Below are 54,241 nucleotides of genomic sequence, written 5' to 3' on the forward strand. Positions count from 1 at the left end.
CGGGCCGAAGCACTGGTCCATGGGCGGGATCACGGGCGGCTTCGCCGACGTGCGGACGTCGTCGGGCAGTGCGCCTAGGTCGCCGTAGGAGGCGAGGACACGGATGCGCTCGACCTCGTTGCCCTCGTCGTCGTACTGGAAGAGGGACGCCTGGCCGGTGGAGAGCGTGCGGCCGGTGCGGACCGTCTCGGTGCGGACGACCGCCGGGCCCGGCTGGGAGGCGGTCAGGTAGTGCGCCGAGACGGTGAAGGGGTCGGGGTGCGGCAGTGCGTCCCCGAGGGCGCGGCCCAGAACGGCCAGCAGGTAGCCGCCGTTGACGGCGCTGATGATGGTCCAGCCGGCGGAGAGGTCGATGTCGTAGACACCGGGCGCACGCCGGGTGAGGCTGGTGTCCCGGTCGAACTCGCTGTCGCCGATGAGGGCCCGGGTGGCCGGTGCGGAGGCTGCTTCTGGCATGGCTGCACGGTACAACAGGAAACTACTAAGCGGTAGCTTTTTCTGTTGCCGGAGACTTTGTCGCGCGCGGGAGCCCTGTCACTCCCCCTCGACGACCGTCGACCGCCGGTTCCACGCGCGCGGCGCCCGCCAGTGGAAGCGCAGGGCCAGCAGGCGCAGGACGAAGGCGGTCACCACCGCGAGACCGCTCGTGAACGGGCTCAGCGCGTCGAAGCGGATGCACAGGACGACCATGGTGGCGCCGACGATGGCCGGGACGGCGTACAGATCGCGGTCCCAGCGCAGCAGCGAGGGCACCTCGTTGGCCAGCACGTCGCGCAGCACCCCGCCGCCGACCGCGGTGGCCATGCCCAGACAGGCGGATGCGGTCAGGCCGAGCCCGTAGTCGTACGCCTTGGTCGTGCCGGCGACGCAGAACAGGCCGAGGCCGGCCGCGTCGAAGACGTTGACGCCGGTCTGGAGGCGCTCGACGTGCGGGTGGAGGAAGAAGACCAGCACCGTGGCGAGCAGCGGGGTCAGGAAGTACCCCAGGTCCGTGAACGCGGCGGGGGGCACCGCGCCGATGATCAGGTCCCGGAACAGCCCACCGCCCAGTGCGGTGACCTGGGCGAGCACGGCGATGCCGAACACGTCGAAGTTCTTGCGGACGGCCAGCAGGGCGCCCGAGATGGCGAAGACGAAGATGCCGATCAGGTCGAGCGTGTGCTGCACGGTCGGGCTGAAGAGTTGCTCGTACACCCTGCCATTCTCACCTGCCGGAGAGCCCCCGCCTTACAAACGAAGGCGGGGGCTCACGGACCGGGCGGGCTACTTCTTCTTCGCCGAGTTCTTCTTGGCCGGCGGCTCGGCCTCACCGTCCGCCTCCGGCGCGGCGGTCTCACCCTGCGCCGAACCGGCCTCGGGCGCCGCGGGTTCGTCCCCCTCGGGCACCGTCGGCTCCCCCTCGGGCGCCGCCGGCTCCGCCTCGGCGTCCGCCTCCGGTCCGGGAGCGGCCTCGGCCTCGGAACCGGCCGCCGGCTCGGCGTCCGCCTCCGGCTTCGCGCCGGTTCCCGCCTCGGACTCGGCCGTCTCCGGCTGGACCGCCTCGGGACTCCCGTCCGCGGCCTCGGCCTCGGCCTCAGGGGCCTCAGCCTTCGAGACCACCGCCTCGGCGGGCTCCGCCTTCACGGGCTCCGCCTTTCCGGGGCCGGCCTTCGGAGTCTCCGCCTTGGCGGGCTCCGCCTTCACGGTTTCCGCCTTCGCGGGCTCCGCCTTCGGAGTCTCCGTCTCCTCGGATTCCGTCTCCGCGGGCTCCGTCTCCGCGGCCTCCGCCTCCGGAGTCGCCGTCTTCACGTCCTCCGCCTTCGCGGGTTCCGTGTCCGTCGGCTCCGCGTCCGCGTTCGCCGCTTCCGCGTTCGCCGCTTCCTCCGTGACCGCCGCCGACGTCTTCGCGGACTGCGCCAGGTCCTCGTCCGGCACCGTCTCCGCCGCCTCCTTGGCGGCGGTCAGCAGGACGACGTCCTGCGGGGCCTGGTCCTCGAAGTTCTCCGGGTGGTGGCAGGCGACCTGCTGGCCCGGCCGCAGCTCCTTCAGCGGCGGCTCCGTGGTCTTGCAGATCTGCGTCGCCTTCCAGCACCGCGTGTGGAAGCGGCAGCCGCTCGGCGGGGAGATCGGCGAGGGCACGTCCCCGCGGAGCAGGATCCGCTCGCTCTTGGCGCCCCGGCGCTTCGGGTCCGGCACCGGCACCGCCGACATCAGCGCCTTGGTGTACGGGTGCATCGGCGCCTCGTACAGCGAGGTGCGGTCGGCGAGTTCGACGATCTTGCCCAGGTACATCACCGCGATCCGGTCCGACACGTGCCGGACGACGGACAGGTCGTGCGCGATGATCACGTAGGTCAGGCCGAGCTCCTGCTGGAGGTCGTCCATGAGGTTGACGACCTGCGCCTGGATCGACACGTCCAGCGCGGAGACCGGCTCGTCCGCCACGACCAGCTTCGGCTTCAGGGCGAGCGCGCGGGCGATGCCGATGCGCTGGCGCTGACCGCCGGAGAACTCGTGCGGGTAGCGGTTGTAGTGCTCGGGGCTGAGGCCCACCAGCTCCAGGAGCCGCTGGACCTCCTTCTTCACGCCGCCCTCGGGCTCCACGCCCTGGAGGCGGAACGGCGCCGAGACGATGCCGCCGATGGTGTGCCGCGGGTTCAGCGAGCCGTACGGGTCCTGGAAGATCATCTGGATGTCCCGCCGCAGCGGACGCATCCCGGCCGTCTTCAGCCGCGTGATGTCCTTGCCCTCGAAGTGGATCGAGCCGCCCGTCGGGTCCTGGAGCCGGGTGATGACCCGGCCCATGGTCGACTTGCCGCAGCCCGACTCGCCGACCACGCCGAGGGTCTCGCCCTTGCGCACCTCGAAGTCGATGCCGTCGACGGCCTTGACCGCGCCGGCCTGGCGCCGGAGGACGCCCTTGCGGATCGGGAAGTGCTTCTGCAGGCCCTCGACCTTCAGCAGCACCTCACGGTCCTCGGGAGAGGACGCCTGGGCCGGAACCGTCGTCGCGTCCGTCTTCTTCGTATCGCTCACAGCTTCGGCGCAATCTCTTCGGTCCAGATCCGCGTGCGGTCCTCCGGCGAGAGGTGGCAGGCGGAGAAGTGTCCGCTGCCGACCACCTGGAGTTCCGGCCGCACGGTACGGGTGACATCGCCCTTGGGGATGTCCGCGTACGGGCAGCGCGGGTGGAAGGCGCAGCCCGAGGGGACGTTGATGAGGCTCGGCGGCGAGCCCTTGACCGGGATGAGCCGCTCGGAGGTCTCCCGGTCGATGCGCGGCATCGAGCCGAGCAGGCCCCAGGTGTACGGGTGCTGCGGCCGCTCGAACACGTCGTCGACCGAGCCGCGCTCCACGCACCGGCCGCCGTACATCACCAGGACGTCGTCGGCGATCTCGGCGACCACACCGAGGTCGTGGGTGATGAGGACGACCGCGGAGCCGAACTCCTTCTGCAGGTCGCGGATGAGGTCGAGGATCTGCGCCTGGACGGTCACGTCGAGGGCGGTCGTCGGCTCGTCCGCGATGAGCAGCTCGGGGTTGTTGACCAGCGCCATGGCGATCATCGCGCGCTGGCGCATACCGCCCGAGAACTCGTGCGGGTAGCTGTCGACGCGCTTGCCGGGCTCGGGGATGCCGACCCGGTCGAGCATCTCGATCGCCCGCGTGCGCGCGGTCTTCTTGTTGACGTCGTGGTGGACCCGGTACGCCTCCACGATCTGGTTGCCGATCGTGTAGTACGGGTGCATCGCGGACAGCGGGTCCTGGAAGATCATCGCCATCTCGCGGCCGCGCAGCCGGCGGACCTCGTCCGGGTCGGCGGAGACCAGCTCCTTGCCGCCGAGCCAGATCTCGCCGGACATCCGCACGTTCTTGCCGCGCGAGCCGAGCCGGTGCAGGCCCATGATCGCCAGCGAGGTGACGGACTTGCCGGATCCCGACTCGCCGACGATGCAGAGGGTCTTGCCCTTCTCCACCTGGAAGCTGAGTCCGTCGACGGACTTGACCAGGCCGTCGTCGGTGGGGAAGTGCACCTTGAGGTCGCGGACCGCGAGGAACGCGTCGGGCGCGTCCGAGGGCGGGGTCGTGGGCTCACCCACGGCGGCCCCGGTCTTGGAGAGTTCGGTCACGAGAGCCTCACGCGTGGGTCGGCGGCGGCGTACAGCAGGTCCACCAGGAGATTGGCGATCACGACGAAGAAGGCTGCGAGCAGGGTGACGCCGAGGATCGGGGGCAGGTCGTTGTCGGTGATGCCCTGCACCGCGTACTGGCCGATGCCGGGCAGCGAGAACACCTTCTCGGTGATCACGGCGCCGCCGAGCAGCAGGCCGAGGTCCATGCCGAAGACGGTGATGATCGGCGTCAGCGCGGCCCGCAGCCCGTGCCGGGCCACCACCCTGCGCTCCCGCAGGCCCTTGGCGCGGGCCGTGCGGATGAAGTCCTCGTTCATCGTCTCCAGCATGCCCGAGCGGGTGAGGCGCGCGTAGATGGCGGAGTACAGCAGGGCCAGCGAGCACCAGGCCGGGAAGAGCGTGTTGGCCCACTGGGCCGGGTTCTCGGTGAACGGCACATAGGTGCGGCCGAAGATCGGCCACTGGAAAGTGAACAGCAGGAGCAGCAGGTTGCCCGTGAAGAACATGGGCAGCGACACACCGGCGAGCGCGACGCCCATGAAGGTGCGGTCGAAGACGCTGCGGGGCTTGAGCGCCGAGATCACACCGATCAGGACACCGGAGACCAGCCACAGCACGGCGGCCCCGCCGGCCAGCGAGAGGGTCACCGGGAGGCGGGAGGTGAGCTGCGGCCACACCTCGACGTGGGTCTTGAAGGAGTAGCCGAAGCAGGGCGCGTCACACTGCGCCGTGGTGGGGCCCAGGTTGTAGGTGGCGCCGCTGACGATCCCCTTGATGAAGTGCCAGTACTGGACGTACAGGGGCTCGTCCAGACCGAGGTTCTGCTTGACCGCGAGGATGTCCGCCTTCGTCGGGCTCTTTCCGATGTACTGCTGCGCGAGCTGGTCGGCGGTCTGGCCGGCGAGCCGCGGCAGCAGGAAGAAGATCGCGAAGGTGACCGCGGTGACGACCAGCAGCAGGATCACTGCCGCGAACGTCCGACGGAGGATGTACGAGATCACGGGGACCGGCGCTGGTGCCCGCGGGCCGCGAAGCCCGCGGGCACCAATGCCTTCACCTGCCTTCCGGGGCTACTTCTTGGTCGTGCCGATGTTGAGGTAGTCGTACTGACCGCTGAAGGCCGCCGTGGACACCAGGTTGGTGAAAGTGGTCGGGCGGTACAGCAGGACCTTGAAGTAGGTCAGCGGGACGAGGGTGGCCAGGTCCATCGCACGCTTGTCGATCTGGGCGTACAGCGCGTTGCGCTCGGTCTCGTTCTGGGTGGCGATGGACTTCTCGAGCGTCTCGTTGATCTGCTTGTCGTTGATGTACGACAGGTTGGTGTTGCCCGAGGCGCCGATCGCGTCACCGTGCAGGATCTGCTGCAGGAAGCCGTAGCCGGACGGCCAGTCGGCACCCCACTGCATCATGTGCAGGCCGATGTTCTGCTTCTTGTCGAACGTCGGCACACCCGCGTAGTCGGTGAAGTACTTGCCCGACGGGTACTGCTTCAGGCTGGCGTTGATGCCGACCTTTTTCAGCGAGGCGATGATCGCGGTGGCCGCGTCGATCTCCTGCGGCCGGTCGCTGCGCGCCGAGATGTTGGTGTTGATGGCGGTCTTGCCGCAGGCCTTCAGCTGCTCCTTGGCCTTGGCGACGTCGCCCTTGCTGCCGTCGGTGGCGTAGACGTCCGACTTCTCGTAGCCGGTGATGTCCGGCGGCAGGACGGTGCCGGCGATCTCACCGCGGATCGGGCCGCCGAGGGCGGTCTGCACGGAGACCTTGTCGATGGCGTACTGGACGGCCTTGCGGCACTCGACCTTGTCGAACGGCGCGACCTGCGAGTTGATCGCCATGTAGACCAGGCGGCCACCGTAGGTGTTGTCGGTGTTGGCCTTCAGGGCGTTGTCGTTGACGACCTTCGCCTGCGTCGCGGCCTGGACGCCGGTGCCGCCGAGGTCGATCGCGGTGCCGGACTGGACGTCCTGGTCGATCGTCTCGGCGTTGACCTTGAGCTTGACGACGATCCTGTCCGGGTACTGCTTGCGCAGCGGGTCCGTCTTCGGGTCCCAGTTCTCGTTGCGGACGAGGACGGCCTGCTTGCCCTCCTCGTAGCTCTCGAACTTGTACGAGCCGGAGGACACGATGCTCTTGACGTAGTCGATGCCCTTGTCCTTGGACTGGGGCACCGGGGCCGTCTGCGGCGTGGCGACCAGGTAGTCGAACTCCTGGAAGGACCGGTTGAGGTGGAAGACGATCGTGGTGTCGTCCGGCGTCTCGATGGACTTCAGGCCCTCGGGGCTCTTGTCCTTGTACGGGCCCTTGTACTTGTCGCCGTCCTGCATGAACTGCTGGAAGTAGTTCGGGCCGAGGGAGAGCACGTCACGCGCGAAGTTGGAACGCTCGACGGCGTACTTGACGTCCTTCGAGGTGATCGGGGTGCCGTCCTGGTACTTCAGACCCGCACGCAGCTTGTACGTCCAGGTCTTGCCGCCGTCGCTCGGCACGCCCTTGCTGGCGGCGAGGTCCGGGACCAGGGTGTTGCCCTTCTCGCCCGCGCCGGGCTGGAAGGTCATCAGCGGGCGGGCGTAGAGCCGGCTGAGGTTGTACATGTACGCGTAGTACGTGTTGCCGGGGTCGAAGGAGTCCGGCACGTCCGCGTACTCGTACGTGACCGTCCCGCCCTTCTGGGTGGAGGCGTTGACGACACCCTTGGTCGCAGCGTTGGCCTCAGCCGAGTTCTTACCGTTGTTGTCCGAGTTGTCATCGGCCTTGCTGCAAGCCGAAAGCAGCAAGCTCGCACTGCCGATGGCCGCGACCGCGGCCAGCGCTGACCTTCGCATGATGGTCTGCTTCCCCTCCATTGTTGGCAAATCTTTGGGACTCTCGTGACAGTCGCCGGTCAGCGGCTGCGCGGGTCGAGAGCGTCACGGAGACCGTCGCCGAGCAGGTTGAACGCCAGGACGGTCACGAAGATGGCGAGACCGGGAACGATCATGAACTGGGGGTCGACCTGGTAGAAGGCGACCGCCTGGTTGATCATGCCGCCCCACGAGGCCTGCGGAGGCTGGATGCCGACGCCGAGGAAGCTCAGGGACGCCTCGAAGATGATGTTGGTCGGGATGAGCAGCGTCGAGTAGACGATGATCGGGCCCACGAGGTTCGGCAGCAGCTCCCGGAAGAGGATGTACGGGCCCTTGGCCCCCATCCCGCGGGAGGCGTCGATGAACTCCCGTTCACGCAGCGCCAGCGTCTGGCCGCGGACGATGCGGCCCAGGTAGGGCCAGTTGAAGAAACCGATGACGAAGACCAGCACCATGATGTGCAGCGGCAGGCCCTCCAGTCCGAAGGCGCCGCCCTGCAGGGTCGCCGAGATGGCGATCGCGAACAGCAGGAGGGGGAAGGCCAGGAAGGTGTCCATCAGCCGGCTGATGATCGTGTCGACGCGTCCGCCGTAGTAGCCGGCCACCACGCCGAGGATCGCACCGATGGTGTTGGACAGGATCGTGGCGCCGAAGGCGACGACCAGCGAGACCCAGGAGCCCTCGAGGATGCGGGTGGCGATGTCCCGGCCGAACTTCGGCTCCACACCGAGCGGATGGTCCCAGCTCATGCCGCCGAAGTCACCCTTGGGCAGCGAGGTGTTGGGATCGATCAGGTCCTGGTTCAGGGCGTTGGGGTCCAGGTCGAAGATCGCCTGAATGGGACGGGAGAGGACCGCGAGGAGGATCAGCAGGATCACGATGACCCCGCCGGCCACGGCGACCTTGTCCTTCTTGAAACGGGACCAGGCGATCTGCCCCAGGGAACGGCCCTCGATCTGCCCCTTATCGGCACCGGCGAGGACAGCCTCGGGCTGTGCCTCGGCTTGCGCCCCGGTGGTCTCGATCGGTGCGGTCACAGTGACCCGACCCCTCTCGCCGGTGGTGACCGGCCTACACCCGCCGTGGATTACGGCTTTGTCGACTTGCTCTCGATCACGGGATCGAACGATCCGGTGTCTGTCTCGGGAGTCTTCAGCGTCGTCACGATCACCCGCCAGGTCTGACCGGGAAAGTATGCGCAACCGTGATGCGTTGCTGGGGATTCCGTTATCCGAACAGTGGGTAACGGCCTTCGGACGAAGGACAGTTGGGACACAACGGCGAAATCGCCGACCTTCGTGACCTTCCGCCGGCGTCTACGCGCGAAGAAGTGTGTGGGTGACGTGAAGGCCACGGAGCGTCGCCGACGCGGACGAGGCCACCCGACGCACCGTCAGAAGCCGCCGCGGGCCGGTGGGTAGCCGTACCCGGCACCTGGCGCCTGGGCGGGGGCCGCGTGGGCCTCCCGGTCGTAGAAGGGCCGGGCGTGGGCACGCAGCCACATGGCGACCGGGTCGTGCGCGTCGGTCATCGCCACCGTCGACACCGGCAGCCCCTCCGGCACCGCTCCGACGGACTGCTGCATCATCGCGCGCACCGCGTCCACGGCCGGCGGCGACGTGTCGTACACGTCCAGACCGATGGCGAGGTAGGGCGCGCCGAGCGACGGCTGCACCCAGGCGCGGCGCAGCGCGCGGACCGCCGGGGTGCGGTGGGCGTTCTGCGCGAGCAGGGCGTAGAACTGCGGGATCTCGATGGCCGGTTCGGACAGGCGCAGGGGCCCGGCGGGCTGCCGGTCGAGACCGGAGGCGATGCGGCGCAGGTCGAGCCAGGGGATGCCGACGCCGCCGCCGGGGGCGTGCGGATTGAGCCAGAGGCCGTAGTGCTCCGGGTAGAGGGCGCGGGCCGCTTCCAGGCCGTCGACCACTTCGTACGACCGGTTCCAGCCGCTGGCGGAGAGCTCCTGGGCGGAGGTGACACAGGGCGCGTAGCCGCAGCCGTCGACCTCCATGTTCCCGTACTGGGCGTCCGGGGAGCCGGCCTGGCCGTGCCACAGCAGCATCCAGACCTGGCCGGTCGCGGGGGTGGCGAGGGCGCGCAGCAGGGCCTCGTAGGCGTCGTAGCGTCCGGGCGTCACCTGGCGCAGCATGTGCTCGACCTGCCCGGTCGCGGCGGTACCGCTCGCGCTCACCTTTTACCGACCCTTCGAGAATCGTCCCCTGTTTCCGGAACCAGCTTAGGGCTCCGCCGGGTGCCGTGGCTTCAGAGCTCGGGGCTCGTCGTCCGTCGGCGGGTGCCGGTCCGTCGTGGCTCGTCGCGCCTGCGCGGCGGGGCCGCGGAGGTCACAGCCCCACGCCCCTTCGGGGCCTCTCCCCGCCCGCGTTCACAGGTCCTGGTCGTAGAACGGGCGGACCTTGTCCCGCATCCAGTCGCAGACCGGGTCCTGGGCCGCTTCCAGGAGAACCAGGTTGACGGGCCACGCGACCGGGACCGCGCCGAGGGCGCGGCCGAGGGCGTCGAGGGGGAGGGCGCGGGCGTCGCCCTCCCAGTGGGACAGCTCCACGCCGACGAACATCACCGGGTCGGCGGTCTCGACGGCGGCCAGGCAGCGGCGGGCGGTGCGGACCACGCCGGTGGCGGCGAACTCGGCCGAGGCGGCGGCCAGGAAGTCCACCGGGTCGTCCTGCCAGTCGGGTTCGAAGAGGCGGACCCGGCCGCCGGACGCGGGCCCGTCCAGCGGGGTGCGCCCGGCCCGGCACAGCTCCGCCACGGCGGCCGGCGGCAGCGGGATGCCGACCACGCCGTCCGGGTTCACCGCGATGCCGACCTGCGGGGGCAGTCCGCGGGCGAACTCGGCGGCGGGGGCGACGGTGTACCCCATGTGGGGACCGGCGACGCTGCGGAGCTGCTCCTCCGAGCTGAAGACCGGCACATGGGCCTGGCCGTCCCATTCGACCGTGGGCAGGTCGAGCGGGCCGGTGCCGGGGCCGCCGCCGTTGGGCAGCGGGACCCAGACGAAGCTGCGGCCGAGGACCTCGACGATCCGGCCGGCGGCGCCCGGCACCCCGAGGGAGGCGGACAGCACCTCCTCCAGCTCGTTGCCGGGCCATCCACCGTGCGGGTGGGGATGCGCCTGCGCCGGGAACCCCGGTGAGAGGTCCGCCGGGAAGTCCGCTGGGAAGTCCATCTGCCTACCGCCTGCCTGGTACCGCTGCTGTGGCTGAAAAGGCTAACCCGTTCGGCCCCGTCGGCCCACGGTCCGTCACCTCAGCCGGTGAAGGCGATCCGGTGCAGCGCGTCCGCCGACGCGCGGTCGAGGAGGACCGCCGAGGAGCAGCCGGCGGGCAGGGTGCCCTCGGCCACGGAGGCCAGCAGCCGGGTGGTCGCCGCGCGGTGCCGCAGGAACGCGTACCGGGAGACGCCCCGGCCGCGCTCGCGCTGCCCGGCCAGGGCGTCGTCGGCGCCGACGTCGAGGAGCAGCAGGTGCAGGGTGCCGCCGCGGCGGCGGGCCTCGCGGGCCAGCCAGCCGCGCACCCAGGGCTGGGTGCCGCAGTCGTGCACGACGACGCCCTCGCCGGAGCGCAGGGCACGGCGCAGCCCGGCGTAGTGGGCGAGGCGGACGAGGGGGCGGTAGAGGGCGTAGGGGAGGACGCGCGGCATCCGGCGGTCCCAGCGGTCGCGGGTGTCCTGGGAGTCGACGCGCCGGCCGCGCACGGCGCGCCGCATCAGGGTGGACTTGCCGCTGCCGGGCAGGCCGGTGATCACCACGAGGTCGTGGGGCCCGAAGAGCAGGGCGTGCGGGCTGCGGCCGTCGCGGTCGCGCAGATCGCGGACGACGGGTGCGGGCAGTGCGGCACGCGCCTCCTCGGCCGGTGCGGGCCGCTTGGGCAGCGCGATGCCCGAGGTCGTTGCGTACGCCGTGGTCCTGTTCACCGTGATCGTCCTCCCCTGGGGCGGTTCACGAGTTCCCGTCCCCGTCGAGTGTAAAGAGAAGGTAATGCGGCGGTCTCGCGTTTTCGTGCGCTTACTGCCACAAGCCGGTTACAGATCACGGTCTGCCACGAACAGGCCCGGCGTGCAATGATGGCGGCGCCAACTGCATACCGGCCGTTTGAATCCGCGCGGGAGAGTCCCCGGCCGCGCCGGGGCGCCGAAGGAGCAAGTCCCTCCCTTGAATCTCTCAGGCCCCGTTACCGCGCGGGCGAGGCACATCTGAAAAGCGGGCCGCCGTCCGACGGCTGCCCCACCCAAGGTGCAAGTCCTGACCGCCGTGCTCCGGTGGTCATGGCGAACCTCTCAGGTTCCGATGACAGATGGGGAGGACCGACCTCGCCCGTGCCGTCCTGTCCTGGGAGACGACCGACCGATGAGCAGTACCGAAATCCGCCGCACCGCGCTGGATGCCACGCATCGCGCGCTGGGCGCGACCATGACCGACTTCGCCGGCTGGGACATGCCCCTGCGCTACGGCTCCGAGCGTGACGAGCACGTCGCGGTGCGTACCCGGGCCGGGCTCTTCGACCTCTCCCACATGGGCGAGATCACCGTCACCGGCCCGCAGGCGGCCGACCTGCTGAACTTCGCGCTGGTCGGGAACATCGGCAGCGTGAAGCCGGGCCGCGCCCGCTACACCATGATCTGCCGCGAGGACGGCGGCATCCTGGACGACCTGATCGTCTACCGCCTCGGCGAGACCGAGTACATGGTGGTCGCCAACGCCTCCAACGCCCAGGTGGTGCTGGACGCGCTCACCGAGCGGGCCGCCGCCTTCGACGCCGAGGTCCGCGACGACCGCGACGCCTACGCGCTGCTGGCCGTGCAGGGCCCCGAGTCCCCCGGCATCCTCGCCTCGCTCACCGACGCCGACCTGGACGGCCTGAAGTACTACGCCGGCCTGCCCGGCACGGTCGCCGGCGTCCCCGCGCTCATCGCGCGCACCGGGTACACCGGCGAGGACGGCTTCGAGCTGTTCGTGAAGCCGGAGCACGCGGTGGAGCTGTGGCAGGCGCTGACCAAGGCCGGCGAGGGCGCCGGGCTGGTCCCGTGCGGCCTGTCCTGCCGGGACACGCTCCGCCTGGAGGCGGGCATGCCGCTGTACGGGCACGAGCTGACCACGGCGCTGACGCCCTTCGACGCCGGGCTCGGCCGGGTGGTGAAGTTCGAGAAGGAGGGCGACTTCGTGGGGCGGGCCGCCCTCCAGGAGGCCGCTTCCCGGGCCGAGGCGAACCCGCCCCGCGTCCTGGTCGGCCTGGTCGCCGAGGGCCGCCGGGTCCCGCGTGCCGGGTACCAGGTCGTGGCCGACGGCGAGGTGATCGGCGAGGTCACCTCCGGCGCCCCGTCCCCGACGCTGGGCAAGCCGATCGCCATGGCCTACGTCGACGCCGCGCACGCGGCGCCGGGCACCGCCGGGGTCGGCGTGGACATCCGGGGCACCCACGAGCCGTACGAGGTCGTGGCGCTGCCTTTCTACAAGCGCCAGAAGTAGACACTGGGCGCGCGGGGCCCTTCGGTGCCCCCTCGTGCGTCCGGCGCTTCTCAGCAGCAGTTCCGCAGTCCCCCCTTCAACACCACTCCCCCGCGTACAGGAGAATTCAGGCCATGAGCAACCCCCAGCAGCTGCGCTACAGCAAGGAGCACGAGTGGCTGTCGGGCGCCGAGGACGGCGTCTCGACGGTCGGCATCACGGAGCACGCGGCCAACGCGCTCGGCGACGTCGTCTTCGTCCAGCTCCCCGAGGTCGGCGCCACCGTGTCCGCGGGCGAGACCTGCGGCGAACTGGAGTCCACCAAGTCGGTCTCCGACCTCTACTCCCCCGTCTCCGGCGAGGTCACCGAGGTCAACGAGGACGTCGTCAGCGACCCGTCGCTCGTGAACAGCGCGCCCTTCGAGGGCGGCTGGCTGTTCAAGGTGCGCGTCAGCGAGGAGCCGGGCGACCTGCTCTCCGCCGACGAGTACACCGACTTCGCCGGCGCCTGAGGAGACGGACGCATGTCGCTTCTGAACACCCCCCTGCACGAGCTCGACCCCGACGTCGCCGCCGCCGTCGACGCCGAGCTGGACCGCCAGCAGTCCACCCTCGAGATGATCGCCTCGGAGAACTTCGCCCCGGTCGCGGTCATGGAGGCCCAGGGCTCGGTCCTCACCAACAAGTACGCCGAGGGCTACCCCGGCCGCCGCTACTACGGCGGCTGCGAGCACGTCGACGTGGTCGAGCAGATCGCCATCGACCGGGTCAAGGCGCTCTTCGGTGCCGAGCACGCCAACGTGCAGCCGCACTCGGGCGCCCAGGCCAACGCGGCGGCGATGTTCGCGCTGCTCAAGCCAGGCGACACGATCATGGGTCTGAACCTCGCCCACGGCGGGCACCTGACCCACGGCATGAAGATCAACTTCTCCGGCAAGCTCTACAACGTCGTCGCCTACCACGTCGGCGACGACGGCCAGGTCGACATGGCCGAGGTCGAGCGCCTCGCCAAGGAGAACAAGCCGAAGCTGATCGTGGCGGGCTGGTCGGCCTACCCCCGGCAGCTCGACTTCGCCGAGTTCCGCCGGATCGCGGACGAGGTCGGCGCGTACCTGATGGTCGACATGGCGCACTTCGCCGGTCTGGTCGCGGCGGGCCTGCACCCGAACCCGGTCCCGCACGCCCACGTGGTGACCACCACCACCCACAAGACGCTGGGCGGCCCGCGCGGCGGTGTGATCCTCTCCACGGCCGAGCTGGCCAAGAAGATCAACTCCGCCGTCTTCCCCGGTCAGCAGGGTGGCCCGCTGGAGCACGTGGTGGCCGCCAAGGCCGTCGCCTTCAAGGTCGCGGCGAGCGAGGACTTCAAGGAGCGCCAGCGTCGTACGCTGGAAGGCGCCCGGATCCTGGCCGAGCGCCTGGTGAAGGACGACGCGAAGGCGGCGGGCGTGTCCGTCCTGACCGGCGGCACGGACGTCCACCTGGTCCTGGTCGACCTGCGCGACTCGGAGCTGGACGGCCAGCAGGCCGAGGACCGTCTCCACGAGGTCGGCATCACGGTCAACCGCAACGCCGTCCCGAACGACCCGCGTCCGCCGATGGTGACCTCCGGTCTGCGCATCGGTACGCCGGCCCTGGCGACCCGCGGCTTCACGGCCGAGGACTTCGCCGAGGTGGCGGACGTGATCGCCGAGGCGCTCAAGCCGTCCTACGACGCCGAGGCGCTGAAGGCCCGGGTGAAGGCCCTGGCGGACAAGCACCCGCTGTACCCGGGTCTCGGCAAGTAATCCACAGCAGCACCCGGGGGCGCCGCGCGGGCCACGAGCGAGCACGGCGCCCCACCCCCTCCGCACCACCCCCGTTCTGAGGAGTTCCCGTGGCCATCTCGGTCTTCGACCTGTTCTCGATCGGCATCGGCCCGTCGAGCTCGCACACGGTCGGCCCGATGCGCGCGGCCCGCATGTTCGCCCGGCGCCTGCGCAACGAGGAACTGCTGGGCTCCGTGGCCTCGGTCCGGGCCGAGCTGTACGGCTCGCTCGGCGCCACCGGTCACGGCCACGGCACGCCCAAGGCGGTGCTGCTCGGCCTGGAGGGCGAGTCGCCGCGCACGGTGGACGTGGAGAGCGCGGACGACCGCGTCGAGACCATCAGGACCTCGGGCCGCATGAACCTGCTCGGCGAGCACGAGATCGCCTTCTCCTACGACGACGACCTGGTCCTGCACCGCCGCAAGGCCCTCCCCTACCACGCCAACGGCATGACGCTGTGGGCGTACGACGCGGCGGGCACGGAGGTCCTCTCGAAGACGTACTACTCCGTCGGCGGCGGCTTCGTCGTGGACGAGGACGCGGTGGGCGCGGACCGCATCAAGCTCGACGACACCGTGCTGAAGTACCCCTTCCGCACCGGCGACGAGCTGCTGCGCCTGACCGAGGAGACCGGCCTGTCGATCTCCGCGCTGATGCTGGAGAACGAGCGGGCCTGGCGCGACGAGGACGAGATCCGCGAGGGCCTGCTGGAGATATGGCGCGTGATGCAGGCGTGCGTGGCCCGCGGCATGTCCCGCGAGGGCATCCTGCCGGGCGGCCTGAAGGTCCGCCGCCGCGCCGCGAACACCGCGCGCAAGCTGCGCTCCGAGGGCGACCCACAGGCCCTGGCCATGGAGTGGATCACGCTCTACGCGATGGCCGTGAACGAGGAGAACGCGGCCGGCGGCCGGGTCGTCACCGCGCCGACTAACGGCGCGGCCGGGATCATCCCGGCGGTCCTGCACTACTACATGAACTTCGTCCCCGGCGCCGACGAGGAGGGCGTGGTCCGCTTCCTCCTGGCGGCCGGCGCGATCGGCATGCTCTTCAAGGAGAACGCCTCCATCTCCGGCGCCGAGGTCGGCTGCCAGGGCGAGGTCGGCTCCGCCTGCTCGATGGCGGCGGGCGCGCTGGCCGAGGTCCTGGGCGGCTCCCCGGAGCAGGTGGAGAACGCCGCCGAGATCGGCATGGAGCACAACCTCGGCCTCACCTGCGACCCCGTCGGCGGCCTCGTCCAGATCCCCTGCATCGAGCGCAACGGCATGGCCGCGGTGAAGGCGGTCACCGCGGCCCGGATGGCGATGCGCGGCGACGGCTCGCACAAGGTCTCCCTCGACAAGGTCATCAAGACCATGAAGGAGACGGGCGCCGACATGTCCGTCAAGTACAAGGAGACGGCCCGCGGCGGGTTGGCGGTCAACATCATCGAGTGCTGAGACCTCTGGGCTCATAACGTGTGCCGGGCCCGGCGGCGAGAGATGCGCGGGGCCCGGTGTGGCGGCTCCCGGACGGGGCAGCCCACAGGGGCCGCGCCGGGCACGGCGCGGGGATGCCCGGCACGAGCGGAACGGAGGTCCACCCGTGGACTGGCTGTTCATCATCAAGCCCGCGGACACCGCGCCGGACGGCGGATCGTCCGCCAAGAGGTACATGCTGGAGCTCGCCGAGACCGAACCCCGCCGGGAGTGGTGCCTGTCGAGGTGGCGGCGCATGGCCGCAGGCGACCGCCTGTGGATCTACTTCGCCAGTCCGGTGCGGGAGGTCGCCGCGGTGGCCGAGATCGAGGACGAGCCGTTCGAAGCGGCCGGGAACCCGCGTCAGCCGTGGCGCGTCCGGGCGACGCTCATCCCGGCGGCGACCCGCCGCCTGAACCGCGACCCCGTGCCGCTGCACCTGCTGGCCAACCGGCACCCGCAAGGGGTCACCCGGGTGAAGGACACCGACCTGGCGCTTCTGCTGCGGCACGCCGGCCTGTAGTACCCACCTCTGCCCCGAGGGCACTCGTCTCACATCGTGGCATCGACTTTCCGTCAGGTAAGACGCCTGGGATCGTTGCAGGGCACACACATGTTCCACGCGTGAAAGACCGAGCCATGCCCGCATCCGCCACCGGTTCAGCCGAGGCACCCGTCAATCCGCGGTCCCGTGTCCTCATCGCCAGCCTCATCGGCACGACGATCGAGTTCTACGACTTCTACATCTACGCGACCGCCGCCGTCCTGGTCTTCCCGGCGCTCTTCTTCCCGAACAGCGACCCGACCACGGCACTGCTGTCGTCCTTCGCGGTCTTCGGTGCCGCGATGGTCGCCCGACCGATCGGGGCCGTCTTCTTCGGGCACCTCGGTGACCGGCTCGGCCGGAAGAAGACGCTGGTGGTCTCGCTCCTCACCATGGGCATCGCCACGTTCCTCATCGGCGCGCTGCCCACCTACTCACAGGCCGGCTGGGTCGCCACGGCGCTGCTCGTGCTGATGCGGCTCGCGCAGGGCTTCGCCCTCGGCGGCGAGTGGAGCGGCGCCGCCCTGGTCGCCACCGAGAACGCCCCCAAGGGCAAGCGGGCGCTGTACGGCACCTTCCCGCAGCTGGGCGCCCCGCTCGGCTTCATCATCGGCAACGGCCTGTTCCTGATCATCGGGGCGCTGCTGCCGTCCGCGGCCGGCGCCGACCCCACCCAGCCCTCCGACGCCTTCACCGACTGGGGCTGGCGCATCCCGTTCCTGTTCTCCGCCGTGATGGTCGCGATCGGGCTGTGGGTGCGGTCGCGGCTGGTGGAGTCCGCGGTGTTCACCAAGACCCGGGAGACGGGGAAGGTCCGCAAGCTGCCCCTGGCCACCGTGGTGCAGGGCCACTGGAAGCAGCTCATCCTGGGCACCTTCATCATGCTGGCCACCTACGTGCTCTTCTACCTGATGACCACGTTCTCGCTGAGCTACGGACGCACCGCCGAGGACGCCGACGTCCCCGGTCTGGGGTACAGCTACACCACCTTCGTCCTGATGATGATCTTCGGTGTGCTGTTCTTCGCCGCCTTCACCCTGGTCTCCGGCCCGCTCGCCGACAAGTACGGACGGCGCACCACCCTGATCTGGATCACCGCCGCGATCCTGGTCTTCGGCCTGGTCTGGGTGCCCCTGATCGGCCTCGGCACGCTCGGCGTGGTGCTGTGGCTCGTGCTCGGTTTCACGCTGATGGGCATGACCTTCGGCCCGATGGGCGCGCTGCTGCCCGAGCTGTTCCCGACGAGCGTGCGCTACACCGGTTCCGGCATCTCGTACAACGTCAGTTCCATCCTCGGGGCGGCCGTCGCGCCGTTCATCGCGGTGGCGCTGTGGGAGGCCGGTGACGGCTCGCCGTGGCTGGTCGGCGTCTACCTGTCCGCGATGGCCGTGCTGACGCTGACCGCGCTGCTCCTGGTCAAGGAGACCAAGGACGTCTCCCTGGACGAGGGCGAGCCGCTCTCGGCGAACGACGGCACCCGGGCCCCGGCCGCCTCGTCCGCCTCCTGAACCAGACCGGCGCGCACCACCGCCGCACGCCGAGCGCCCGCGCGCCCGGCGTACGGGCGCCGATCCGGGGCATAACAACAACTCCCGCCCCCAGGGCACTTCAGCCCCACCGGCATCCGAGGGAGTCCTCATGCTGCGCGGCATCGACGTGAGCGCGTACCAGTCCTCCAGCTACAGCACGAACGGCCTGTCCTTCGTCTTCATCAAGGCGACGGAGGGCCGTTCGTACGTCAGCCCCAAACTCGCCGCCCAGACGGAACGGGCCCGCGACGCCGGGCTCGTCGTCGGCTTCTACCACTTCCTGTGGCCCGGCAACCTCACCGCCCAGGCCGAGTACTTCCTGTCCAAGGCCCCGGAGCGGAAGGGCGACATCCTCGCCGTCGACTGGGAGACGACCGGCGAAGGCACCCATGCGAGCAACGCCGAGAAGGACCGCTTCATCCGGACGCTGAAGGAGCTGCGACCGGACAACCGGGTCGTCCTCTACTGCAACCGGCATTTCTGGTTGAACGTCGACACCACCTCGTACGCCGGCGACGGCCTCTGGATCGCCGACTACGTGACGGCGGGCAAGCCCCGCATCCAGGCGAAGTGGCGCTTCCACCAGTACACCGACGACCCGGTCGACACGAACGTCGCCGACTTCGCGAGCAAGGACACGCTGAAGCAGTGGGCGCAGAGCGCCTGAGCGTCAGCCCCGGAAACCGGCGGGGCGTTCCGGGGAGGCCTTCGCCAGCGCCTCGGTGACCTCGGCCACGCCCGCGCGCAGGCCGTACACCGGGGTGTCGGGCTGCTGGCGCCAGGAGTCGTCGATGCCGCCGGCGTCCACGGTGTCGAAGCCGAGCTCGTCGATCAGGGCGCGGACCTTGGCCTTGGCCGCCTCGTCGTCGCCGGCCACCGGGAGGGCCGTGCGCCCGGGGTCGCCGGCCGGGCGCGGGCGGTCCAGGATGTCCTGGGCGTAGGTTCCGTTGAAGGCTTTGATCACCGGGTGGCCGAGGTGGCGCTCGGTCCAGCGGCTCTCGGTGAGGCCCTCGTCCTCGATGCCGGCGATCCGGCCGTCGCGCTGCTGCGGGTAGTAGTTGCCGGTGTCGATGACCGCGACGCCGTCGGCGGCCCCGTCCAGGACGCCGGACGGCAGGTCGGGGACCGCCTTGAGGGGGATCGTGACGACCACGATCTCCGCGCCGCGCGCCGCCTCCTCGACGGGCACGGGCGTCGCCCCGGTCTCCTCGGCCAGCGCGGTGAGCGTGTGCGGGCCGCGGGAGTTGGCGACGGAGACGTCGTGCCCGAGGGCGGTCAGCCGCCGGGTGAGATTGCCGCCGATGTTGCCCGCGCCGATGATGCCGATCTTCATGGTCCTGACTCGCCTGGCCTTCCGGAGGTCGTGTCCAGCGGGTCCGGCGCGCGTCCGCCGCGCCGGTGATCAGCGGCAACCTCCGGGCACGGCGGGCTATTCCGGCGCCGCCCCTCCTTCACCGGTCCGGAGCAGCGCGAGCGTCTCCTCCAGTTCCCGGCGCAGCACGGCCGCCGCCCGGGGCGCGTCGCCCGTCGCGACGGCGTCGACGAGGGCCGCGTGGGTGTCGTCGCCCGTGTTGGGGTCGCGCTCGCGCAGGGGGACCAGGTCGAGCAGGTCGACCAGGGTGTCGCGCAGCGTGGGGGCGAAGTCGGCGAACAGGCCGGTGAGCAGGGGGTTGCGGGCGGCGGCGACCACGGCCCGGTGCAGGGCGATGTCGGCGTCCACGAAGGCGGCGTCGTCCCGCGCCGAGGCGGCCCTGCGTTCCGCCAGCGCGGCCCGCAGCGCCGCGATGTCGTCGTCCGTGCGCCGGGTCGCCGCCAGGTGGGCTGCGTGGACCTCGACCGCCATGCGGACCTCGTAGACATCGGTCACCGCGGCCCGGCGCAGCCGGGTGGGCCAGTCCTCGAGGGGCTCGGTGGCGATCACGAAGACGCCGGCGCCCTGCCGGGCGCGGACGAGGCCCGCTCCGGCCAGGGCGCGCAGTGCCTCGCGGACGGTGGAGCGGCCCACACCGAGATCCCTGGCCAGGGTGGTCTCGCCGGGCAGCCGGGTGCCGACCGGCCAGTGCCCGCCGGTGATCTGTTCGCGCAGTCGTTCGGTGGCCTGCTCGACCAGGGGACTGGGACGGACGGCGCCTAGCGGCATGGGAGTTCACCAATCGTGCGGGAAAAACGACGGGCCGGGAGAACCAACTTGTCTGAGGAGCTGAGGTGTGGATAGCGTACCCGGCATGACGCTCTGCGGTCTCCTTCTCCTCGGCTGCCGCGGCGGGGCCTGACGCGACCGGCACCCCGCCGCGGAGTGCCGTGCTGCCGGTCACCGTCCGACCGAGCCGAAGGCCACCAGCAGACGATGACCACCACCTCGAGCACCACCACCCCGAGCACCGCCCCGCAAGAGCGGCCGGCGTGGAACCCGCAGCGGCCCAGCCCGATGCCGTACCACCGCTACCGCCCCTTCGACGAGCGTGTCGCCGTACCCGTCACCGACCGGCGCTGGCCCGCCGCCCGGCTGCGGCGGGCTCCGCTCTGGGTCCCCGTCGACCTGCGCGACGGGAACCAGGCCCTCGCCGAGCCGATGGACACGCCCCGCAAGCGCCGCTTCTTCGATCTGCTGGTCGCCACCGGCTTCAAGGAGATCGAGGTCGGCTACCCGTCCGCGAGCCGCACCGACTTCGACTTCGTACGGCACCTGGTGAGCAGCGGCGCCGTTCCGGACGACGTGACCCCCGTCGTGTTCACCCCGGCCCGCACCGATCTGATCGAGCGCACCTTCGAGGCGATCCGGGGCATGCCCCGGGCGGTCGTTCACCTGTACGTGGCGACCTCGCCGGTGTGGCGGGACGTGGTGCTGGGAAGGGGCCGCGAGGAGCTGTGGCGGACCGTGCGGGAGGCCGCCGAGCTCATGGCGCGCCGCGCCGACCCCGCCGCGCACGTCCGCTTCCAGTTCTCGCCCGAGACCTTCAACCTCACCGAGCCCGACTTCGTCCTGGAGCTGTGCGACGGGCTGACCGAGCTGTGGGACGCGAGCCCCGACCGGCCGGTCACGCACAACCTCCCCGCGACGGTCGAGATCGCCACCCCGAACGTGTACGCGGACCAGATCGAGTACATGCACCGCCACCTGGCCCGCCGGGACTCGGTGATCCTCTCCGTCCACCCGCACAACGACCGCGGCACCGGCGTGGCCTGCGCGGAACTGGCCGTGCTGGCGGGCGCCCAGCGGGTCGAGGGCTGCCTGTTCGGCAACGGTGAGCGCACCGGCAACGTCGACCTGGTCACCCTGGCCCTCAATCTGTTCGCCCAGGGGGTGGATCCCATGGTCGACCTGGGCGACATCGACGCCGTCCGGGAGACCGTCGAGCACTGCAACCGGCTGCCCGTGCACGTGCGCCACCCGTACGCCGGCGACCTCGTCCACACGGCGTTCTCCGGCACCCACCAGGACGCCATCGGCAAGGGGCTGGCCCACCACGCCCGGGCGGCGGCCGAGGCGGGGGTGCCCGGGGCCGAGGCGCCCTGGGCGGTGCCGTACCTGCCGATCGACCCGGCGGACGTGGGGCGTTCCTACGAGGCCGTGATCCGCGTCAACTCCCAGTCGGGCAAGGGCGGGGTGGCGTACCTGCTGCGCACGCACGCGGGGTACGACCTGCCCGCGCGGATGCGGCCGGAATTCGCCCGCGTCGTGCAGGAGGCGACGGACGACAGCGGGCGGGAGGCCACCGGGAAGGAGCTGGCGGAGCTGTTCCGGGCGACGTACCTGGACGACGGCGGGATCGTGCTGTCCGCGTGGTCGTCGCACCCGGAGCCGGCCGGCGGCCGCCGTTTCGTGTGCACCCTGGAGACCGGCGGGCGTGCCTCGGACCACGAGGGCACCGGGGAGGACACCCTCACCGCGTGGGGCGACGCCCTGGCCGGTGCCGGACACCCGGTCGACGTGCTGGACGTGGTCGTGGACGGGCAGGGCGGCACGGAGGGCGGCCGGGTGACCGCGTACGCCGAGTGCCGGGCCGGGGGCAGGACCGTGTGGGGCGCGGGTGAGGGTGGCTCGGGCCCGGAGGCGTCGGTGCGGGCGGTGCTGTCCGCGGTGAACCGGGCGACGGCACGCTGACGGGGCCGCGGGTGCCGGGCGCCGCACGGCGTGCGGCATGACGAGGGGGCGCCCGCCGGTCGGCCGGACGGGCGCCCCCTCGGGCATCGCCTACTTGTTGAGGTGCGCCCAGAACTCGTCGAACGACAGCATCTTGTCGCCGTTGAGGTCACGGCCGGCGATGATCGCCTCGGCCACCGACTCGGTGACGTTCCAGTCACCGCCCTGGGCCAGCGCGGTCTTGAACTCGGCAGCGGTGATGAACCCGTCACCGTCCGTATCGATCCGCTCGAACTGCTTGCGCGCTTCCTCGATGTCCGCCACCGATCAGCCCCTCATCCGTGCTCCGGTCGTGCTGTCGCACGCCACTGACGCAGGTCAGATTAGCTGCCCGTGCGGGCCTCGAGTGCGGCGACCACCCACCCGAACTCCTCCTCGTACGTCGGCTGGGGCCCGAGACCGCCCACGACGGCCGACAGCTCGCGGTACCGGCCCACCTGGCTGTCGGTCATCGCGGTCAGGCGTTCCAGCACGGCGGCGGGGTCGGCGTCACCGAGCAGCGGGCGCAGGACGTCCCCGGCCTCGGGTGCCCCGGGGGCGATGCCCCGGCGCAGCGCGTCGCCCGCGAGCTGCACCAGACGGCTGACGAACCACATGGACGTGCCGGGAGGCACGTCCGGCCCCCGGTCGGCCGCGTTGAACTCCACCATCCTGCGCATCAGTGCCCGGAAGCCCGGGTCCTGGATCAGCTCGGCCAGCTCCACCCAGGCGTCCACCTGTTCCGGCGTCGGGTCGTCGGGCAGGGTGGCCGCCGTGAAGCGCAGCCGGCGGCGCACGTCGGGGTCCGCCGTGTCGATCCCGTCGAAGATCTCCGTCATGAAGTCCTCGACGATCCGGCCGCGTTCGGCCGCCGACAGGCGCGCCAGTCTGTTCATCAGGGTCATCTCCTCCGCGGTCGAGCCGCGTCGCGCCACGGTCGACAGCACCGCACGGGTCACCTTCAGCGACGTGATCTGCGCGTCCAGCGCGCTCACGTGCGCCGCCGCGACCTGCGCGACCGTCGTCTCGCCGGACAGGATCCGGCGTACGTCGTCCAGGCCGAGGCCCAGTTCGCGCAGGGTGCGGATCAGCTCCAGGCGGGCCACCGAGGCCGCGTCGTAGAGCCGGTAGCCGCCCGCGGAGCGGGTCACCGGGGGCAGCGCGCCCTCGTCGGACCAGTAGCGGACGGTGCGCACGGTCAGCCCGGTGGTCCGCGCCAGCTCGCCGATGGTCATGAGTCCGGTGCCGTCGTCGGTCATGTCTGGGAGTCTGGGCCTTCCAGTGGGTGGAGACTCAAGGGGCACGGTGACGGAGAGCCTGCGGCAGATTCTGGACGCGGCGGCGCGGGGTACCTTCCCGCCGCCGGACGGCGGGACGACGGTGGTCGCGCAGCCCGGTCCGCGGGACGCGGGTGTCATCGCCTTCACGGCGCACTCGGTCGTCTTCACGGACGAGGACGAGGGGTGGGTGCGCGAGACGCTGGGCTCCCTGGAGTGCGATCCCTACGCCGCGACGATGAACGCACGGTTCCTGGCGGCCCTCATGGAGCGGACCGGCCGGACGACCGACACGACCGACGTGCTGCTGACCGGGGCGCCGCTGGCGGGGCCCCCGCGGCTCGCGCTGACGGAGGTCGCCGGCCCCGGGCATCCGCGGGTGGTCTCGGCGCGGCGGCGGCGCGAGGACGTGCGGGTGTGGGCGGCGGACGGCGGGGTGCTCGTGCTGGGCCGCGGGGTCGCCGGGCGGCTGGAGGTCGCGGTGGAGGTGGCGGAGGGGGCACGGCACCGGGGGCTGGGGCGGCGACTGGTGACGGCGGCGCGGCAGCTGGCCGGGGGCGAGCCGGTGTGGGCCCAGGTGTCGCCGGGGAACGCCCGCAGTCTGCGGGCGTTCCAGGCGGCGGGGTATCGGCCGGTGGGGTCGGAGGCGCTGTTCCTCCCTCCCTCACGGGCGGGCGGTCAGTGCCAGGGCTCGTAGTGCGGGTTGCTCTCGCACTCGCTCATGATCTCGGTCTTGGTCTGCTTGTCGACCGGGCAGACGCCGATGACGTACCGGCGGTCGATGCCGCCGGGGAAGGCGACCTCGACCTGGTCGGCCCACTTGTGGGTGTCGCCGATGGTCTTGTTGACGTCGACGCCGCCGGGCGCGTCGACGTAGTAGTTGTAACCCGACTTGTACCAGGTCTTGTACAGGTCGTGGTCGTAGGTCGTCGACACGTACGGCGAGGGCTGGTTGACCAGGACGTACTTCTCGAGGTCGTACTGGCCGTCGTGCACGTCCCTGGCGTGGAAGCCCTCTTCGAACACGACCTGCGGGCCCCGGCTGTCGCTGCGGTAGAGGGTGCCGCAGGTGGTGCGCCAGACCGGCCGGGGCGTGATGCGCGCGACGTCGACGTCCCGGTCGGCGGCCGCCTTGACCTTGTCGTCGAACTGGGGGCAGGCGGGGGCGGCCTTCGCGGGTGCCGCCGCCGGAGCCGCCGCGCCGGGGGCGGCGGCGGAGGTGGCGAGGACGGCGGAGAGCGACAGGACGGCGGCGGCCGCCCGGCGCCGCAGGCGTGTGGTGATCATGCGCGTACGATCCCGGCTCCGCGGGGGCGGGCCGCGGATCATCACCCGATGGTGGCGTGTCGACCGGACCTCCTTGCCACGAACTCCCGTGCGGTCAGCGGAAGATGCCGGTGTGGCCGAGTGAGTAGCGGCCGGGCTGCGGGTAGACGGCGAGGCCGTGCGGGCCGCTGCCGACCTTGATGCGGGCGAGCTGTTCGCCGGTGCGGGTGTCGAGGGCGTACACCTCGGCGTCGTAGCGGCCGGAGAGCCACAGGACCTTGCCGTCGGCGGAGACGCCGCCCATGTCGGGGCTGCCGCCGCCGGGCAGGCGCCACTTCTTCGTGAGCTCGTCGCGGGCGAAGTCGAAGACGGAGATGGTGCCCTCGCCCCGGTTGGAGACGTACATCTCGCGGGAGTCGCGGCCGACGTAGAGGCCATGGGCGCCCTTGCCGGTGGGCAGGAGGGTGGGGGTGGCGAAGGTGTCGCCGTCCAGCACCCACATGCCGTCGGCCTTCATGTCGGCGATGTAGAACTTCTTGCCGTCGGGCGAGATCTTGACGTCCTGCGGCATCGCGCCGTCGAAGGGGAGCTTCTGCTGGGCGACGACCTCCATCCTGCGGGTGTCGACCTTGAGCAGTTCGCCGCTGAACTCGCAGGAGACGACGAAGTAGCGCCCGTCGAGGGAGAAGTCCGCGTGGTTGACGCCGTAGCAGGTGACGGGGACGGTCTTCTCGACCTTCATGGTGTGCGGGTCGCGGAAGACCAGTTCCCGGTCGAGGGAGGCCATGACGACCGCGTACTGGCCGTCGGGCGTGAAGTACAGGTTGTAGGGGTCGTGGACGTCGACCGGTGTGCCCGCCTCGCCCGTCCGCGGGTCGATGGGGGTGAGGGTGTTGCCCCGGTCGTTGTTGACCCACAGGGTCTTCAGGTCCCAGGACGGCACCACGTGCTGGGGCTGGCGGCCGACCGGGATGGTGTCGACGACCTTGTCGGTCTTCGGGTCGATGACCGTGACGGTGTCCGACTCGGTGTTGGGGACGTAGACCCGGGAGGGGAAGTCCTTGACCACCGGGGAGAGCTTGTTCGGACGGTCGGCGGCGTAGACGTCCTTCGGGTCGAGGACGGGCGGCATGCCGGGCAGGCCGTCGACGGCGGGTCTCCGCTCGGCGGGGGTGGCCTTGGCGGCACGGGTGCTCGGGTGGGTCCCGCCGGACTGCTGCCGTCCGTCACCGCAGGCGGCGAGGGCGACGAGGGCGAGGCCCGCGATCAGGGTGCGGGTGAGGGTTCTGGCGTGCATCAGCCGATCAGCTCCGTGGTGGTCACCGCGTGCAGGCCGCGGCGGTCGAGTTCTTCCAGGAGGGCGGGGAGGGCGGCGACCGTGTCCGCGTAGCCGAAGTGCAGGCTCACCACGGACCCGCCGCGGACCGCGCCGAGCACGGTGCGGGTGACGGTGGGGGCGCCGGGCGAGGTGAAGTCGAGGGAGTCGACGTCGTAGGAGAGGACGTGCGGGTATCCGGCGCGGACGGCCAGCCGTTCGACGAGCGGGGAGGCGCGGGCGGCGCGGGAGGGCCGGAACCAGGTGCCGATGGAGCCGGTGAGGCGCTTCAGCCGCCGGGCGCAGTCGGTGATCTCGGCGTACGCCTCCGCCTCGGTCATGGCGTTGACGTCCAGGTGGCGCTGGGTGTGGTTGCCGAGGTCGTGGCCGCCGTCGAGGATCCGGCGGGCCAGTTCCGGGTGGGCGTCCAGCCACGTGCCGACGGCGAGCACGGTGACGCGGGCGCCGTGCCGTTCGGCCTCGGTCAGGATCGCGCGCGCGGTGGCGGGGTCGCCCTGGCCGTGGAAGGTGAGGGCGACGCGTGGGCGGTCGCGGGGGCCGTGGGCGATCTGGACGGGACGGCCGGGGAATCGGCGGGGCGCGGGCGCGGCGGGCGGGCGGGGCCGGGCCGGCGTGGAGGGCGAGGGGCGCGCGGCGGGGTGCGCGACGGCGCCCTTCGTGCCGCATCCGGTGGTCAGCGCTCCCGCGGCGACGAGTCCGGCGCACGCGGCCAGTGCGGTTCGGCGGTCGGTCGTGGTCACCGCACCATTTAAGGGGCGTCGTGCCCGAAAAGGGGTGATTCGTCCGAACGGCGGCCGGTCCCACGGGCACCCCGGCGACCGAGTGCGCGGGACGGTGCGGGGTGGCGCGGTGCGATGCGGTGCCGGTCAGCGGACGCCGCGCCGTGCGGTGCGGCGCAGTGAGCCTCCACCAGCTTGAAGACGCAGGTCGAAGGGCTGGTGTGACCCGCGCACAGGGGACGCACTCCGGTCGTGGGCGGCAGTCCGCGGAGAAGATCGTTCGCCGAGAGTCGTACGCCTTGTCGCGGGTCGTCGGCCGTGTGCGCCCCGAAGGCGCGATGCCCTTCGGGGCGCGCGGCAGGGGTGCCGGCTCAGGCGTTGTAGCCGCCGTGGGCGTCCAGCACCGCGCCCGTGACGTACGACGCGGCGGGACTCGCCAGGAAGGCGATCGCCGCGGCGATTTCGTCGGGGTGCCCCATGCGTTGCAGGGACAGCGAGCTGACCAGGGCATTGAGGGTCTCGGGGTCCGGCGGTTCCATGCCGCCCTCCATCAGTCCGGCCTCCACGACGTTGGCCGTGATGTTCCGGGGCCCGAGGTCGCGTGCGACGCCCATGGTGTACCTCTCGATCCCGGACTTGGTCGCCGCGTAGTCGGCAAGGCCGGGGGCGCCCACCCGGGAGCCCAGTCCGGAACTCACCGTGATGATGCGACCGCCCTCGCGCATCACTCGGGAGGCGGCCCGGGTGACGGCGATCACGCCGAGGTAGTTGGTGGCGTGCATCCGGTCCAGTGCGGCGGTGTCGGCGTCCGGGTCGTCCACCGTGCCGGCCACGGAGATCGCCGCGTTGTTGACGAGGATGTCCAGGCCGCCGAAGTGCGCGACCACGTCGTCGATCAGCGCCGGCGCCCGGCTCGTGTCCGCCTGGTCGGACTGGAAGGCAACGGCCTTGGCTCCCTTGCCGTGCACCTCGTCGACGACGGCCTGCGCCTGCTTCTCGGAGCTGACGTAGGTGAAGGCGACGTCGGCGCCCTGCTCGGCCAGCAGCCGTACGGTCGCGGCTCCCAGTCCGCGCGACCCCCCGGTGACCAAGGCGACCTTGCCCATGAGTGGCTTGCTCATTCTTCCCACCTCGTTGATCGACCCTTCCCGCAGTCGCAACACTAATTGTTACGACAGGTGGTTGCAACCTTAACTGTTACGACTGCGCCGTCGTAACATGAAGCGTTGCGTCGGAGAGGAGGGCATCATGAGTGCCAACAGCAGGCTGACCATTGCCGCCCACGCGCTGGCCTGGATCGGTCTCTACCAGCGCCAGGGCCATGAGGTCGCCACCTCCGAGCAGATCGCGACCAGCGCGAACACCAACCCCGTGGTGATCCGGCGGCTGCTCGGCGAGCTGCGCAGGGCAGGGCTCGTGGAGTCCCGGCGGGGCGTGGGCGCGGGCTGGTCGCTGGCGCGCGAGCTGGAGTCGATGACCCTGCTCGACGTGTACGAGGCAGTGGAACCCGGCCCGCTGTTCGCGATGCACCGCACCACCCCGGACCAGGGATGCGTGGTGGGTCACGGCATCCAGCCGGCGATGCAGAGCATCTACGAGGGCATCGAGGAGACCCTGAGACACGAGCTGGCCCGCGTCACGCTCGAGAACGTGCTCCGGGACGTACTCGCGGCACCTCGCTAGCCTCCCCGTTACGCCTTGACATCACCAAGATCCCCATTGATGCCCCAGCCAGTGAACAGCCGGGCAACCAGTCACGCCCATGCCGGTTGCGTCATCTCTCGCTCCGGTTTTCGAAGTCAGGCGCTGACGGGCGATCTACTCCGCAGACTGCCGCCGACGACCAGCGTGAGCACCCGCAGAGCCGGTCACACCAGCCCTTTGACCTGCGCCTTCGAGTTGGCGGAGGCTCAGTGCGGTGCGGTGCGGTGCGGCGCGGCGTGATGCCGAGTGGCGCGACGCGGGGCGGGCCGGTCAGCGGGCGCGGCGCGGTGCCGGTCAGTCGACGCGGCGCCGGCTCAGCGGTCCGAGACCCGCATCTCGAACCAGGTGGTCTTGCCGCGCGGCAGCAGATCCACCCCCCAGCGGTCGGAGAGCCTGTCGACCAGGAAGAGGCCGCGTCCGCTGACGTCCGTCTCCTGGACCGGCATCAGACAGGGCAGCCCCCGGGAGGGGTCGCGGACCTCGACGCGGATCCAGCCGGGGCGGCGGCGCATGTGGAGGCCGAAGACGCGGGCGCCGGTGTGGCGTACGGCGTTGCCGACCAGTTCGGAGACGAGCAGGACGGTGTCCTCCGTCACCTTGGGTGACAGGTGCCACTGACGCAGTGCCACCACCTGGGCCAGGCGGCGGGCGATGGCGGCGGACTCGGGACGGGACGGTAACGGAACGTCACACTCCGTCGGATTGCCGTACAGCTCCAGCGCCTTGAGCGCGTACTCGTCCTCGACCGCCGGCGACCAGCGCGCCGCGGTCGCACGTCCGGCTCCCCGCGGCTGTTCCGTACCCTCCAGCCCCGCCATTCCCCCATCATGGCCGCACTCGGCGGACTCCGGGGCGGTTCCCGGTGAATGCGCCGGCGCGGAGCCGGGACCCTCAGGGAGGCGTGTGGCATGTGCCAGGGGCAGTTCGGGACCGCGGCCGGCGGCGCTGACCTGCGCGGACTGCTCGGCCGGAGACAATCGGGGAACTCCCTCGACAAGGCGCGCTTAGTGGTGCGTTAAGGCTGCCATAAGCCGCCCCATCGAGGGACCCGGATCAGACATCACGTCAATTGCAAGGGCTGGGAACGGTGTCAGACGAATTTCGCCTTGCCGGGGCCCTCCTCCACGAAACTGCGCATGCCGCGCTCGCGGTCCTCGGTGGCGAACAGGCCCGCGAACCAGTTCCGTTCGACGGCGAGGCCGGTCTCGATGTCCGTCTCCAGGCCGGTGTCGACCGCCTCCTTCGCCGCGCGCAGCGCGATCGCGGGGCCCTTCGCGAGGCGGGCGGCCCAGGCGTGCGCCTGTTCGTAGACCTCGGCGGCGGGCACCACGCGGTCCGCCAGGCCGATCGTCAGTGCCTCGTCGGCCTTCACCTGTCGGCCGGTGAAGATCAGGTCCTTGGCCTTGGAGGGGCCGACCAGGCGGGACAGGCGCTGGGTGCCGCCCGCGCCCGGGATCAGGCCGAGCAGGATCTCGGGCTGGCCGAACTTGGCGTTGTCCGCCGCGATGCGGAAGTCGGCGCAGAGGGCGAGTTCGCAGCCGCCGCCCAGCGCGTATCCCGTCACGGCGGCGACGACCGGCTTGGGGATGCGGGCCACCGCGGTGAAGGAGTCCTGCAGGGCACGGGCACGCGCGATCATCGCCGCGTGGTCCATCACCTGCATCTCCTTGATGTCCGCGCCCGCCGCGAACACCTTCTCGCCGCCGTAGATGACCACGGCGCGCACGTCCTCGCGCCGCGTGGCCTCCTCGGCGAGCTCCTTCAGCCGGTCCTGCGTGGCGATGTCCAGCGCGTTCATGGGCGGGCGGTCCAGGCGCAGCGTGCCGACGCCGTCCGCGACTTCCAGATGTACGGTCATGCACAGCAGGTTAACGGCGACTAACGACTGTCGTCGGTGCCGTCGCTCACACTCGACCGGCAGTCCGGGGCTTGCCCCCAGGCAGGCGCAACACGGGGGTTGACGCCGACGGCCCCGGTGCCGTACCTCGCGTCGAGGGGCACCGGGGCCGTGCGCGGTCCGCACCGAAGGGCTCAGGCCTTCCACTGCTCCCAGGACATGTTCCAGCCGTTGAGGCCGTTGTCCGGGGCGATGGTCTCGTCGTCGGAGTTCTCGACGACCACGACGTCACCGACGAGCGAGTTGTCGAAGAACCAGGCGGCCGGCGTCTTGCCGTCCCAGCCGCCCTGCACGTCGCGCAGGCCGACACAGCCGTGGCTGGCGTTGCGGTTGCCGAAGGCGTCGCCGCCCCAGTAGTTGCCGTGGATGAAGGTGCCGGAGGTGGACAGGCGCATGGCGTGCGGTACGTCCTTGATGTCGTACTCGCCGCCGTAGCCGACCGTCTCGCCGTTCATGCGGGTCACGGCGAGCTTCTCGGTGATGACCATCTTGCCGTTCCAGGTCTCGTACCCGGGGGCGCCCGTGGTGACCGGGACGGTCTTGAGGACCTTGTCGTCCCGCTCGACCCGCATCGTGAGCTTCTTGGCGTCCACGACGGAGACCTGCTTGCGGCCGACGGTGAAGGAGACGGTCTTGGTCTGCTCGCCGTAGACGCCCTCGCGGCCCTCGACGCCGTCGAGGTCGAGGTCGACGGTGACCTTGGTGCCGGCCTGCCAGTACTTCTCGGGACGGAAGTCCAGGCGGTCGTTGCCGAACCAGTGGCCCTCGACCTCGACGGCCGGCTCGGTCTTGATGCGGATGGCCTTCTCGACGTCCTCGGGGTGGGTGATGCCCCGGGTGAAGCGGATCGAGAACGGCATTCCGACGCCGACCTTCGAGCCGTCCTCGGGAGTGAAGGTGCCGATGAAGGTGTTCTCCGGCGTCAGCGTGGTGAAGCGGGAGTCCTCCGCCGCCGTGCGGCCCTCGGAGTCCTTGGCGACCGCGTGCACGGTGTAGGCGGTGGAGGCGGCCAGGTGGGTGGACGGCGTCCAGGTGGCGCCGTCCCCGGATATCTTCCCCTCGACCGGGTCGCCCTCGGCGTCCTCGACCACGACCTCGGTCAGCTTGCCCTTGGCGGCGGCGACCTTGAGGGCGCCGCTGGTGTCGACGGCCTTCGCCCCGTTGGCCGGCGCGATGGTGACGACCGCCTCGGACTGCTTGCTCTGTGCGGCGGTGGCGTCCTTGGCGTCGCCGCCCTTGCCGTCCCCGGATCCCGGGTCCGCGCCGCCGCCGCAGGCGCTGACCGCCAGCAGCACGCCGAGCATCAGCGCCGGCAGGCTCCTGCCGGCTCTCCTGCCGCTCCGCCCCCGGATGCCGGCCGACGACGTCCCCGATATCGGACGCACGTTCACCTTGTCTCCCCTCGCCGGGCCTGGTCCGGCCCGCGCCCCAGTGCGCGCCCTCGCGCACCGGCGCATCGTAACCGCAGGCCAGGGACGTTGCGGCCAGAGGAATTGTCACTGTTCCGTACCGAGTTGGCGCCGTGGTGCGTCGGCTCACCGCACCGCGCCGCCCGCCTTCCACGCCTTCCAGCTCATGTTCCAGCCGCCCAGGCCGTTGTCGGGGGCGACCTTCTTGTCCTTGCTGTGGACGACCTCGACGACGTCACCGACCAGGCTGCGGTCGAAGAACCAGCCCGCCGGGGTGTCGGACCCGCCGCCCTTGACGTCGCGCAGACCGACGCAGCCGTGGCTGACGTTGGCCCGGCCGAAGGTGTCGTCGGGCGCCCAGTAGTTGCCGTGCAGGAAGGTGCCGGAGCTGGTCAGGCGGATGGCGTGCGGGACGTCCGGGATGTCGTACTCGCCGCCGAAGCCGACCGTGCGGCTGTTCATGCGGGTGACGTCGAGCAGCTCGGTGACCACCATCTTGCCGTTGTAGGTGGGCGTCGACGGCGCCCCGGCGGTGATCGGCACGGTGGCCACCAGGGCGCCGTCCCGGCGCACCTCCATGGTCCGCTCGACCGCGTCGACCAGCGAGACCTGGCTGCGGCCGACGGTGAAGGAGAACGTCTTGTGCTGGAGCCCGTACACGCCCGGTGCGCCCTCCACGTCGCGCAGCTCCAGGGCGACGGTGACCTCGGTGCCGGGCTTCCAGTACGTGCGGGGCCGGAAGTCGAGGCGGTCCTTGCCGAACCAGTGGGGCCGGACCTCGGTGGCGGGCTTCGCGGTCACGGAGACGGCGCGTTCCACGGCGGCGCGGTCGGTGATCTCCCGGTTGAACTCCAGCGAGACGATCATGCCGGTGCCGACGACCGAGCGGTTCTCGGGGGCGGTGTACGCGATGAAGCGTTCCTCGGGGACGTAGGTGGTGAAGGTGGTGTGCCGGGCGGAGCGGCGCCCGTGGCCGTCCAGGGCCACGGCGTCGACGGTGTACTTCGCGGCGAGCGCGAGCCGGTCGTCGGCGGGCTCCCAGCTGAGGCCGTCGGCGGAGATCCGGCCGGGCACCGGGCTCTCCTGCGCGTCCTGCGACTTGACGACCTTCACCGATTCCAGGCGTCCCTCGGGCACCCGCACCGACAGCTCCCTCTCCGGCCGGACGCCCTTGCTCGCGTCGTCCGGGGTGACGCGGATGGCGTCCTCGGGGGCGGGCGGCTTGCCGAACACCTCCCCGATGCCGGAGCCGATGCCGCCGCTGCCGCCCGAGGTGCATCCGGCGGCCCCGGCCAGCAGTCCTGCCCATGTCATTACGGCGGCCAGCGCGGCCCCCGCGCGCCGTGCGCGCCCATGTACGTGCCTCACATCCACCCGTAACGACCGGCCGGCTCTGGGGAAACGTGAGTGCGAGCCACGGGGTGGGCAGAACAGTGGGGAGGACGACGCGACGGGGAGCAGCGGTCGGGACACCGTGCGCCCATTTTCCCGTCACTGCGACGTCGTTCCACGAGCCGCAGGAGGCTGACAGGTGTCCAGCGCAGCCGAGCAGGAGGCGGTGGCCGGCAAGCGGGCCGCCGAGGACGGGCGCCCCGCCGTCGTGGTGAACGGTGCGCGGCGTGCCGCGCCGCCGCCCGCCGAGCCGGCCTGGCCGGGCACGCCGGTGCCGCTGGGCGCCCGGTTCCGGGCGGGTCCGGACGGGGTGCCGGGGACCAACTTCGCGCTGTGGGCGGGCGGGGCGGAGGCGGTCGAGCTGTGTCTGTTCGACGAGCGGGGTCCCGGCGGTGCGGAGCGGCGGGTGCGGCTGACCGAGCTGACGCACGAGGTCTGGCACGGCTTCGTGCCGGGCGTGCTGCCCGGGCAGCGCTACGGCTACCGCGTGCACGGCCGCTGGGACCCGTGGACCGGCGCCCGCTGGAACCCGGCGAAGCTGCTGCTCGACCCGTACGCCCGCGCGGTGGACGGCGAGTTCGGGCTGCCGCCCGAGGTGTACGGGCACGTCCGCGACTGGCCCGAGCAGCATGTGGCGGACACGGTGCGCGACGACCGGGACTCGGCGCCGTACGTCCCCAAGGGCGTCGTCGTCCACGACGACGACGACTGGTCGGACGACCGCAGGCCCAAGACGCCGTGGGCGGACTCGGTCATCTACGAGCTGCACGTGCGCGGTTTCACCAAGCGGCACCCCGGCATCCCCGAGGAACTGCGCGGCACGTACGCGGGTCTGGCGCACCCGGCGGCGATAGAGCACCTGGTGAAGCTGGGCGTGACGGCCGTCGAGCTGCTGCCGGTGCACCAGTTCGCGCACGAGGACCACCTGCTGAGGCGGGGCCTGAAGAACTACTGGGGCTACAACTCGATCGGCTACTTCGCCCCGCACGCCGCCTACGCGGCCTCCGGCACCACGGGTCAGCAGGTCGGCGAGTTCAAGCGGATGGTGCGGGCGCTGCACGCCGCCGGCATCGAGGTCGTCCTCGACGTGGTCTACAACCACACGGCGGAGGCCGGCGAGCTGGGCCCGACGCTGTCCCTGAAGGGCATCGACAACCGCGGCTACTACCGCCTGCAGCACGACGCCCGCCGCTACGCCGACTACACCGGCTGCGGCAACACCCTGCACGTCGTCCAGCCGCACGTCCTGCGCCTGATCACCGACTCGCTGCGGTACTGGGTGACGGAGATGGGCGTGGACGGCTTCCGTTTCGACCTGGCGGCGGCGCTCGCCCGCTCGATGCACGACGTCGACATGCTCTCCCCGTTCCTCGCGGTGATCGCGCAGGACCCGGTGCTGCGCCGGGTGAAGCTGATCGCCGAGCCGTGGGACGTCGGCTCGGGCGGCTACCAGGTGGGCGCCTTCCCGCCGCTGTGGACCGAGTGGAACGACCGTTACCGGGGCGCCGTACGGGACTTCTGGCGGCACGCCCTGCCGGACGTCCGGGAGATGGGCTACCGCCTGTCCGGCTCCAGCGACCTGTACGCCTGGGGCGGGCGGCGGCCGTACGCGTCGGTCAACTTCGTCACCGCGCACGACGGGTTCACCCTCCGCGACCTGGTGTCGTACGAGCGCAAGCACAACGAGGCCAACGGCGAGGGCAACCGGGACGGCGCGGACGACAACCGGTCCTGGAACTGCGGCACGGAGGGGGAGACGGACGACGAGGACATCCGCGCGCTGCGGCGGCGGCAGCTGCGCAATCTGCTGACCACGCTCCTGCTGTCGACCGGCGTGCCGATGCTGGTCGCCGGCGACGAGATGGGGCGCACCCAGCGCGGCAGCAACAACGCCTACTGCCAGGACAACGAGATCGGCTGGGTGGACTGGAGCCTGCTGGACGACCCGGACTGGCGGCCCCTGTTCGAGCTGACCTCCCGGCTGATCGCGCTGCGCCACCGGCACCCGGTGCTGCGCCGCCGCGCCTTCTTCTCCGGCCGGGCCCACTCCGCGGACGGCCTGCGCGACCTGGCCTGGTTCACCGCCCGGGGCACGGAGATGACGGAGGGCGACTGGTACGCCCCCGCCGCCACCCTCGGCATGTACCTGTCCGGGCGGGACATTCCCGGCCGGGACGAGCGCGGGGCGCCGATCACCGACGACAGCTTCCTGGCCGTCCTGCACGCCGGTGACCGGCCGGTGGACTTCGTGCTTCCGGGGGCGCCGTGGGCGGAGCGGTACGAGGTGGTCGTGGACACCGGCCGGGAGGAACAGTCGCGGGCGCCGGGCGAGGAGTACGCGGCGGGAGGCCCGGTCACGGTGCCGGGACGGACGGTGCTGCTGCTCAGGGCGGGCTGAGCGGCAGCACCCTCTGGTCCCGGGTCACCGCTCGAGGAACGTCAGCAGATCGGCGTTGAGCCGGTCCCGGTGGGTGATGAACAGGCCGTGTCCGGCGTTCGGGTACTCGATCAGCTCCGCGCCCGGCACGATCCGGGCGGTGCGCCGGGCGGTGCGCTCGATCTGGGCCGAGGCGTCGGCGGTGCCGTGCACGACGAGGGCGGGCACGTCGACGGCGGCCAGCGCGGCGCGGTGGTCGTACCGGAACGCCGCCTCGAAGAGCCGCGCCAGCGCCCAGGGTGCGGTGGACAGGCACTGCCTCATGGTCCAGTCGATCAGCGCGGGCGAGACGTCGTTGCCGAGGTGGGTGGCGAACCAGGGCTGGGCCCGGTCGGCGAACCACTTGGGCCGGTCGGTGCGGAAGGCGCGCAGCGTCGCCTCCAGCGCGGCCTCGGGCGCCCCCTCGGGGTTGTCGTCGGTGAGCAGCAGGAACGGCAGCACGGCGGAGACGAACGCCACCCGGGCCACCCGCTCCCGCCCGTGCCGGGCGAGGTGGCGCGCCACCTCGGCGCCGCCGACCGAGTGGCCGATCATCGTCACGTCGCGCAGGCCGAGGTGGTCGAGCAGTGCCGCGATGTCGTCGGCGGAGGTGTCCAGGTCGTAGCCCCGGGAGGGCCGTTCGGAGCGGCCGTGGCCGCGCCGGTCGAGGGTGACGCAGCGGTAGCCCCGCTCGACGAAGAAGGGGATCTGGTACTCCCACATGTCGCCGTTCAGTGCCCAGCCGGCGACGAACAGCAGGGGCTCGCCCTCCCCGTGCTCCTCGTAGGCCAGCCGGGTGCCGTCGTGGGTCTCGAAGAACATGGGCTCCCCCTCGGTGGTGGTCTCGGACCGGGCTCCAGTCTCGGCCGGGCGGCGGGGGCGGGCCATTCCCTCCGGGGTAAGGGCCGACGCGGTCCGGCCCCGTCGCGGTGTGTTGCGGCTCCTTGTCGGCTTCGTGAACGCGCCGGTGATCTCCTTGACCGGGCACCGGCCCCGCTGACAGCGTCCCAGGTCATGAGGCCTCCAGCCGTTCACCGGTGCGGATGCGCCGTGCTCGTGGCGCGGCGCCATGTCGACCTGTGCCGCCAGTCCGGCGCCGTCTGTCGCTGACCCGCGCCCTCACGCCTCCCCCCTCCTCTCCTCGCCCCCTTCTCTCCCCTGGATCACGCATGCCCGAGATATCCCGTCGTGTCTTCGGTGGCCTGGTCGGCGGCGGGGCGGTGACGGCCGTCGCCGGTACGTCCGCCACCGCCTCGGCCGCCCCCGCCGAACGCCCGTTCCGCTCCCGCCCCGCCTCCGCCCGCCCGCGCAGACGCCCGAACATCCTGTTCATCCTCGGCGACGACCTCGGGTGGGCCGATCTGTCGTCGTACGGCGCCCCGCACATCCGGACGCCGAACCTGGACCGGCTCGCCGCGCAGGGGGTGCGGTTCACCGACGCCTACTCCGGCTCGGCGACCTGCTCCCCGACGCGGTTCAGTCTGTACACGGGCCGCTATCCGGGCCGCACGAAGGGCGGTCTCGCCGAACCCATCGGCAATCGCACCCAGGGCCTGGACCCGAACCACCCGACGCTCGCCTCGCTGCTGAGGAAGGCCGGTTACGCGACCGCCCTGATCGGCAAGTGGCACTGCGGCTGGCTGCCGGACTACAGCCCCACCAAGTCGGGCTGGGACGAGTTCTTCGGCAACTTCGGCGGCGCCCTGGAGTACTTCTCCAAGCTGGGCCAGCTCGGCGACTACGACCTGTACGAGGGCGACGCCACCTACCAGGACCTGCGGTACTACACCACGGTGCTGACCGAGCGGGCCGTCGAGTACGTCGGCCGGGACCACGACAGGCCGTGGCTGCTCAACCTCAACTTCACCACCCCGCACTGGCCGTGGCTGACCGAGGACGACGCGGAGACGGGCGCGGAGATCGCCGCGGAGATCCGCTCGGGGAACGTGCTGGGCGCGCTGCTGCACAACGACGGCGGCTCGGTGGAGAAGTACCGGGAGATGGTCGAGAACCTGGACGCCTCGGTCGGCCGGGTGCTCGCCGCGCTGCGCCGCTCCGGCCAGGAGGAGAACACGCTCGTCGTCTTCGCCAGCGACAACGGCGGCGAGCGCTTCTCCTACCAGTGGCCGCTCAGCGGCGGCAAGTCCGAACTGCTGGAGGGCGGCATCCGGGTGCCGACCGTCCTGCGCTGGCCGGCCGGCGTCGACGCCCGCCAGGTCAGCCACGAGCCGGTGTTCTCCCCCGACTGGACGGCCACCCTGCTGGAGCTGGGCGGCGCCCGGCCGGACCCGGCCTACCCGCTCGACGGGCACAGCTTCGCCGGCTACCTGCTCCGCGGCGAGAAGGTGCCCGAGCGCGACCTGTTCTGGCGGGTGCGGGGCAACCGGGCCCTGCGACGCGGCGACTGGAAGTACTACCGCGACGCGGACGGCCGGGACCACCTGTTCGACCTGGCGGCCGACGCCCGCGAGCAGGCCGACCTCGCCGCGGACCGGCCCGGGCTGCTCGCGGAGCTGAAGGCGGCGTGGGAGAAGGTGGACGGCACGCTGCTGCCGTACCCGGCGCTCTGACGCGGGGACACGGCACATCGGCCGGTGCGCTCGGCGGCGCATCGGCCGATCGGACGATGCCTCCGTACGACCCCCGGCGCGGGCGAAAACTCGGTGGGCACTGTCAGTGGTGAACCGTAGGCTCGCTGCTGATGCCCACGACACCTGCCCCCGCCCCGGACTCCGCCGGCAAGCGTTCCGCCGTACGCTCCCTGCTGCGGCTGTGGCCGTACGTCCGCCCCGTGCGGGCCCGGCTGTCCACCGCCGCGTTCACAGCGGTCCTCGCCTCCTGCGTGGGGCTGGTGATCCCCCTCGTCCTGAAGTGGATGGTGGACGGGCCGGTCGCCGACCGGGACCCGGCGGGCGTGTGGCTCGGCGCGCTGTACCTGCTGCTCCTGGGGCTGGCGGAGGCACTGCTGTTCGGGCTGCGGCGCTGGCTGGTGGCCCGGCCGCTGGCGGGCGTCGAGGCGGGGATGCGGGCGGATCTGTACCGGCACCTGCAACGGCTGCCGGTCGCCTTCCACGACCGCTGGGCCTCGGGCCAGTTGCTGTCGCGCGGGACGACGGACCTGATGCTGCTGCGCATGTTCCTCGCCTTCCCGCTGACGTTCCTGCTGGTCAACGGCGTCACGATCCTGGTCGGCGTGGGCATAATGCTGGTGCAGGACTGGACGCTGGGGCTGGTGATCCTCGGGCCCGCCATCCCCGTGATGATCACGTGCGGGATCTTCGAGAAGAAGTACTCCGAGGTGGCGCGGCGGGCGCAGGACCAGGTCGGGGACCTGACGACGGTCGTCGAGGAGAGCGTGCTCGGCATCCGCATCATCAAGGGCTTCGGGCGGCACCGCAGCCAGGCCCGCGCCTTCCACGAGCTGTCGCACACGCTGCGGGGCACGGAGCTGCGCAAGGCGCGGCTGCTCGCGGCGATCTGGGCGGTCATCGTGACGCTGCCGGAACTGGCGATCGGGGCGGCCCTGGTGGTCGGCGCGGTGCAGGTGGCGGACGGGGCCTTGTCGGCGGGAACGCTGGTGGCGTTCCTGTCGACGGCGCTGGCGCTGCGGTGGCCGGTGGAGTCGATCGGGTTCCTGCTGGCGATGAGTCAGGAGGCCGCGACGGCCACGGACCGGTACTTCGAGGTGATGGACGCGGAGGTCGAGACGCCGGGGGGTGCCGGTGGACCGGCGCCGGTGCCGGGGGACGGGGCGGGCGGATTGCGGTTCGAGGGGGTCCGGTTCCGGTATCCCGACGCTCCCCCCGGTTCCCCGCCCCTCCTCGACGGCGTCGACCTGCACATCCGCCCCGGGGAGTCCATGGCGCTGGTCGGCGCCACCGGCAGTGGCAAGACGACGCTGACCGCGCTGGTCCCCCGGCTGCACGAGGTGACCGAGGGCCGGATCACGCTGGACGGCGAGGACATCGCCGGCCTGCCCCGCGAGGAGCTGCGTGCCATGGTCGCCGTGGCCTTCGAGGAGCCCACGCTCTTCTCGGCGAGCGTCGGCGAGAACGTCCTGATGGGCGCCGGCGAGGGCACCGGCGCTGACGCTCTGGAGCGGGCCCTGGCCGTGGCGCAGGCCGACTTCGCGCACGCCCTGCCGCAGGGCACCGACACCCAGGTCGGCGAGCAGGGCCTCAGCCTGTCCGGCGGGCAGCGCCAGCGCCTCGCGCTCGCCCGGGCCGTCGTCGGCCGGCCGAGGTTCCTCGTCCTCGACGATCCGCTGTCCGCGCTGGACGTGCACACGGAGGCCGCCGTGGAGGCCGCCCTGCGCCGGGTGCTCGCGGACACCACCGCGCTGATCGTGGCCCACCGCCCCTCCACCGTGCTGCTCGCCGACCGGGTGGCCCTGCTGTCCCGGGGCCGGATCGCCGCCGTCGGCACCCATCACGAACTGCTGCGCACGAACGCCGAGTACGCCCATCTGATGTCCGGCGCGGGCGAACAGGAGGAAGACCGGCGATGACGGCACCCATCACGTCCCCGCCCGCTCCCGGCGAGGCGGAGGACCCGCCGCCCCGGCCCGGGGACGCCGAGCACCCCGGCGACGACTTCGACCGCGACGTCCTGCCCAGCCCGCCGGGCGCCACCGCGGCCCTGCTGCGCTCGCTGCTGGCGCCCCTGCGGGCCCGCGTCGTGGTCACGGTGCTGCTCCTGCTGCTCCAGCAGGCGGCCGTGCAGGCGGGACCGCTGCTGGTGGCGTACGCCATCGACCGTGCCGTGCCGGCCTTCCGCGACGACGACCACGGGCCGCTGATCGCGGTCGGTGCCGGGTACCTGCTGTGCTCGCTGACCGCCGGCGCCCTGCAGTACGCCTTCATCGCCGCGTCCGCCCGGGTCAACCAGGACGTGCTGCTGGACCTCAGGGGCCGGATCTTCCGGCACGCGCAGGCGCTCAGCGTCGACTTCCACGAGCGCTACACGTCGGGGCGGCTCATCTCCCGCTCCACGACGGACGTCGAGTCGCTGCGGGAGCTGCTCAGCGAGGGGCTGCAGGAACTGGTCACGGTCATCCTGTCCTTCGTCTACATCTCGGCGATGCTGCTGTGGCTGGACCTCGGGCTCGGCGCGGTCGCGGTGGCCTCGTTCGTACCGCTGTACGGGCTGGTGCGGCTGTACCAGCGGCGCGCGGGGCGCGTGTACCGGAAGCGGTCCACGGCGATCGCCGCGGTGATCGTCAAGTTCGTGGAGACGATGAACGGCATCAGGCCGGTGCGCGCCTTCCGCCGGGAGGCCGCCAACGACGCCGACTTCGCCGCCCTGAACCGGCGTCACGAGCGGAGCAACGGCGACGCGCTGCTGGAGATGGCCCGTTACGTCGTGGGCTCCCGGCTGGTCGCCAACACGGCCGTCGCGGGGATCGTGCTGTGGGGCGCGTACCGGGTCGCGGACGGCACGCTGGCGCTCGGTGTGCTCGCGGCCGCGGTGCTGTACCTGCGCCGGCTGTACGACCCGATCGACCGGCTCGGCATGTTCCTGAACTCCTACCAGTCGGCGGCGGCCTCGCTGGAGAAGATCGCCGGGCTGCTGGCCCAGACGCCGTCGGTGCCCGAGCCGGCCACGCCGAGGGAGCTGCCGCCGCCGGCGTCGGAGCACCCCGGGCGGGAGGTCGTCTTCGACGGCGTCCGGTTCGGCTACCGCACCGGCGGTGAGGTGCTGCCCCGCTTCGACCTGACGATCCCGGCCGGGCAGACCGTCGCCGTGGTCGGCTCGACCGGCGCGGGCAAGTCGACGCTGGCCAAGCTGCTCGCCCGGTTCTACGACCCCTCCGACGGGCGGGTCCTGCTGGACGGCACCGACCTGCGCGACCTCGCCGTGCCCGAACTGCGGCGCGGGGTGGTGATGGTGACGCAGGAGGCGTTCCTGTTCTCCGGGACGGTCGCCGAGAACATCGCCATCGGGCGTCCGGAGGCGACGCGGGAGGAGATCGAGCGGGCCGCGAAGGCGATCGGCGCGCACGACTTCATCGCCGCGCTGCCCGACGGCTACGACACCGACGTCCGCAAGCGGGGCGGCCGGATCTCCGCCGGGCAGCGGCAACTGGTCGCGTTCGCGCGGGCGTTGCTCGCCGACCCCGCGGTGCTGATCCTGGACGAGGCGACCAGCTCGCTGGACGTGCCCGGTGAGCGGGCGGTGCAGCGGGCCATGGCGACGGTGCTGAAGGGCCGTACGGCGGTGGTGATCGCGCACCGGCTGTCGACGGTGGAGATCGCCGACCGGGTGCTGGTGATGGAGCACGGCCGGATCGTGGAGGACGGCGCGCCGGCCGAACTGACCGCGGGGACGGGCCGCTTCGCGGACCTGCACCGGGCGTGGCGGGACAGTCTCGCGTGAGCGGCGCCGGGGGGTGGCGGACGGGTGGCACCTCGGTCGACGCGTACGAGGATCCCGGCACGCCGGACTGCCGGGGCGGCTGGCGGTATCTGTGGTGGCTGGTCGGCCGGCAGTGGCGGCGCTGTGCGGCGGGAGCGGTGCTGGCCAGCGTGTGGATGGTGCTGCTGGCGGCGACGCCGTACCTGATGGCGCGGGCGGTCGACCACGGACTGGAGCCCGGTGACCTGGGCGCGCTGGCCGGCTGGACGGGGGCGCTGGCCGCGGCGGGCGCGGTCAACGCCTGGCTGGGCGTCCTGCGGCACCGCACGATGACGCGGGTCCGGATGGACGCCAACTTCCGCACGGTCAAGGTCGTCGTCGGACACGCGACGCGGCTCGGCGCGGCGCTGCGGCGGCAGGTGGGGACCGGTGAGGTCGTCACCATCGGGGTGGGCGACGTGCAGACGATCAGCCAGTCGCTGACGGCGGTCGGGCCCGGCTTCGGGGCGATCGTCGCGTACGCGGCGGTCGGCGGTCTGATGCTGTCGGTGTCGGCGCGGCTGGCCCTGGTCGTGCTGCTCGGCGTGCCGGCCCTGGGAGTGCTGCTGGGGCCGCTGATGGGCCGGCTGCAGGGCCGGGAGACCGAGTACCGGGAGCGGCAGGGTGTGCTCACGGCGCGCATCGGCGACCTGGCGGGCGGGCTGCGGGTGCTGAACGGGCTGGGCGGCAAGAATCTGGTCGCGGACGCCTTCCGGCGGGACTCGGCGCGGCTGCGCGAGCAGGGGTACCGGGTCGGGGCGGTGACGAGCTGGATCCAGGCCATCGGGGTGGGACTGCCGATGCTCTTCCTGGGCCTGGTGACCTGGCTGGGCGCCCGGCTGGCCGTGCGGGGCGAGATCAGCGTGGGCGAGCTGGTGTCGGTGTACGGCTATGTCGTGGCGCTGGGCTGGCCGGTGGCGTTCCTGATCGAGATGAGCCACCAGCTCAGCCGGGGCGTGGTGGCCGCCCGCCGCGTGGTCGCGTTCCTGCGGCTGGAGCCGGAGCCGGACGAGGGCACGTGCGACGCCCCGGCCGAGCCGTCGGTGCTGTACGACCCGGCGTCCGGGGTGCGGGTGCCGCCGGGGCGGCTGACCGTGCTGGCCGGGGCCCGGCCGGCCGACGCGGCCGCCGTGATCGACCGCCTCGGGCGGTACGCCCCCTCCGACGTCACGTGGGGCGACGTCCCGCTGGCCGGGATACCGCTGTCGCGGGTGCGGGAACGCATCCTCGTGGCGGAGGCGGAGGCCGACCTGTTCGCCGGCACCCTGCGCGAGGTGATCGGCGCCGCCGGAGCACGCCCGGCGGACGTGGACGGCACCGCCGCGCGGCCGCGCGGGACGGACCCGACCGACCACCTCGGCCTCGCGGACGGCACCGCCGTGCACCCACCCCGCACGGACCCGACCGACCACCACGACCCCGCGGACAGCACCGCCGTCCAGCCACCCCGCACGGACCCGACCGACCACCACGACCCCGCGGACAGCACCACCGTCCAGCCACCCCGCACGGACCCGACCGACCACCACGACCCCGTGGGCGCCCGGCGGCACGCCGGTCCGTCCTCGGAGGCGCGCCTGGCGGGGGCCATCGGTGCGGCCGTCGCCGACGACATCGTCCGGGGTCTGCCCGAGGGGCTGGACACGGTCGTCGCCGCGCAGGGCCGCGATCTGTCGGGCGGCCAGCGGCAGCGGGTGCGGCTGGCGCGGGCCCTGGCGGCGGACCCGGAGGTGCTGCTGGCCGTGGAGCCGACGTCGGCCCTGGACGCCCACACTGAGGCCGCCGTGGCGGAGCGGCTGCGGGCGGCGCGCGCGGGCCGTACGACCGTACTGGCCTGCACCTCGCCGCTGGTGCTCGACCGGGCGGACGTCGTGCACTACCTGGTCGACGGCAAGGTCGCGGCCCGCGGGAGCCACCGGGAACTGCTCGTCGCCGAGCCGGGTTACCGGGAGCTGGTGGCGCGGGACGCCGAGGACGCCGAGGACGCCGAGGAAGAGGAGGCGGTGCGATGACCTCGCCGCAGCCGGTGGCGACCGGGCAGCTCCCCGTCGCCGAGCGCGCCGCCGTGCGACGGGCGATGGCGGGCCTGGTGCGGGCCGACGGGCGGGCGTTCGCCGCGCTCCTCGGCCTGAACGCGCTGGCCGCCCTGGCCGGGCTCGCCGGTCCGTGGCTGCTGGGCCGCATCGTCGACGAGGTGCGGGCCGGAGGCGGGGTGGGCGCCGTGGACCGGATGGCACTCGCCATCCTGGCCTGCTCGGCCGCCCAGTTGCTGCTGGCCCGCTGGGCCCGGTACGTGGGGCACCGCTTCGGTGAGCGGACGCTGGCCCGGGTGCGGGAGCGGTTCGTGGACCGGGCGCTGGGGCTGCCCGCGGCCGTGGTGGAACGGGCGGGCACCGGCGACCTGACGACGCGGGGCACGGCCGACGTGACCACCGTCGGCACCACGCTGCGCGACGCCGGTCCGGAGCTGCTGGTCAACGCCGTGCAGACGCTGTTCCTCACCGCCGCGCTGTTCGTGCTCTCCCCGCCGCTCGGCGTCGTCGCGCTGGTGCTGCTGATGCCGATCCGGTGGGCGCTGCGCTGGTATCTGCGCCGCGCCCGGGACGGCTATCTGGCCGAGGGGGCGGCCAATTCGGACGTCGCCGAGATCGTCGCGTCGACGGTGGCGGGCGCCCGCACGATCGAGGCCTTCCGGCTGGCCGGGCAGCGGGTCGAGGCGAGCCGCCGGGCGCTGGCGGTCTCGCGGCGCGCCCGGTTCCACACGCTGTACCTGCGCAGCGTGCTCTTCCCGGTGGTCGAGGTGTCCTACGTCGTGCCCGTGGCCGGCGTGCTGCTGGCCGGCGGGCTCCTGCACGCGCACGGGATGGTGAGCGTGGGTGCGGTGGTGGCCTGCGCGCTGTACCTCCAGCAGCTGACCGGGCCGCTCGACGAGGTGCTGATGCGGTTCGAGGAACTCCAGCGCAGTGGCGCCTCCTTCGCCCGGGTGGAAGGGCTCGCGCTGGCTCCCCGGGCCGCTGCGGACGACGCGGCGGTCCCGGCGGACGACCGCATCGACGTGGCCGGCGTGGGTTACTCGTACGACCGGGGCGGCGAGGTGCTGCGCGGCGTGGACCTGAGCGTGCGGCCGGGTGAGCGGCTGGCCGTGGTCGGGCCGTCCGGGGCGGGGAAGACCACGCTTAGCCGGCTCCTCGCGGGCGTGGACGCGCCGGACGAGGGCTCCGTGACGGTGGGCGGGGTGCCGGTGGTCGCCCTCTCCCCGGAGCGGCTGCGCCGTCAGGTCGTGCTGGTCACCCAGGAGCACCATGTCTTCCTTGGCACGGTTCGCGACAATCTGCTCATCGCCGAACCGGAGGCGTGCGACGACGCGTTGTGGGCCGCTCTCGCCGCGGTCGGCGCCGAGGAGTGGGTGCGGGAACTGCCGGACGGTCTGGGCACCGAGCTGGGCGGCGACGGTGCCCGCGCCGACGGCTCCCGGGCCCAGCAGCTGGCTCTCGCGCGGGTGGTGCTGGCCGATCCGCACACACTGATCCTGGACGAGGCCACCGCCCTGCTGGACCCGACGACGGCCCGGCACACCGAGCGGGCCCTCGCCGCCGTGCTGGAGGGCCGTACGGTCATCGCCGTCGCGCACCGGCTGCACACCGCGCACGACGCCGACCGCGTGGCCGTGATGGAGGACGGCCGGCTCACCGAACTCGGCACGCACGACGAGCTGGTGGCGGCCGGCGGGGCGTACGCGGCGCTGTGGGGATCGTGGCACGGAGAGTCCCGCGAGGCATCCTCCGCGGGCGGTCCGGCGGCGGCCGGCTGACTGAGCGGGCAGTCAGTACGGGCCGCTACGGCAACGACTCCGTATATCGAACATGAACGCCCGGACAACGAACGATTTCCGGCCAAGTTACTGACGCGGTCCTGACAAGAGGGGAGATCTCCTGCCACTCTTCCCACGGCTGCTCCACAGCGCCCCCACAGCTTCGTCATCGGCGCCGTGCCGTGGCCAGCTCCTTGCACGTGGTTTCTGCGTACCGACTAGCTCTGCCCGGCCGGCTCACCCGCCGTCCGGTCTCCCCTGGCCGCGCGACCCGCGGCCACGCAGAAGGAGTCAGTGTTGAGCAGCAGCACTCCCCACAGACGCACCTCCCACACCACGCACCGCCGCGCGGCGGGCGTCGCCCTCGCCGGTGTCGCCGCGCTGATCGCCACGGCCTTCCAGGCCGGCGGCGCCACCGCCGCCCCGCGGCCGGCCTCCGCGCCGGGCGCCGAGTCCGTCAAGCTCACCCCGGCCCAGCGCGCGGAACTGATCCGGGACGCCAATGCCACCAAGGCCGCGACGGCCGAGGACCTGGGCCTGGGCGCCAAGGAGAAGCTGGTCGTCCGGGACGTGGTCAAGGACCGCGACGGCACGCTGCACACCCGTTACGAGCGGACCTACGACGGGCTGCCCGTCCTCGGCGGCGACCTGGTCGTCACCACCGCCGAGTCGGGGAGGACCGAGCAGGTCGTGAAGGCCACGGCCAAGGCCATCAAGCCGGCCACCGTGACGCCGAAGATCACCGCCGCCAAGGCCGAGCAGCAGGCGGTCTCCGCCGCGAAGGCCGCCGGCGCCGCGCAGCCGGACGCCGACCGCGCCCCGCGCAAGGTGATCTGGGCGGGCAACGGCACCCCGGTCCTGGCTTACGAGACGGTGGTGGGCGGCCTCCAGGAGGACGGTACGCCGAACGAGCTGCACGTCGTCACCGACGCGGCCACCGGCGCCAAGCTGTACGAGTACCAGGCGATCCACGAGGGCACCGGCAACACCATGTACAGCGGCACGGTGACGCTGGGCACCGCGCAGTCCGGGTCGTCCTACACGCTGACCGACACGGCACGCGGCAACCACAAGACGTACAACCTGAACCACGGCACGTCCGGCACCGGCACGCTCTACTCCGGGCCCGACGACACCTGGGGCAACGGCAGCGCGTCCAACACGGAGACCGCCGCCGCCGACGCCCACTACGGCGCCGCGCTGACCTGGGACTACTACAAGAACGTCCACGGTCGCTCCGGCATCCGCGGCGACGGCGTGGGCGCGTACTCCCGGGTCCACTACGGCAACAACTACGTCAACGCCTTCTGGTCGGACAGCTGCTTCTGCATGACCTACGGCGACGGGTCGGGCAACACCCACCCGCTGACGTCCATCGACGTGGCCGCGCACGAGATGTCCCACGGCGTCACGTCGAACACCGCGGGCCTCAACTACAGCGGCGAGTCCGGCGGTCTGAACGAGGCCACCTCGGACATCTTCGGCTCCTCGGTCGAGTTCTACGCCAACAACTCCTCGGACGTCGGTGACTACCTCGTCGGCGAGGAGATCGACATCAACGGCGACGGCAGCCCGCTGCGCTACATGGACAAGCCCAGCAAGGACGGCGCGTCCAAGGACTCCTGGTACTCCGGCCTCGGCGGGATCGACGTCCACTACTCGTCCGGCCCGGCCAACCACTTCTTCTACCTGCTGAGCGAGGGCAGTGGCACCAAGACCATCAACGGTGTCACCTACAACTCGCCGACCTCGGACGGCCTCCCGGTCACGGGCATCGGCCGCGCCAAGGCGGAGAAGATCTGGTTCCGCGCGCTGACCACGAAGTTCACGTCGACCACCAACTACGCGGGCGCCCGCACCGGCACCCTCGCGGCGACCGGTGAGCTGTACGGCACCGACAGCGCCGAGTACAAGGCGGTGCAGGACGCGTGGGCGGCCATCAACGTCGGCTCCCGCTCGGGCGGCGGCGGTGGCGGCGGCACGACCGTCGAGAACGCCGCCAACGTGAACATCCCCGACTACGGCGCCGCCGTGACCTCCTCGATCACGGTTTCCGGCCGTACCGGCAACGCGCCGAGCAACCTCCAGGTGGGCGTGGACATCGTGCACACCTGGCGCGGTGACCTGCAGATCGACCTGGTGGCCCCGGACGGGTCGACGTACCGCCTGAAGAACAGCGGCTACGACTCGGCGGACGACGTGCACGAGACCTACACGGTCAACGCCTCGTCCGAAGCGGCCAACGGCACCTGGAAGCTGCGCGTCCAGGACCTGGGCCGGCTGGACACCGGCTACATCGACGCCTGGCGCCTCACCTTCCCGTAGGCCCGCACCGTCCCACCACAGTCAGGGCGCCGTCCCCGGAGGTTCTATTCCCGGGGGCGGCGCCCTCCCCATGACCGCCGCGTTTTTGCCAAGCCCATACGCGGGCGGGGTTGCGGTTTTGCCGAGGTCACACGGGTTCATGTTTCCGCAACATTCACCCGGTCGTCGATTTTCGGCCAACATCATTCGACCCTCCTGACATGTACGCGGCACTGGTGTCACTCTTCCCTCACCCGCCGCACAACTTCGCACTCAACGCCGGCCGGCCACCCCACGCCGACCGGACTCCCCCACCGAAGGAGCTTGTGTGTCCTCCCTCTTCGCGCGCCACAAGCGCAGCACGCTGGCCGTCGCCACCGCCGTCGCGGCCGGCGCCCTGCTCACCACCGGCCTGACCGCCGGCAGCGCCACCGCCGACACCGCCGCGCCGAAGGCCCTCCCGGGCGCCCCGGTGCTGCTGTCGGACTCCGCCCGCACCGCGCTCATCCAGGAGCAGCAGCAGTCCGCTGCCGCGACGGCCCAGCGGATAGGCCTCGGCGCCCAGGAGAAGCTGGTCGTCAAGGACGTCGTGCGGGACGTCGACGGCACCGTCCACACCCGCTACGAGCGCACCTACGAGGGCCTGCCCGTCCTCGGCGGCGACCTCGTCGTGCACCAGGCGAAGTCCGGCGCCACCCAGGGCGTGACCAGAGCGACGAACGCCGCCATCAAGGTCGCCACCGTGACGCCGAAGATCGCCGCGTCGAAGGCGCAGCAGCAGGCGCTCGGCGCCGCGAAGGACGCCGGGTCGTCGCAGGCCACGGCCGGCTCCGCGCCCCGCAAGGTGATCTGGGCGGCCGACGGCAAGCCGGTCCTCGCCTACGAGACCGTCGTCGGCGGCCTCCAGGACGACGGCACCCCCAACGAGCTGCACGTCATCACCGACGCGGCCACGGGCGCCAAGCTGCACGAGTACCAGGGCATCGAGACGGGCTCCGGCAAGAGCCTCTACTCGGGCACGGTCACCCTCGGCACCTACAAGTCGGGCTCGACGTACCAGCTGTACGACACCGGGCGCGGCGGCCACAAGACGTACAACCTGGCCCGCAGGACCTCCGGCACCGGCACCCTGTTCACCGACGCCGACGACGTCTGGGGCACCGGCACCGCCTCCAGCTCCTCGACCGACCAGACGGCCGCCGTGGACGCCGCCTACGGCGCGCAGGTCACCTGGGACTTCTACAAGAACACCTTCGGCCGCAACGGCATCAAGAACGACGGCAAGGCGGCCTACTCCCGGGTCCACTACGGCAACCAGTACGTCAACGCCTTCTGGGACGACAGCTGCTTCTGCATGACCTACGGCGACGGCTACGGCAACACCAGCCCGCTGACCTCGCTGGACGTGGCCGGGCACGAGATGAGCCACGGCGTCACCTCCAACACCGCGGGCCTCAACTACAGCGGCGAGTCCGGCGGCCTCAACGAGGCGACCAGCGACATCTTCGGCACCGGCGTGGAGTACTACGCGGCCAACTCCGCCGACAAGGGCGACTACCTCATCGGCGAGAAGATCGACATCAACGGCGACGGCACCCCGCTGCGCTACATGGACAAGCCCAGCAAGGACGGCGCGTCCAAGGACTACTGGTCCTCCAGCCTCGGCAGCGTCGACGTGCACTACTCGTCGGGCCCGGCCAACCACTTCTTCTTCCTGCTCGCCGTGGGCAGCGGGGCGAGGACGGTCGACGGGGTCAGCTACAACTCCCCGACGTACAACGGCTCCACCGTCACCGGCATCGGCCGCGCCAAGGCGCTGCAGATCTGGTACAAGGCGCTGACCACGTACATGACGTCCACGACCAACTACAAGGCCGCCCGCACGGCGACCCTGAACGCGGCCTCGGCGCTGTACGGCTCCACCAGCACCGAGTACAAGACGGTGGCCGCGGCCTGGTCCGCGATCAACGTGAACTGACCGGCACCGGCACGAGCGCCGGCACCGCGGGCGGCACCCGGAACCACCGGTTCCCGGGTGCCGCCCTACCCTTGGTGCCCATGTCCTTCACGTACGACGACGTCGGCGCCACCCGCGAGCAGGACCACTGCCCGCCCGGCTTCCGCCCCATGCACGTACGCACGCGCCTCGGGGAGGGCGAGCCGGTGTTCCGGCGGGCGGCCGAGGCCGTGCTGACCTGGGAGATGCACCGGGCGATGGGCGTCGGCATCGACGCGAGCGCGGACCGCGCCGCGCCCGGCGTCGACGTCACCGTCACCCTCGCCGGGATGATCAAGGCGCCCTGCCGGGTGGTGTGGACGCTGGAGGAGCACCGCCGGGCCGGCTGGGCGTACGGCACCCTGCCCGGCCACCCCGAGTCCGGCGAGGAGGCCTTCGTCGTGGACCGCACCGGCGACGGCACGGTCTGGCTGACCGTGACCGCCTTCAGCCGCCCGGCCAAGTGGTACGCCAAGGCCGGCGGCCCGGCGACCCGGGGTTTCCAGCACGCCTACGCCCGCCGCTGCGGCACCGTCCTGCGGCGGCTGAGCGGCGGCGACGAGGAGGACTGAGCGCCGCCCCGCCGCCGCTCGGGCCTCACCGCATCAGCAGCCCCGCCGCCTCCCCCACCTCGTCGGACGGCACCGCGACCAGCCCGGCCTCCGCACCGGACGCCAGCAGCCGGTGCGCGGGCAGGATGCGGACCGTGTAGCCGAACGGGCCGGTGCGGTCCAGGGCGAGCGGGCCCTCGTACAGCCAGCGGCCCTCCAGGTCGGGGCCGCCCACCGGTTTCAGCGGCACGGTCGCCGCGTCCGTGATGCGGTCCTCGGAGTCCACCCGGCCGGAGACCGCCTGGACCTCCACGTCGTCCGGGGCGAGGTCGCCGAGGTTCACCCGCACCCGCAGGCCGAGCGTCGAGCCGAGCTCCGCCGTGGCGGCGGGCGCGGACGTCTCGACGTGGTCGACGCTCACGCCGGACCAGGCCGCCCGCACCCGGGTCTTCCACTCGGCGAGCGCCCGGGCGGAATCCGGGTCCATCGCGCGGTGCGCCTCGGCCGCCGGTGCGTACAGCCGCTCGACGTACTCCCGGACCATCCGGCCGGCCAGGACCTTCGGGCCGAGCAGGCTCAGGGTCCTGCGGACCATCTCGATCCACCGGTCGGGCAGCCCGCTCGCTCCCCGCTCGTAGAAGCGGGGGGTGATCCGCTGCTCCAGCAGGTCGTAGAGGGCGGCGGCCTCTATGGCGTCGCGCCGGTCCGCGTCGGTCCCGGCGCCGTCGGCGGTGGGGATGGCCCAGCCGAAGTCCGGCTGGTACCACTCGTCCCACCAGCCGTCCAGCACCGACAGGTTGAGGCAGCCGTTGAGCGCCGCCTTCATGCCGCTGGTCCCGCACGCCTCCAGGGGCCGCAGCGGGTTGTTCAGCCAGATGTCGCAGCCCGGGTAGAGCTTCTGCGCCATCGCCATGCCGTAGTCGGGCAGGAACACGATGCGGTGCCGCACCCGCGGGTCGTCCGCGAACCGCACCAGCTCCTGCACCAGCCGCTTGCCGCCGTCGTCCGCCGGGTGCGCCTTGCCCGCGACGACGATCTGGACCGGCCGCTCGGGGTGCAGCAGCAGCTCCGTCAGCCGGTCCCGGTCGCGCAGCATCAGCGTGAGCCGCTTGTACGACGGGACGCGCCGCGCGAACCCGATGGTGAGCACGTCCGGGTCGAGGACGTCGTCGATCCAGCCCAGCTCGGCGGTGCCCGCGCCGCGCTGCCGCCAGGAGGCGCGCAGCCGCTCGCGCACCTCGGTGACCAGTTGCTCGCGCAGGGTGCGGCGCAGCTCCCAGATGTCCTGGTCGGGGATGTCGGCGACGGAGTCCCAGCGGTCCGAGCCGCCGACGGTCATGGCGTCCTCGGCCCGCTGCACGCCGATCTGCCGGGCGCCGAGCCGGAACACCTCGGGGGCGACCCAGGTCGGGGCGTGCACACCGTTGGTGACGGAGGTGATCGGCACCTCCTCGGCGTCGAAGCCGGGCCACAGTCCGGAGAACATCTCCCGGCTGACGCCGCCGTGCAGCAGGGAGACGCCGTTGGCCCGCTGGGCCAGGCGCAGGCCCATCACGGCCATGTTGAACAGGTTGGGCTCGCCGCCGGGATAGGTCTCCATGCCCAGCCGCAGGACGCGCTCGACGTCGATGCGGGGCAGCTCGGAGCCGGGGCCGAAGTGGCGGGCGACCAGTTCGCGGTCGAAGCGGTCGATGCCGGCCGGGACGGGCGTGTGGGTGGTGAAGACGGTGCCCGCCCGGACCGCCTCCAGCGCGGAGTCGAACTCCAGCCCCCGGTCGCAGAGTTCGGCGATGCGCTCCAGGCCGAGGAACCCGGCGTGGCCCTCGTTGGTGTGGAACACCTCCGGTTCGGCGTGCCCGGTGAGCCGGCAGTACGTCCGTACCGCCCGGACACCTCCTATGCCCAGCAGCATCTCCTGGAGGAGCCGGTGTTCGCTGCCGCCGCCGTAGAGCCGGTCGGTGACGCCGCGTTCGCCGAGGTCGTTCTCCTCGACGTCCGAGTCCAGGAGCAGCAGCGGCACCCGGCCGACCTGGGCCAGCCAGATCCGGGCGCGCAGCTCCCGGCCGCCGGGCAGGGCGAGGGCGACGCGGGCCGGGGTGCCGTCGGCCTCCTTGAGCGGGGCCAGCGGCAGCTCGTGCGGGTCGAGGACGGGGTAGTGCTCCTGCTGCCAGCCGTCCCGGGACAGGGACTGCCGGAAGTAGCCGTGCCGGTAGAGCAGGCCGACCCCGACGAGCGGCACTCCGAGGTCGCTGGCCGCCTTCAGGTGGTCGCCGGCCAGGATGCCGAGGCCGCCGGAGTACTGGGGCAGGGCGGCGGTGATGCCGAACTCGGGTGAGAAGTAGGCGACGGCGGCGGGCAGTCGGCCCGGCTGGACCTGGTACCAGCGGTCGCCGGTCATGTAGTGGTCGAGGTCGTCGGCCACCGCGGCCAGCCGGCGCAGGAACCGGCGGTCCTCGGCCAGCTCCGCCAGCCGCGCGGGCGGGACGGTGCCGAGCAGCCGCACCGGGTCGCGGCCGGACTCGGCCCAGCATCCGGGGTCGACGGACTGGAAGAGGTCGCGGGTCTCCGCATGCCAGGACCAGCGCAGATTGCGGGCCAGATCGCTGAGTGGCCGGAGGGGGTCGGGGAGAACGGGACGGACGGTCAGTCGACGGATCGCCTTCACACTCCACCTCTGCGCGTTCGCTCGATTGGACGGGGTGCGTGTTCCCTCGTCGTTCATGACGTTACCGGCGTTGCTCCGTCCCTCGCCGGGGGCTTCGCCCCACAACCCCCCAATCCGCTTGAACGGCCTCACCCTCGCACGCCGGACGGGGCTGCACGCATCGGCGTGTCGATATGGCCGGATCTTTCCCCATCGGCCTTCTTGTGACATGTCGCCCCGCACGAAAAGCTGCACATGTCGCGGAGGCACTGATTGCGGGAGCGACGCGCGGGAAGGCGTTCGGACGGGACCCGCCGTGTGTGTCGACATACGCGCGAGTAGTTAACAAAGTGCCGGATTGCCCACCCGAACAGTGGGGGAAGGCTCCTGCGGTACGCCCCACAAGGCACACCCGCAGGACCCATCTCCCCAGAGTCATCCGCCCACCCTCGTTGACGCGGACAGGAGCGGTCATGCCCGCCAAGCACCACTCGCCACCCCCCACCGCACCCGGCACCGGAGCGGTCCCCGTGCGCCCGGCCGAGGCCGGGCCGCCGGCCCCGGAACCACCCTCGGCCGGGCGTTCCACCGTCGTCGGGCGCATCCCCGTGCTCGACGTGCGCCCCGTCATCCAGGGCGGACGCCGGCCCGCCAAGGCCGTGACCGGCGAGGCGTTCGAGATATCGGCCACCGTGTTCCGGGAGGGCCACGACGCGGTGGCGGCCAACGTCGTCCTCAGAGATCCGCGGGGCCGGCCGGGCCCGTGGACGCCGATGCGGGAGCTGGCCCCGGGCACCGACCGCTGGGGAGCCACGGTGCGGGCCGGGGAGCCCGGCCTCTGGTCGTACACCGTCGAGGCGTGGGGTGATCCGGTCACCACCTGGCGGCACCACGCGCAGATCAAGATCCCGGCGGGCATCGACACGGAGCTGGTCCTGGAGGAGGGCGCCCGGCTGTACGAGCGCGCCGCCGCGGACGTACCGGAGAGCCGGGCGCGCAAGCAGCTCCTGGCCGCCGTCGACGCGCTGCGGGACGAGTCGCGCCCGGCCGCGTCACGGCTGGCGGGGGCGTTGACGCCGGAGGTGGACGCGGTGCTGGCCCGGCATCCGCTGCGGGAGCTGGTCACCACCTCCGACCCGCTGCCGCTGCTGGTGGAGCGGGAACGTGCCCTGTACGGCTCCTGGTACGAGTTCTTCCCCCGCTCCGAGGGCACCGCCGACCGGCCCCACGGCACCTTCGACACCGCCGC

Annotated in this window: 44 protein-coding genes, 1 pseudogene and 1 riboswitch (1 of these 46 only partly in view); of the genes and pseudogenes, 21 read left to right on the forward strand and 24 right to left on the reverse strand. The window is 72.0% G+C overall.

Features of this window, described 5'->3' with window-relative positions; all coding sequences use genetic code 11:
* The 10 genes from ACGF3H_RS26065 to ACGF3H_RS26110 form a co-directional block, all read right to left on the reverse strand.
* Positions 1-456: the 5' portion of a thioesterase family protein gene (locus ACGF3H_RS26065; RefSeq protein ID WP_362488977.1), read on the reverse strand. 405 nt of this gene lie to the left of the window's left edge; 456 of the gene's 861 nt are visible here — the first part of the coding sequence; the start codon lies at positions 454-456; its stop codon lies beyond the left edge, outside the window.
* Positions 457-534: 78 nt separating this feature from the next.
* A complete protein-coding gene (locus ACGF3H_RS26070) occupies positions 535-1,194 on the reverse strand; it encodes a trimeric intracellular cation channel family protein (protein WP_362488975.1) in 660 nt (219 codons plus the stop codon).
* Positions 1,195-1,263: 69 nt separating this feature from the next.
* Positions 1,264-3,015: a dipeptide ABC transporter ATP-binding protein gene (locus tag ACGF3H_RS26075; protein WP_362488973.1), complete on the reverse strand. Its 1,752-nt coding sequence runs from the start codon at positions 3,013-3,015 to the stop codon at positions 1,264-1,266.
* A complete protein-coding gene (locus ACGF3H_RS26080) occupies positions 3,012-4,109 on the reverse strand; it encodes an ABC transporter ATP-binding protein (RefSeq protein WP_362488971.1) in 1,098 nt (365 codons plus the stop codon). The genes ACGF3H_RS26075 and ACGF3H_RS26080 overlap by 4 nt, the downstream gene beginning before the upstream one ends.
* Entirely contained in the window at positions 4,106-5,113 is a 1,008-nt protein-coding gene (locus ACGF3H_RS26085; protein WP_362488969.1) for an ABC transporter permease, read from the reverse strand. The genes ACGF3H_RS26080 and ACGF3H_RS26085 overlap by 4 nt, the downstream gene beginning before the upstream one ends.
* Before the next feature lie 69 nt (positions 5,114-5,182).
* A complete protein-coding gene (locus ACGF3H_RS26090; protein WP_362488967.1) occupies positions 5,183-6,955 on the reverse strand; it encodes an ABC transporter substrate-binding protein in 1,773 nt (590 codons plus the stop codon).
* Positions 6,956-6,993: 38 nt separating this feature from the next.
* Positions 6,994-7,992, reverse strand: coding sequence for an ABC transporter permease (locus ACGF3H_RS26095; protein ID WP_362488965.1), 999 nt, complete (start codon positions 7,990-7,992; stop codon positions 6,994-6,996).
* 356 nt (positions 7,993-8,348) lie between these two features.
* Complete coding sequence (locus ACGF3H_RS26100) at positions 8,349-9,146, reverse strand: enhanced serine sensitivity protein SseB C-terminal domain-containing protein (protein WP_362488963.1); 798 nt, start codon at positions 9,144-9,146, stop codon at positions 8,349-8,351.
* Positions 9,147-9,338: 192 nt separating this feature from the next.
* Entirely contained in the window at positions 9,339-10,142 is an 804-nt protein-coding gene (locus ACGF3H_RS26105) for an enhanced serine sensitivity protein SseB (RefSeq protein ID WP_362488961.1), read from the reverse strand.
* An 80-nt stretch (positions 10,143-10,222) separates the two neighbouring features.
* Positions 10,223-10,888 carry an AAA family ATPase gene (locus tag ACGF3H_RS26110; RefSeq protein WP_362488959.1) on the reverse strand — a complete coding sequence of 222 codons (666 nt, stop codon included), beginning with the start codon at positions 10,886-10,888 and terminating at the stop codon, positions 10,223-10,225.
* A gap of 179 nt (positions 10,889-11,067) precedes the next feature.
* Positions 11,068-11,161: riboswitch (glycine riboswitch) on the forward strand.
* Between the two features lie 160 nt (positions 11,162-11,321).
* On the opposite strand from ACGF3H_RS26110, the gene gcvT reads away from it, so the two are divergent.
* From gcvT to ACGF3H_RS26145, 7 genes are all read left to right on the forward strand, one after another.
* The gene (gene gcvT, locus ACGF3H_RS26115; protein WP_362488957.1) at positions 11,322-12,440 is read left to right on the forward strand and encodes a glycine cleavage system aminomethyltransferase GcvT; all 1,119 of its coding nucleotides are present in this window, start codon (positions 11,322-11,324) and stop codon (positions 12,438-12,440) included.
* A 113-nt stretch (positions 12,441-12,553) separates the two neighbouring features.
* Positions 12,554-12,931 (forward strand): glycine cleavage system protein GcvH, encoded by a 378-nt coding sequence (gene gcvH / locus ACGF3H_RS26120; protein ID WP_362488955.1) that lies wholly within the window; start codon positions 12,554-12,556, stop codon positions 12,929-12,931.
* 12 nt (positions 12,932-12,943) lie between these two features.
* Positions 12,944-14,206 carry a serine hydroxymethyltransferase gene (gene glyA, locus ACGF3H_RS26125; RefSeq protein ID WP_362488953.1) on the forward strand — a complete coding sequence of 421 codons (1,263 nt, stop codon included), beginning with the start codon at positions 12,944-12,946 and terminating at the stop codon, positions 14,204-14,206.
* Between the two features lie 89 nt (positions 14,207-14,295).
* A complete protein-coding gene (locus tag ACGF3H_RS26130) occupies positions 14,296-15,663 on the forward strand; it encodes an L-serine ammonia-lyase (RefSeq protein WP_362488951.1) in 1,368 nt (455 codons plus the stop codon).
* 145 nt (positions 15,664-15,808) lie between these two features.
* The gene (locus ACGF3H_RS26135; protein WP_362488949.1) at positions 15,809-16,204 is read left to right on the forward strand and encodes a hypothetical protein; all 396 of its coding nucleotides are present in this window, start codon (positions 15,809-15,811) and stop codon (positions 16,202-16,204) included.
* 116 nt (positions 16,205-16,320) lie between these two features.
* Positions 16,321-17,733, forward strand: coding sequence for an MFS transporter (locus tag ACGF3H_RS26140; RefSeq protein ID WP_362488948.1), 1,413 nt, complete (start codon positions 16,321-16,323; stop codon positions 17,731-17,733).
* A gap of 130 nt (positions 17,734-17,863) precedes the next feature.
* Complete coding sequence (locus ACGF3H_RS26145; RefSeq protein WP_362488946.1) at positions 17,864-18,421, forward strand: glycoside hydrolase family 25 protein; 558 nt, start codon at positions 17,864-17,866, stop codon at positions 18,419-18,421.
* Between the two features lie 3 nt (positions 18,422-18,424).
* On the opposite strand, the pseudogene ACGF3H_RS26150 reads toward ACGF3H_RS26145, so the two are convergent.
* Both ACGF3H_RS26150 and ACGF3H_RS26155 read right to left on the reverse strand, forming a co-directional pair.
* Positions 18,425-19,111, reverse strand: a pseudogene (locus tag ACGF3H_RS26150) (NADPH-dependent F420 reductase); the annotation flags it as partial.
* 72 nt (positions 19,112-19,183) lie between these two features.
* Positions 19,184-19,894: an FCD domain-containing protein gene (locus ACGF3H_RS26155; protein ID WP_362488944.1), complete on the reverse strand. Its 711-nt coding sequence runs from the start codon at positions 19,892-19,894 to the stop codon at positions 19,184-19,186.
* Positions 19,895-20,101: 207 nt separating this feature from the next.
* Here ACGF3H_RS26155 and ACGF3H_RS26160 point away from each other — a divergent pair, with 207 nt between their 5' ends.
* On the forward strand, positions 20,102-21,859 hold the full coding sequence (locus ACGF3H_RS26160) for a 2-isopropylmalate synthase (protein ID WP_362488942.1): 1,758 nt from the start codon (positions 20,102-20,104) through the stop codon (positions 21,857-21,859).
* 90 nt (positions 21,860-21,949) lie between these two features.
* Here ACGF3H_RS26160 and ACGF3H_RS26165 read toward each other — a convergent pair whose 3' ends face one another.
* The gene (locus ACGF3H_RS26165) at positions 21,950-22,162 is read right to left on the reverse strand and encodes an EF-hand domain-containing protein (RefSeq protein WP_077799447.1); all 213 of its coding nucleotides are present in this window, start codon (positions 22,160-22,162) and stop codon (positions 21,950-21,952) included.
* A gap of 59 nt (positions 22,163-22,221) precedes the next feature.
* On the reverse strand, positions 22,222-23,136 hold the full coding sequence (locus ACGF3H_RS26170) for a MerR family transcriptional regulator (RefSeq protein ID WP_362488939.1): 915 nt from the start codon (positions 23,134-23,136) through the stop codon (positions 22,222-22,224).
* A 46-nt stretch (positions 23,137-23,182) separates the two neighbouring features.
* Between ACGF3H_RS26170 and ACGF3H_RS26175 the strand changes: the two genes are divergently transcribed.
* Positions 23,183-23,851 carry a GNAT family N-acetyltransferase gene (locus tag ACGF3H_RS26175; protein WP_362488937.1) on the forward strand — a complete coding sequence of 223 codons (669 nt, stop codon included), beginning with the start codon at positions 23,183-23,185 and terminating at the stop codon, positions 23,849-23,851.
* On the opposite strand, the gene ACGF3H_RS26180 is transcribed toward ACGF3H_RS26175, so the two are convergent.
* From ACGF3H_RS26180 to ACGF3H_RS26195, 4 genes are all read right to left on the reverse strand, one after another.
* Positions 23,833-24,441, reverse strand: a complete 609-nt coding sequence (locus tag ACGF3H_RS26180; protein WP_362488935.1) for an ADP-ribosyltransferase — start codon at positions 24,439-24,441, stop codon at positions 23,833-23,835. The genes ACGF3H_RS26175 and ACGF3H_RS26180 overlap by 19 nt on opposite strands.
* A gap of 94 nt (positions 24,442-24,535) precedes the next feature.
* Positions 24,536-25,717 (reverse strand): hypothetical protein, encoded by a 1,182-nt coding sequence (locus ACGF3H_RS26185; protein ID WP_362488933.1) that lies wholly within the window; start codon positions 25,715-25,717, stop codon positions 24,536-24,538.
* Positions 25,717-26,496: a polysaccharide deacetylase family protein gene (locus ACGF3H_RS26190; RefSeq protein WP_362488931.1), complete on the reverse strand. Its 780-nt coding sequence runs from the start codon at positions 26,494-26,496 to the stop codon at positions 25,717-25,719. Before ACGF3H_RS26190 ends, ACGF3H_RS26185 begins: the two co-directional genes overlap by 1 nt.
* 350 nt (positions 26,497-26,846) lie before the next feature.
* Positions 26,847-27,596, reverse strand: coding sequence for an SDR family oxidoreductase (locus ACGF3H_RS26195; RefSeq protein ID WP_362488929.1), 750 nt, complete (start codon positions 27,594-27,596; stop codon positions 26,847-26,849).
* 127 nt (positions 27,597-27,723) lie between these two features.
* Between ACGF3H_RS26195 and ACGF3H_RS26200 the strand changes: the two genes are divergently transcribed.
* Entirely contained in the window at positions 27,724-28,158 is a 435-nt protein-coding gene (locus ACGF3H_RS26200) for an Rrf2 family transcriptional regulator (protein WP_362488927.1), read from the forward strand.
* A 335-nt stretch (positions 28,159-28,493) separates the two neighbouring features.
* Here the strand turns inward: ACGF3H_RS26200 and ACGF3H_RS26205 are convergent, their stop codons facing one another.
* From ACGF3H_RS26205 to ACGF3H_RS26220, 4 genes are all read right to left on the reverse strand, one after another.
* The gene (locus tag ACGF3H_RS26205) at positions 28,494-28,997 is read right to left on the reverse strand and encodes an ATP-binding protein (RefSeq protein ID WP_362488925.1); all 504 of its coding nucleotides are present in this window, start codon (positions 28,995-28,997) and stop codon (positions 28,494-28,496) included.
* Between the two features lie 272 nt (positions 28,998-29,269).
* Positions 29,270-30,037 carry an enoyl-CoA hydratase-related protein gene (locus ACGF3H_RS26210; protein WP_362488923.1) on the reverse strand — a complete coding sequence of 256 codons (768 nt, stop codon included), beginning with the start codon at positions 30,035-30,037 and terminating at the stop codon, positions 29,270-29,272.
* Between the two features lie 173 nt (positions 30,038-30,210).
* Positions 30,211-31,467: an Ig-like domain-containing protein gene (locus tag ACGF3H_RS26215; RefSeq protein WP_393590164.1), complete on the reverse strand. Its 1,257-nt coding sequence runs from the start codon at positions 31,465-31,467 to the stop codon at positions 30,211-30,213.
* A 144-nt stretch (positions 31,468-31,611) separates the two neighbouring features.
* Positions 31,612-32,853 (reverse strand): Ig-like domain-containing protein, encoded by a 1,242-nt coding sequence (locus ACGF3H_RS26220; RefSeq protein ID WP_362488921.1) that lies wholly within the window; start codon positions 32,851-32,853, stop codon positions 31,612-31,614.
* Between the two features lie 163 nt (positions 32,854-33,016).
* Here ACGF3H_RS26220 and glgX point away from each other — a divergent pair, with 163 nt between their 5' ends.
* The gene (gene glgX, locus ACGF3H_RS26225; RefSeq protein WP_362488920.1) at positions 33,017-35,275 is read left to right on the forward strand and encodes a glycogen debranching protein GlgX; all 2,259 of its coding nucleotides are present in this window, start codon (positions 33,017-33,019) and stop codon (positions 35,273-35,275) included.
* Between the two features lie 24 nt (positions 35,276-35,299).
* Here glgX and ACGF3H_RS26230 read toward each other — a convergent pair whose 3' ends face one another.
* On the reverse strand, positions 35,300-36,115 hold the full coding sequence (locus tag ACGF3H_RS26230) for an alpha/beta hydrolase (protein WP_362488918.1): 816 nt from the start codon (positions 36,113-36,115) through the stop codon (positions 35,300-35,302).
* A gap of 192 nt (positions 36,116-36,307) precedes the next feature.
* Between ACGF3H_RS26230 and ACGF3H_RS26235 the strand changes: the two genes are divergently transcribed.
* From ACGF3H_RS26235 to ACGF3H_RS26275, 9 genes are all read left to right on the forward strand, one after another.
* Positions 36,308-36,403, forward strand: coding sequence for a putative leader peptide (locus tag ACGF3H_RS26235; protein WP_362488916.1), 96 nt, complete (start codon positions 36,308-36,310; stop codon positions 36,401-36,403).
* 59 nt (positions 36,404-36,462) lie between these two features.
* Entirely contained in the window at positions 36,463-37,863 is a 1,401-nt protein-coding gene (locus ACGF3H_RS26240) for a sulfatase-like hydrolase/transferase (RefSeq protein WP_362488914.1), read from the forward strand.
* A gap of 131 nt (positions 37,864-37,994) precedes the next feature.
* The gene (locus ACGF3H_RS26245) at positions 37,995-39,800 is read left to right on the forward strand and encodes an ABC transporter ATP-binding protein (RefSeq protein ID WP_362488913.1); all 1,806 of its coding nucleotides are present in this window, start codon (positions 37,995-37,997) and stop codon (positions 39,798-39,800) included.
* A complete protein-coding gene (locus ACGF3H_RS26250; protein WP_362488911.1) occupies positions 39,797-41,668 on the forward strand; it encodes an ABC transporter ATP-binding protein in 1,872 nt (623 codons plus the stop codon). The genes ACGF3H_RS26245 and ACGF3H_RS26250 overlap by 4 nt, the downstream gene beginning before the upstream one ends.
* A complete protein-coding gene (locus ACGF3H_RS26255; protein ID WP_362488909.1) occupies positions 41,665-43,698 on the forward strand; it encodes an ABC transporter ATP-binding protein in 2,034 nt (677 codons plus the stop codon). The genes ACGF3H_RS26250 and ACGF3H_RS26255 overlap by 4 nt, the downstream gene beginning before the upstream one ends.
* Positions 43,695-45,497, forward strand: coding sequence for an ABC transporter ATP-binding protein (locus ACGF3H_RS26260; protein ID WP_362488907.1), 1,803 nt, complete (start codon positions 43,695-43,697; stop codon positions 45,495-45,497). The genes ACGF3H_RS26255 and ACGF3H_RS26260 overlap by 4 nt, the downstream gene beginning before the upstream one ends.
* Positions 45,498-45,794: 297 nt before the next feature.
* Positions 45,795-47,822, forward strand: coding sequence for a M4 family metallopeptidase (locus tag ACGF3H_RS26265; RefSeq protein WP_362488905.1), 2,028 nt, complete (start codon positions 45,795-45,797; stop codon positions 47,820-47,822).
* A gap of 307 nt (positions 47,823-48,129) precedes the next feature.
* On the forward strand, positions 48,130-49,779 hold the full coding sequence (locus ACGF3H_RS26270) for a M4 family metallopeptidase (protein ID WP_362488903.1): 1,650 nt from the start codon (positions 48,130-48,132) through the stop codon (positions 49,777-49,779).
* 80 nt (positions 49,780-49,859) lie between these two features.
* Positions 49,860-50,369, forward strand: coding sequence for a DUF1990 domain-containing protein (locus ACGF3H_RS26275; RefSeq protein ID WP_362488901.1), 510 nt, complete (start codon positions 49,860-49,862; stop codon positions 50,367-50,369).
* 25 nt (positions 50,370-50,394) lie between these two features.
* Here ACGF3H_RS26275 and ACGF3H_RS26280 read toward each other — a convergent pair whose 3' ends face one another.
* The gene (locus tag ACGF3H_RS26280) at positions 50,395-53,013 is read right to left on the reverse strand and encodes a glycosyltransferase family 1 protein (protein ID WP_362488899.1); all 2,619 of its coding nucleotides are present in this window, start codon (positions 53,011-53,013) and stop codon (positions 50,395-50,397) included.
* 452 nt (positions 53,014-53,465) lie between these two features.
* Here ACGF3H_RS26280 and ACGF3H_RS26285 point away from each other — a divergent pair.
* Positions 53,466-54,241: maltotransferase domain-containing protein (locus tag ACGF3H_RS26285; protein ID WP_362488897.1), on the forward strand; the 776-nt coding region annotated here is incomplete at its 3' end.

Origin of the sequence: Streptomyces sp. NPDC048185 (genome assembly GCF_043202495.1) — a bacterium.
GTDB lineage: Bacteria > Actinomycetota > Actinomycetes > Streptomycetales > Streptomycetaceae > Streptomyces.

Excerpts from the sequence above, each read along its gene's own strand:
- ACGF3H_RS26090 (WP_362488967.1), bottom strand. The coding sequence starts at position 6,955 with ATGGAGGGGAAGCAGACCATCATGCGAAGGTCAGCGCTGGCCGCGGTC.
- ACGF3H_RS26105 (WP_362488961.1), bottom strand. The coding sequence starts at position 10,142 with ATGGACTTCCCAGCGGACTTCCCGGCGGACCTCTCACCGGGGTTCCCG.
- gcvT (WP_362488957.1), top strand. The coding sequence starts at position 11,322 with ATGAGCAGTACCGAAATCCGCCGCACCGCGCTGGATGCCACGCATCGC.
- gcvH (WP_362488955.1), top strand. The coding sequence starts at position 12,554 with ATGAGCAACCCCCAGCAGCTGCGCTACAGCAAGGAGCACGAGTGGCTG.
- glyA (WP_362488953.1), top strand. The coding sequence starts at position 12,944 with ATGTCGCTTCTGAACACCCCCCTGCACGAGCTCGACCCCGACGTCGCC.
- ACGF3H_RS26140 (WP_362488948.1), top strand. The coding sequence starts at position 16,321 with ATGCCCGCATCCGCCACCGGTTCAGCCGAGGCACCCGTCAATCCGCGG.
- ACGF3H_RS26145 (WP_362488946.1), top strand. The coding sequence starts at position 17,864 with ATGCTGCGCGGCATCGACGTGAGCGCGTACCAGTCCTCCAGCTACAGC.
- ACGF3H_RS26155 (WP_362488944.1), bottom strand. The coding sequence starts at position 19,894 with ATGCCGCTAGGCGCCGTCCGTCCCAGTCCCCTGGTCGAGCAGGCCACC.
- ACGF3H_RS26160 (WP_362488942.1), top strand. The coding sequence starts at position 20,102 with ATGACCACCACCTCGAGCACCACCACCCCGAGCACCGCCCCGCAAGAG.
- ACGF3H_RS26170 (WP_362488939.1), bottom strand. The coding sequence starts at position 23,136 with ATGACCGACGACGGCACCGGACTCATGACCATCGGCGAGCTGGCGCGG.
- ACGF3H_RS26180 (WP_362488935.1), bottom strand. The coding sequence starts at position 24,441 with ATGATCACCACACGCCTGCGGCGCCGGGCGGCCGCCGCCGTCCTGTCG.
- ACGF3H_RS26185 (WP_362488933.1), bottom strand. The coding sequence starts at position 25,717 with ATGCACGCCAGAACCCTCACCCGCACCCTGATCGCGGGCCTCGCCCTC.
- ACGF3H_RS26195 (WP_362488929.1), bottom strand. The coding sequence starts at position 27,596 with ATGAGCAAGCCACTCATGGGCAAGGTCGCCTTGGTCACCGGGGGGTCG.
- ACGF3H_RS26200 (WP_362488927.1), top strand. The coding sequence starts at position 27,724 with ATGAGTGCCAACAGCAGGCTGACCATTGCCGCCCACGCGCTGGCCTGG.
- ACGF3H_RS26205 (WP_362488925.1), bottom strand. The coding sequence starts at position 28,997 with ATGGCGGGGCTGGAGGGTACGGAACAGCCGCGGGGAGCCGGACGTGCG.
- ACGF3H_RS26210 (WP_362488923.1), bottom strand. The coding sequence starts at position 30,037 with ATGACCGTACATCTGGAAGTCGCGGACGGCGTCGGCACGCTGCGCCTG.
- ACGF3H_RS26230 (WP_362488918.1), bottom strand. The coding sequence starts at position 36,115 with ATGTTCTTCGAGACCCACGACGGCACCCGGCTGGCCTACGAGGAGCAC.
- ACGF3H_RS26235 (WP_362488916.1), top strand. The coding sequence starts at position 36,308 with ATGAGGCCTCCAGCCGTTCACCGGTGCGGATGCGCCGTGCTCGTGGCG.
- ACGF3H_RS26240 (WP_362488914.1), top strand. The coding sequence starts at position 36,463 with ATGCCCGAGATATCCCGTCGTGTCTTCGGTGGCCTGGTCGGCGGCGGG.
- ACGF3H_RS26245 (WP_362488913.1), top strand. The coding sequence starts at position 37,995 with ATGCCCACGACACCTGCCCCCGCCCCGGACTCCGCCGGCAAGCGTTCC.
- ACGF3H_RS26250 (WP_362488911.1), top strand. The coding sequence starts at position 39,797 with ATGACGGCACCCATCACGTCCCCGCCCGCTCCCGGCGAGGCGGAGGAC.
- ACGF3H_RS26260 (WP_362488907.1), top strand. The coding sequence starts at position 43,695 with ATGACCTCGCCGCAGCCGGTGGCGACCGGGCAGCTCCCCGTCGCCGAG.
- ACGF3H_RS26275 (WP_362488901.1), top strand. The coding sequence starts at position 49,860 with ATGTCCTTCACGTACGACGACGTCGGCGCCACCCGCGAGCAGGACCAC.